Consider the following 57,671-nt stretch of genomic DNA (forward strand, 5'->3'; position numbering starts at 1 on the left):
TTTTTTGAGCGAACCAAGCCCGCCTCTAACATGGCAAAGCCAGCGGCCATCCACATTACTAGTGCACCTGAAATCAAAAAGAAAAATGTATCAAGTGCGTATCGCAACTCAGTCACAGTGGTTAATAATTCCATGTTCTATTCTCCCTTAAACCCTTAAATTGCTTCCGAATCCATCTCACCAGTACGAATACGCACGGCTTGCTGGAGGTCGTATACAAAAATCTTTCCGTCACCAATCTTGCCGGTCTGCGCCGCTTTACTGATGGCTTCGATAATTTCATCGACGTTTTCTGAGTGAGCCGCGATTTCTAGTTTTACTTTTGGCAGAAAATCCACTTGGTATTCTGCGCCGCGGTATAGCTCGGTGTGTCCTTTTTGACGACCAAAGCCTTTCACTTCAGATACTGTCATTCCATCTACGCCGACTTCAGCTAGTGCTTCACGCACGTCATCGAGCTTAAATGGCTTGATAATCGCATTGATCAATTTCATTCCCGTCTCCTTGAACCAAAAATAAGATGTTCTGTACAAGGAGTAACAAGTTGCGTGCCAATTTTTATTTAATATAAATATCAATAGATTAGGTTGAAATTGATAATATGAGAGGATTTCAATGCACCGAATTGGTGCGAGGCATTCACTATTATTAAGCAGACAGCTTGGAGGGTATCAGTCATGCACCATCGGGTGGCATACAGAAAAAATATAACGCGTATCACTCTTTAGGCATGCGGCATTCCGTTTCCGCAACCGATTGAAATTAAAAGATAACTATCGACCATAACGACGAATAAAGTCTTGCCATGCTTCAAGTAGCACCGCGAGATCTTCTGGCCCACAAAGCGACATACTTTCTTCTTCGTATGTGTGCAGATCATTTTCTGGCATCTCTTCGTCATACCCTTCAATCAACACATTCGCTTGCACCAAGGCTTCTTCTTGCGTGAGTTGTAAATGGAAGACCTTACCCGCTCTATTCCATTCCCCACCTTGCGCCATCACCGCCTGTAAATGGTTAAGAACATTATCAATTTCAGCATGATCTGTGCCTAGTTCATCAATCAGCCAGCGACCGAGTGCTTCATGCCCCATTGGCAGTTCCGCATGAAAACTGTCATCTAAAGTATTGCGTCGAAATTCATAGTCCACGTGGTATCCTCGATATCACCGTATTGCCAGTCATCAAAAACCGAGACTAAGCTGGCAGTTATAAAAGTGTGCCTATTTTCAGGATCTGAAGACCCAATGCAACTCAATACCATGATCGCACGCCAGATCGTCGAGAGAACGATGAAAATCATCGGTCATTCCGTCAATGTCATGGATGAACGCGGCCTAATTATAGGCTCGGGAGACCCAAGTCGTTTGCATCAAAGGCACGAAGGCGCATTATTGACACTCGCTGAGAACCGAATTGTTGAAATTGATGAAGCAACATCAAATTCTCTAAAAGGGGTTAAGCCGGGAATAAACCTTCCAGTGATGTTCAACAACAAAGCCATTGGCGTGGTGGGCATCTCGGGTTTGCCCGACCAAGTGCGAAACTATGGCGAACTGGTGAAGATGACCGCAGAGCTCATCGTTGAGCAAGCCGCATTTATCTCCCAGATGCAATGGGACAAACGTCATCGTGAAGAGTTGGTGCTTCAGCTTATTAATGAGTCCGAGCTGAACAATCAACAATTGCTATCGATTGCACGAGGTTTGGATCTTGATCTTGAGCAGCCCCGCGTCGCCGCAGTGGTAAAACTCTTGCCTCGAGATGCTGAAACCCTTTCGCTCGAACACCTGCAATCCATGGTACACATGCTCGAAAACCCTGAACGAGATAATCTCGTCGGTATATCTTCAGTATCACGCCACGAAATTGTCGTGCTTAAACCCATCACTACTGAACATGGTGAATGGTCTCAGCAATCCGAACACAAAAAAGTCAAAAAACTCCTTAAACGTATTTCCGATCAGAAATCATTTCATGTGCAAATCGCTTACGGGGGCTATTTCCCGTCGCTAAAGGGGCTCTCGCGCTCTTACCAAACAGCCAGTGCAACACTCGCTGCTGGGCAGCACCAAGGCTCTGTTCTGTTTTATGAAAATCATACTCTCCCAGTTCTTTTGAGCGCGATGCCCGATAACGATTGGCGAACGCGTCAGCTGCACGAGCCAATGCTGGCACTCATAAAAAATGATACTCGCGGCACACTCACTAAAACACTCATCGCCTTTTTTGATCAAAATTGTGATTTGGTTCAAACGTGCGAAAGTCTGCATATTCATCGCAATACGCTGCGATATCGCCTTCAGCAAATCAATCAAGCAACCTCTTTAAATATCAATCAATTAGAAGGAAAAACCCTTCTATATTTGTCGTTTTTAAAATGGCAGCAAAACACCTAAATTGTGCAAATGCACAATATTGATTGAATTTCATCGCACTATCTTTAGTCAGTTGCCCAATGCTAATCACTCATACTGGGCGTACAGTGCTGATAGTTTTTCGTTTCAGCCGAGAAGTATGAGATGACCGAAGTATCTACATTGGGCGCATTGGCAGCCCTCATCGTTTCCATAACACTGATTTTAAGAAAAGTACCGCCAGCCTACGGCATGATCATTGGTGCACTCGTCGGCGGTATTGTCGGTGGCGTATCTTTAACAGACACCGTGACCCTCATGATTGGCGGCGCACAAGGTATCGTGACAGCGGTACTTCGCATTCTAGCTGCAGGTATTCTCGCTGGCGTACTGATCGAATCTGGCGCCGCAACCACCATCGCCGAAACCATCGTGAAGAAAGTGGGCGAAACACGCGCCCTGCTTGCATTGGCAGTCGCCACCATGATCTTAACCGCTGTTGGCGTGTTCGTGGATGTTGCCGTGATCACCGTTGCACCCATTGCTCTAGCCATTGCACGTCGTGCAGACCTTTCCAAAATGGCAATTTTGCTTGCCATGGTAGGCGGCGGTAAGGCAGGTAATGTGATGTCACCAAACCCGAATGCCATTGCAGCAGCCGATGCCTTCAATGTCCCGCTAACCTCGGTGATGGCTGCAGGTGTGATCCCCGGCTTGTGCGGCATGATGGTGGCATATTTCATCGCATTGAAACTGAAAAATCGTGGTAGCAAAGTTGCCGCTCATGAAGTGGTTGATGTCGATATGAGTCGCCTGCCTTCTTTTGCCACCGCCATGGTCGCGCCGCTCGTCGCCATTTCTTTGCTGGCACTTCGCCCTATTGCCGGTATCAATATCGACCCGCTAATTGCTTTGCCTTTAGGTGGCTTACTGGGTGCGCTTGCTATGCGCCGAGGCCGCGATACCAACCACTTTGCTGTTTCTGGATTAAATCGCATGGCTCCAGTGGCAGTGATGCTATTAGGTACAGGTACGTTGGCTGGGATTATAGCTAACTCAGGCCTGAAAAACGGCTTGATTGACCTGCTGACTACATCAGGTTTGCCATCTTATTTACTGGCTCCGTTCTCTGGTGCCCTGATGTCACTAGCGACCGCGTCCACCACTGCCGGTACAGCTGTCGCAAGTAGCGTGTTTGCCAACACCATCCTTGAACTTGGCGTTCCAGCCCTTGCTGGCGCTGCAATGATCCACGCTGGTGCAACCGTGTTTGACCACATGCCTCACGGCAGCTTCTTCCATGCTACCGGTGGCGCAGTGCATATGGACATGAAAGAACGCTTGAAGCTTATTCCATACGAATCCGCTGTTGGTTTCGTTATCGCACTTATCTCTACACTGATCTTTGGTGTGTTTGGCCTATTTGTATAAGGACGTTACTGATGAAAATTGTTATTGCTCCAGATTCTTACAAAGAAAGTTTGTCTGCCATGGACGTTGCAACCGCAATCGAAACGGGCTTTAAACACATCATGCCAGATGCAACCATCGTGAAACTGCCAATGGCAGATGGCGGTGAAGGAACCGTTCAATCCATGATTGATGCGACAGGTGGTCGACTTGTCGATGTGACGGTAACAGGACCATTGGGCACGCCAGTGGAAGGATTCTTTGGCCTACTCGGTGATGGCGAAACCGCAGTCATCGAAATGGCGGCAGCATCCGGTCTGCACCTTGTTCCCACTGCATCGCGTAACCCATTGTTGACCACCAGCTTTGGTACAGGCGAGCTCATCAAAGCGGCACTGGATTTAGGGGTTAAGCACCTTATTGTTGGCATTGGTGGCAGCGCAACCAATGACGGTGGTGCTGGTATGGCACAAGCATTGGGTATAAAACTGCAAGATGAAGCAGGCAACCCTATCGCATTTGGCGGTGGCGCGCTGAGTACCTTACATACCATTGATACCTCTGGGATTGACCCACGCCTAGCCAACGTAAAGCTGGAAGTAGCCTGTGACGTCGATAACCCGCTGTGTGGTGGAAAAGGCGCATCTGTTGTTTTTGGCCCTCAAAAAGGCGCAACACCAGAGATGGTCAGCACCTTGGACAGCAACCTCGCACATTATGCTGAGATCATGAAGATTCAGTTAAACAGTGATGTCAAAAACCGTGCAGGCGCAGGCGCTGCAGGTGGCATGGGTGCTGCATTGTTAGGTCTGTTTGATGCGGATTTACGTCCGGGTATCGAGATCGTCATGGATGCGGTGAATCTCTCTGAACATTTGAAAGATGCGGATTTGGTGATCACCGGTGAAGGCCGTATCGACAGCCAAACCATTCACGGCAAAACCCCTATCGGTGTGGCGCGTTGTGCGAAAACCTTTGGTCTGCCAGTGATTGGTATTGCTGGCAGCATTACCCAAGACAGCGTCGTCGTGTATGACCATGGCATTGATGTGTTGTTTAGCGTGGTATCCGGTGCGTGTACGTTGGAAGATGCGCTGGCCAATGCGAAAGAGAACGTTGAACTGACCGCCCAGAATGTAGCGAGAATGATGGCGGTTGGCCGCCATAGCTAACAAACGCTTCTCCTCGCTACAGACAGGTACAAAAAAGCCTCCAACTCAGGAGGCTTTTTCTTATCTAGCGTCTCGTATCTCAAAGAAAGAGACTCACCGAGCAGTTATACCGCAGCTTGGATGATCACATCATCTGCTTTCTTGGTGTACTGCTCCATGCGGTGGAAGTTCAGGTAGCGATACGTATCGGCTGCTGTTGCATCGATTTGTTTCGCAAACTCTAAATACTCTTCAACCGTTGGGATACGACCAATGATCGCGCCGACCGATGCCAGTTCCGCAGAAGACAGGTAAACATTCGCACCTGTACCTAGGCGGTTCGGGAAGTTACGGGTAGAGGTAGACAGTACGGTTGCTTTATCAGCAACGCGCGCTTGGTTACCCATACACAGTGAACATCCTGGCGTTTCGATACGCACACCTGCACGGCCGAAGATACCGTAGTAACCTTCTTCCGTTAGCTGGTCGCGGTCCATTTTCGTTGGTGGTGCAACCCATAGACGTGTTTCAAGCGTGCCGCCGAACTTGTCCAGAAGTTTACCAGCCGCACGGAAGTGACCAATATTGGTCATACAGCTACCAATGAAGACTTCGTCAACCTTGTCACCCGCAACGTCAGAAAGCAGACGTGCATCATCAGGATCATTCGGCGCACACAGAATTGGCTCTTTAATGTCAGCAAGATCGATTTCGATCACTTCTGCGTACTCAGCGTCTTTGTCCGCTTCCATCAGTTCTGGATTCGCCAACCACGCTTCCATCGCTGAAATACGACGTTCGATAGTACGAGGATCGCCGTAACCTTCGCTGATCATCCACTTCAACATCACGATGTTAGAGTTTAGGTATTCAGACACTGACTCTTGAGACAGCTTAACGGTACAACCTGCCGCTGAACGCTCTGCAGATGCGTCTGACAGTTCAAACGCTTGCTCAACCGTCAGGTGTTCAACACCTTCGATTTCAAGTACACGGCCAGAGAATGCATTGATCTTACCCGCTTTCTCAACGGTCAGAAGACCTTGCTTGATGCCGTAGTAAGGGATTGCATGAACAAGGTCACGTAGCGTGATACCCGGCTGCATTTCACCTTTAAAGCGCACCAAAATAGATTCAGGCATGTCCAACGGCATCACGCCTGTTGCTGCCGCAAACGCAACCAGACCAGAACCTGCAGGGAACGAAATACCCAGAGGGAAACGGGTGTGTGAGTCACCACCTGTACCAACGGTATCAGGCAGTAGCATACGGTTCAGCCATGAGTGGATAACACCATCACCCGGACGCAGTGCCACACCGCCGCGGTTCTGAATGAAATCAGGTAGCGTGTGGTGAGTAACAACATCAACAGGTTTTGGGTACGCAGACGTGTGACAGAAAGACTGCATCGTCAAATCCGCAGAGAAGCCAAGACACGCAAGGTCTTTCAGCTCATCACGGGTCATAGGGCCAGTGGTGTCCTGAGAACCGACGGTAGTCATCTTAGGCTCGCAGTATGTGCCCGGACGGATACCTTCAACGCCACATGCTTTACCGACCATTTTCTGAGCCAGCGTAAAGCCTTTACCCGTATCGGCAACTGCCTGTGGACGGCGGAAAACATCTGATGCTTCAAGACCTAGTGCTTCACGTGCACGGTCCGTCAAACCACGACCGATGATTAATGGAATACGACCACCAGCACGCACTTCATCATAAAGCACGTCTGTTTTCAGAGCGAAAGTCGACAGCACTTCGTCTGATGCATTGCTGCGTACTTCACCTTTGAATGGGTACACATCAATCACATCGCCCATGCCAAGCTTAGACACGTCCAATTCGATTGGCAGCGCGCCTGCATCTTCCATGGTGTTGAAGAAGATTGGGGCAATTTTGCCACCTAGGCAGTAACCACCCGCACGCTTGTTCGGTACGTTAGGGATGTCATCACCCATGAACCAAAGCACAGAGTTGGTCGCAGACTTACGAGAAGAACCCGTACCCACAACGTCGCCCACGTACACAAGTTGGTGGCCTTTTTCTTTTAGCGCTTCAATTTGTTTGATAGAGCCAATCACACCAGGTTGGTCTGGTTCGATACCATCGCGAGCATTCTTCAGCATTGCTAGCGCATGCAGAGGAATATCTGGGCGAGACCAAGCATCAGGTGCTGGTGACAAGTCATCGGTATTGGTTTCACCAGTGACTTTAAATACGGTTAGCGTGACTTTTTCTGGCACGTTTGGTTTAGACAGGAACCACTCAGCATCTGCCCAAGATTGCATGATTTGCTTCGCGTGAACATTACCCGCTTTCGCTTTCTCTTCCACATCGTAGAAAGAATCAAACATCAACAGCGTGTGAGACAGGGCTTTTGCCGCGATTGGTGCGAGTGCTTCATCTTCCAGCAAACCAATCAGCGATTCGATGTTATAGCCACCTTGCATGGTGCCTAGCAATTCAACAGCTTTCTCTTTGCTGACAAGTGGAGACGAAGCTTCACCTTTAGCAACCGCAGACAAAAAGCCAGCTTTAACATAGGCAGCTTCATCAACACCAGGTGGAATACGGTTTTCAAGCAGGTCGACAAGGATAGCTTCTTCGCCTGCTGGTGGATTCTTGAGTAATTCGATTAGGCTTGCGGTTTGTTCCGCATCAAGTGGTTTAGGGACAATACCCTGAGCAGCACGTTCTTCGACGTGTTTACGGTAGGCTTCAAGCACGACGTTTTCCTCATATTGCGGTCTGACCATCACGGTCAAACATCCTTGGAATTAAGCTCGGCTTGCAGGCACTTAACGAAGTGTAGGGGTGACTATCTTTCTATAGTGCCCTGCATGACGAAGCTGGTATGTTATCACTTTTTAACCAAATTTTAAATTCCAACCCCGGAATGAAACATTTGATTTAGCAACAAGAAAAGGGAGTCCTCCCTTCACTTTTGGACCTTTAAAATTCAGTTCCGAGTATAAAATAGAACGAATCGAGATCATTTTCTGTACGACCATAGGCGATAATGATGGGGCCTAATGGCGAATCAACCCCCGCAAATATACTGCCTGCCATGTAAAACGGTACTTCTTTTAGCGAAAAGTCTGGGTTGTTCCACACTCCGCCGTATTCCAATGAAGTCCCTAAATAAACAGGAGATTTAAACAAACCAAAATCGTTATCCAGCAGACGATAGCGGTAAACCACGGTTCCAAAAGCAATATTGTTTGCCCACAGTGAATCTCGCGGTATACCTGACAAGTTAAGAAACCCTCCTAACTCATGCGGTTCGATAGCGACATTGCCAACACGCGCATTAATGGTGCCGTATTTAGCCTTGCCATACATCGTATGCTTACCGATGTTCTTCGCGTAAATACCTTCGATATTAAGCACACTGGCTTCAGATTTTGCACCACCATCACTCCCATCGAGTTCATCGCGCGCATAACCCAAAGACATAGTTAAATAGCCACCACGATTAGGGAATACTCTGCTATCCAAGGTGTCCAATGTCATACTGACAAAAGGCATTTGGCGCACATAGTGTTGCTTGGCATAGCCACCCGCTATCTCTTCTTCACCATCGAGATAGCGATACCCCACCATGAACTCCCCCCAAAGTTGGGGTTGCCAGCCAAGTCCCACTTCCGCTATCACTTCACTGAAACGCGTACCTAACGTGAAGGTTTCATCCTCTAAATTTGGCTCTTCTCCACGGAAATAGGCATCACGCTCACGAATTTCTAATCCACCCAGCGCTTGAGCAAAAAAGAGTTGGTCTGCCGAGAATGGAAGATACAGTTCGGCTTGAGCGCGCTTATCAGTTCCTAGCTCAAAAAGGCTTCTGATCTCAGCGCCATAATCTGTCAGCCCCGTACTATTGATACTGACACCTGCTGAAAAATTGGTACCAGACTCAAAACTGTCCTCCAGTGCGAAACGGAAGTCGACAAAATTTGGCCCCCAGCTTTTTTCTTTCACATCAACAACAAGCACATTCTCATCACCTTGGTGCTCAAGGTGATAGCGAACCGTTTCAAAGCGATCTAGAGCATAGAGATTTTGTACCGACTGCTCTAATTTCTTACTATCAATTCGCCCTGTTTGAAGCGATAACCGAGCTTTTAATACGTCATCAGAAAAACTGGTGTCATTGTTTATGACAATATTGTCCACGGTCAGGATATCGCCATACATCATCAAGCGACGGCGAAGCTGCTTCTTTTCAATATACGCTTGATACTGACCCGAATTTAACCTCAGTGGCGCAAGTGCTTCTTTGTTTGCAAACGTCACCTGATAGCCTTTCTCATAAGCTTCAGGCATGCGATCGAACTCGGTGGTTTCCATGTCACCAACATCAGGCGTCAACAACACATCGCTATCCGTCATATTCGCAATTTGCTGATCGGTGCTGTTGCGCACCATGTAATTCACCAGTTGATTCATAACAGAAAGATAAGACCCTAGCTCCGCCGCTGGGCTGTAATCTGTGCTGATATCAACGGCAATCACAATATCTGCGCCTAACGCTTTAGCAACGTCTACCGGCATGTTGTTCACCGACCCACCGTCAACAAGGTAGCGTCCTTCGAGCTCTACAGGAGGGAGCGCACCAGGTACTGCCATACTGGCCAACATGGCTTCAGTGAGCTGTCCATCACCAATGACGACAGGCACCAGTCGCTCTATATCAGTGGCAACAGCACGATAAGGCACGACCATTTGGTCAAAAGATTCAAAAGAAGGAAGGTTGCCCGTCGATTCGCGTAATATTCGAATCATATTCTGGCCTTGGACAATACCTTGCGGAGTTTTCAGGCTCTTAAGGTCAAAACCGAAGTTTGTCGATAAGTTGTATCGATCTTCATGTTCCTTATCTCGAGTGCGTCTGTCGCCTCGATAAACACGATCTTGATAACCTTCACTCCAATTGGTCGTTTCGATCAGCACTGAAATTTCATCCGCAGTCATACCAATCGCATACAGCCCACCGACATAGGCTCCCATACTGGTACCTGCGATGTAATCCACTGGAATACGCAACTCTTCAAGCGCTTTTAATACCCCAACGTGCGCGGCGCCTTTCGCGCCACCACCACCAAGAACTAAACCAATGGTTGGTCTTTGAGAATTTTCTTCCCCAAGCGCTAAAGATGCTGGTAGTACGGCCGACAACAGCAGTGCTGCAGTAACCAACCTGCCCTTTACTAGCCAATTAAACATTTTTGCTGCCTTGCATTTCTTTAATGTCCATATATACAAATAACGACGCTAAACGATAGTTGGCGTCACGGAGAAAGGCCTGTACTTCATGCGATTAACCATCAAACAAAAACTTATTTTCGCCATGATCGCTTCGGTGATTGCATCCACCACAATCGTCAGTTTCCTGAGTTTAACAAAAGCGCACGACATGGTAGAAACGCGCTTACTCGAAAATGAGCTCCCGCTGCTCTTAACCAATATTCGCGAAGAAATTGAGCAAAACGTATCACAACTGACGTCTGCTGCCGAACAACTAGCGAGCATGCCAATGACCGTATCTGCAGTGCGTGCACCTGGCGATCCTCGCGACAAATCGGATATCGTCACAACACTTCAGGCACTTAAGCAACAATACCAATTGACCGATGCCTCTGTCGCCAACCGCATGAATGGTGACTATTGGAACCAAGACGGTTTCCTGCGCCAGCTAAAACCGGATGACAGCTCTTGGTTCTTCAAACTCGTAAACAGTGGTGAGATACGTACCACTAGCGTTTATCGTGAAGACAATGGCGACCTAAAATTATTCGTTAACTACCAGCAGACTAACGGATATTTACTCTCAGGTCTGTCGCGCTCCATGGATAACATGGTGAATTTCATGAACCAGTTCAAAATCGAACAAAGCGGTTTTGTGTTCATGGTATCCCAAGATGGCAAAGTGCAATTGCACAAAGACACCTCGAAAATGGGAAATAACACCATCGCTCAAATGTATCAGGGAAATGTTCGTGACCTGTTAGTTCAACGTGACTTTAACCTCATCTCCGCCTCTAACGGCGAACGTGATGTCTTGCTGGCATCTAGCTATATCCGTGATTTAGATTGGTTTGTTATCGCTGAAGTCCCCACTGCTGAAGTCTATGACGAACTCACCATGGCCGCTCAACAAATCATCCTACTTTCCGTGCTTGTCTGTGCGCTCATTGCTCTGGCAGCCGTGCTTCTCGCATCAACCATTACCCGTCCAATCTCTGATCTTGCGAAAGTATTTCGCGACATTGGAGAAGGTGAAGGCGACCTCCGTCAGCGCCTAGAAATAAAAACAAATGATGAAATTGGTCAATTAGCTCAAGGCTTTAATAGTTTTGTCAGCAAGATTCATCAGGTCGTTGGCGACGTAGCATCAACTAGCCATTCTCTGAACAACGCAGCATCGGTCGTTGCCAAACAAGCACAAATGACTCAAGACCAAAGTCAAAGCCAACGTGACCGCACGGTATTGGTGGTCACTGCTATCAATGAAATGGGTGCGACGGTCAATGAAATTGCCGCAAATGCAGCTCATGCTGCGGATTCTGCCAACCATGCAGCCAATGAAACGGCGACAGGCCAGAGCGTTGTGATGTCTGCACAAAACAACATTCAGCAACTCGCGACTGAAATGGACGACATGACGGATATGATCCGTAAACTAGCAGGAAACACCCAGCAAATTGGCAGCATTTTGGATGTTATCCGCGGCGTGTCTGAACAGACAAATCTTTTAGCACTTAACGCAGCCATTGAAGCGGCGCGTGCGGGGGAACAAGGCCGTGGTTTTGCGGTGGTTGCAGATGAAGTCAGAAGCCTTGCAAGCCGAACAGCACAATCGACGAACGAAATTCAAACCATGATTGACGAGCTACAACAAGAAGCGCAACTCGCAGTAAACGTCATGGAGAACAGTCAACAACTCACAGTTCAGGGCGCCGAAGCATCACAGAATGCATCTTCTGCTTTGATGCAGATTAATGATCAAATTGTACGTATCTCTGACCTCAACACTCAGGTGGCCACCGCGACTGAGGAGCAATCGACTGTCGTCACTGATATCAATCGAAACATTGAAGACATTAATACCACCACACAGTTAACCGCAGAAACGGCAGATAACATGGCCAGTGCGAGTGATGAGCTTCGCGAGCTTTCACATAAATTGGATGAATTGGTACGAAGCTTTAAGCTTTAAGCTCTAAGCTCTAAGCTCTAAGCTCTAAGCTCTAAGCTATAAGCTATAAGCTCAAGCCAAATAAAAACGCCGCAATTGCGGCGTTTTTTATTGCGATGTTAACGCGCTAGACGCGAAAGCCGCTCACAACCTTGTCCAGTTGAAGGCTCTTCTGTGCCAGTTCATTACATGCCTGCTCAACGCTTCCTAAGTTCTGATGAACGCGTTGACCATTGTCGACAATACCGTGAATGTTACGGTTAATATCTTCAGATACAGCACGCTGTTGCGAAGACGCTGTCGCAACCTGAGAGTTTTGATCATTGATCGTAATGATCATAGTCGAGACCGCATCAAGGTATTCTGCGGTTTGCTCAATGTGTGAAACAGTATCATTGCTAGCTTCGCTGCTCTCATTCATCGCGAAGACCGCGTTTTTGGTCCCTGTCTCCAGTCGCTCAATCATATTGCGAATTTCTTCGGTGCTTTGCTGTGTTTTATTGGCCAAGTTACGCACCTCATCAGCAACCACCGCAAAACCACGGCCTTGTTCCCCCGCACGCGCCGCTTCAATCGCCGCATTCAGTGCCAACAAGTTGGTTTGCTCAGCAATACCACGGATCACGTCGACAATTGAAGCAATGCTATCCACATCGTGGTTAAGGGAGGTGATCATCTCTTGAGATTGCTCAATACGATTTCTCAGCGCAGACATCGCATTCACCGTCCCTGCCACACTGCTTTGCGCAGCGCCGATCTCTTGGGTTGCCGCGCCGGTCGCATCCGCTGCATCCATCGCGTTTTGGCTTATCTGAGAGCTGCTGGCGCTCATTTCCTGCACCGCAGCAGCAATCATGTCACTCTCACGCTGCTGGTTTTCTGTTTCTGTGACACCACTACGAATCGCACTTTCAATCTGAACAGTATGCTCACGAAGATGATTCGACGCATCCACCACTTCTTTGATACTGACTTGGATCTTCGCAACAAAGCGGTTGAACGACTCACCCAACTGACCGATTTCATCTTGCGATCGCACCGTCAGACGCTGCGTAAGATCCCCATCACCGGAGGCAATATTCTCCAATGCCTCACCCATTTCTTTAACGGGTTGCAGCAATAAACGAGACAGTAAAATCCCACCAAAGATGGCGAGTATCAAGGCGGCGATGGAACCACCAATAATCAATCGCTCAGCTTGAATAGTTGATGCATCAATATCCTGCGTGATTTCCGATGACGCGATATTAATCGCCTTCAGCAGAGTCTTCAGATCACGACGAAGTCCCGCAAATGTCTGCTCAATCTCTTCATAGTTATCTGCATACTCTTGAGCAAGAGATTCTGGCTTCAAAATCATCGACTCTAACGCTTTCCCCCAAACTCTCGTGTCTTCGATGAGTTGATCCAACTTAACTTGATGACTTGGATCAATCACACCCGCATCAATCACAGTTTGAATCGCCTTAAGCCTAGGAATGGCCTTAGGGGCATTGTCATAAAATTCGAACTTCTGCTTTTCAAGCGTTTCTTTTGTTACGCCTTTGGCTATTAGCCCTTCAACGCTTCCGAGCACTTGATACAAGTCGCGATAAGCGTCATCAATACTCTCAATGGTCGGGTGGATTTTCTCGTTTAATATTGTATTTAGCGCTACCTGTCGTTCAAACGTTTGATACGACATAGCAAGAACAAGTGTAAAAATGACCGAAACAAAACCAAGGGGAAGGAACAATTTGGTTCGAAACGAAAGTTGGTTAATTAACTGCATGAATTCCTCAAGAGCAAATACGTGACGTTGGTAAAAAGAAATAGTAAGAAGTGGTTCAGCGTCTGTTCGCGGAAGGTCGTGCAACTCTGTATCTCTAACGGTTTCGTTCCAAAACACACGCCCCAGAGCACAAGGTGCAGAGTGAGAACGTCGTAAAGAACAAGGGGGGCAATGGTAGCAATTGAAACTATTGATAAGAAATATAATATGAATAAATGTTGATATAACATCGAAAAAAATACAGCATACTTTTTGTTTTGTTACACGCCTTCAGAAAACCGTTAACCATTTGTAACCAAAGAAATAAGTGACGACTTACGCCTGATAAGAATGCGAAATGCGGGCAAAAAAAAAACGCCTCGAACTTCGAGGCGTTTTTTATTCAGTACGGAGAAGAATTACTTTTTCTTCTTCACGGCTTTTGCATTTGGTAGGTCAGTGATTGAACCTTCGAATACTTCAGCAGCAAGACCCACTGACTCATGTAGAGTCGGGTGAGCGTGGATGGTCAATGCGATATCTTCTGCATCACAACCCATCTCGATGGCCAGACCGATTTCACCTAACAGTTCACCACCGTTAGTACCAACAATTGCACCACCGATAACACGGTGAGTATCTTTGTCGAAAATCATCTTAGTCATACCGTCTGAGCAATCAGACGCGATTGCACGACCAGAAGCCGCCCACGGGAAGGTAGCAACTTCGTAGTTGATGCCTTCTGCTTTCGCTTCTTTCTCAGTCTTACCAACCCAAGCAACTTCTGGCTCAGTGTAAGCAATTGAAGGGATCACTTTAGGATCGAAGTAGTGTTTCTTACCAGAAATCACTTCTGCCGCGACATGACCTTCATGCACACCTTTGTGCGCAAGCATAGGTTGGCCAACAACGTCACCGATCGCATGGATGTGAGCAACGTTGGTACGCAGTTGCTTATCAACATTGATAAAGCCACGCTCATCAACTTCAACACCCGCTTTCTCAGCGTCTAGCAATTTGCCGTTTGGTACACGACCGATAGCAACCAGCACGGCGTCATAGCGAACAGCTTCTGCCGGTGCTTTCTTGCCTTCCATTGAGACATAAATGCCGTCTTCTTTTGCTTCAACCGCAGTCACTTTGGTTTCAAGCATCAAGTTGAACTTCTTGCTGATACGCTTAGTAAAGACTTTGATGATGTCTTTATCAGCCGCAGGAATAACTTGGTCGAACATCTCAACCACGTCAACTTGTGAACCCAGCGCGTCATATACCGTACCCATTTCTAGGCCGATAATACCGCCGCCCATCACCAACAGCTTCTCTGGAACTTCTTTCAGTTCTAGCGCGTCAGTTGAGTCCCAAATACGTGGGTCTTCATGTGGGATAAATGGCAACTCAATTGGGCGAGAACCTGCCGCAATGATTGCGTTATCGAAGTTGATGGTAGTCGGACCTTCAGCGCCCTCAACAACGATGGTGTTCGGGCCAGTAAATTTACCGTATCCGTTAACCACGTTAACTTTACGCATCTTAGCCATTCCGCCAAGACCGCCAGTTAGTTGGGTAACCACTTTGTCTTTCCAAAGGCGGATTTTGTTGATGTCGGTTTGTGGCTCACCGAACACAACGCCATGCGCAGACATCGCTTTGGCTTCTTCGATAACTTTCGCAACGTGAAGTAGGGCTTTAGATGGGATACAACCCACATTCAGACACACACCACCTAACGTGCTGTATTTTTCTACCAGAACGGTTTCTAGACCCAAGTCCGCGCAACGGAATGCCGCTGAATAACCAGCAGGACCTGAACCCAGTACCACGACTTGGGTTTTGATTTCTTTACTCATTCTGACCTCGTTGTAGTCTTATATCCCTGACAGGCTAAGAGATTCTTTTTATGATGGAGCCATTTTGTTTCACGACAAGTACACTTTGGTGAAGGCACTTATTTGGTCCAACATTTTACAGCCGTGTTAACAAGCTGAAAAATAAAAACCCATAGCCTGTGAGCTATACATCAAATCAGCGTCCGCCATATGCAGGTGAACGCTGATAGGGTGTCGTATTACAGTACCAGACGGCGAATGTCTGACAGACACTCGTTCAGGTAAGTCACGAAACGTGCACCTTCTGCACCGTCGATCACGCGGTGATCGTAAGACAGTGACAGAGGCAACATCAGGCGAGGAACGAAGTCCTTACCATTCCAAACCGGTTTCATTTCCGATTTAGATACACCCAGGATGCCAACTTCTGGCGCGTTAACAATTGGGGTAAACGCGGTACCGCCCAAGCCACCAAGGCTAGAGATAGTAAAGCAACCACCTTGCATGTCCGATGCAGTCAGCTTGCCTGAACGTGCCTTCTTAGACACTTCCATTAGCTCAGCAGACAACTCGTAGATGCCTTTCTTGTTAACGTCACGGAATACAGGAACAACCAAGCCATTTGGCGTGTCCACCGCGATACCGATGTTTACGTATTTCTTCAGAATCAAGCTCTCACCGTCGTCAGACAGAGAAGAGTTGAACGATGGGAACGCTTCAAGTGCTTTCGCAGCCGCTTTCATGATGAACACCAATGGGGTGATCTTCATGCCAGTGTCTTTCTTCGCTTCCACTGCATTCTGTTCTTTACGGAATGCTTCTAGTTCAGTGATGTCTGCGTTATCCCACTGTGTAACGTGCGGGATCATTACCCAGTTACGGTGCAGGTTAGCGCCAGAAATCTTCTTAATGCGAGACAACGGTTTGGTTTCAGTTTCACCAAACTTGCTGAAATCAACTTTCGGCCAAGGTAGCAAACCAAGTGCTGCGCCATCGCCTTTGCCCGAAGCAGATGCTGCTGCGCCAGACTCAAGACGCTTAAGCGCCTCTTTCACGTAGCTTTGAACGTCTTCTTTCAGGATACGGCTCTTACGACCAGAACCCTTCACTTTTGACAAGTTAACGCCAAACTCACGCGCTAGACGACGAACAACCGGTGAAGCATGTGCATATTCGTTGTTTTCAACGAATTCAGCCGATGCCGCAGGGGCTGCTTGAGCCACAGGTGCTGGTGCCGCCGCTTTCGCAGGCGCTGCTGCAGGAGCAGAAGCCGCTGCAACTGGCGCTGCTGATGCTGCACCAACGGTCTCAAATACCATGATCAATGAACCGGTAGAGACTTTGTCACCCGCTGCGATTTTGATTTCTTTCAGTACGCCAGCGAACGGTGCAGGGACTTCCATCGAAGCCTTGTCACCTTCAACAGTGATCAGAGATTGCTCTTCTTCAATGCTGTCGCCAACCGCAACCATGATTTCAGTGACTTCTACTTCGTCGCCGCCGATATCAGGAACGTGAACTTCTTTCACTGCAGCAACAGCTGGAGCTGCTACTGGCGCTTCAGCTGGTGCTGCCGCAACAGGAGCCGCACCCGAACCTGCAACTTCAAAGATCATGACCAGTGAACCGGTAGACACTTTGTCGCCCGCAGCGATTTTGATTTCTTTCAGTACGCCAGCGAATGGGGCAGGCACTTCCATTGAAGCCTTATCGCCTTCAACAGTCAGAAGGGATTGCTCTTCTTCAATGCTGTCGCCGATAGCTACCATGATCTCAGTGACTTCTACTTCGTCACCACCGATATCAGGAACGTGAACTTCTTTCAGCTCAGCGGCCATTGGTGCAGCAACCGGAGCCGCTGCAGGTGCTTCTGCAACAGGAGCTGGAGCAGCAGCTGCGCCTGCCTCTTCAAAGATCATGATCAGAGAGCCAGTAGAAACCGTGTCGCCTTCAGCGATTTTGATTTCTTTAACAACACCCGCTTGTGATGCTGGTACTTCCATAGACGCTTTATCACCTTCAACAGTGATCAGCGACTGCTCTTCTTCAACTGTGTCACCAACGCTGACGAGGATTTCTGTTACTTCAACCTCATCGGCACCGATGTCTGGAACATTAATTTCGATTGCCATTGATTTATGCCTCTTACGCGTACAGTGGGTTCACTTTCTGAGTATCGATGTCGAATTTCTTAATCGCTTCAACCACGACAGATTTCTCGATATCACCACGTTTTGCTAGCTCGCTTAGTGCAGCAACAACAACGTAACCTGCATTCACTTCGAAGTGACGACGCAGGTTCTCACGGCTATCCGAACGACCGAAGCCATCCGTACCCAACACTTTGAAAGACTCAGAAGGCATAAACGCACGAACTTGTTCTGCGTAGTTCTTCATGTAGTCAGTCGCTGCGATTGCTGGCTCAGAACCCATCACTTGTGTGATGTAAGGTACTTTCTGCTCTGCATCTGGGTTTAGCATGTTGAAACGCTCTGCATCTTGACCTTCACGTGTTAGCTCATTGAAAGAGGTAACAGAGTAGATGTCAGACGCAACGCCGTAGTCTTCGCTAAGGATTTGAGCTGCTTTGCGAACTTCGTTCATGATGGTACCAGAGCTCATCAATTGAACTTTGTTTGCACCAGCATAAGACTCAAGTTTGTAGATACCCTTACGAATGCCTTCTTCAGCGCCTTCTGGCATTGCTGGCATTGCGTAGTTCTCGTTCATCAGCGTGAGGTAGTAGAACACGTTTTCTTGTTCTGGACCGTACATGCGACGGATACCGTCTTGCATGATGACCGCCAACTCGTACGCGAACGTCGGGTCGTAAGAAATACAGTTAGGGATAGTGTTCGCCTGAATGTGGCTGTGGCCATCTTCGTGCTGTAGGCCTTCACCGTTCAGTGTTGTACGACCTGCCGTTGCACCCAATAGGAAGCCACGTGCTTGTTGGTCGCCAGCCATCCACGCCATGTCGCCAACACGTTGGAAGCCGAACATTGAGTAGTAGATGTAGAACGGGATCATTGGCAAATCGTTGGTGCTGTAAGACGTTGCAGCAGCGACCCAAGACGACATTGCGCCCAGTTCGTTGATACCTTCTTGCAGAACCTGACCTGAGGTCGCTTCTTTGTAGTAAGAAACAACGCTGCGGTCTTCAGGGGTATATTCCTGACCCGATGGGTTGTAAATACCGATTTGACGGAACAAACCTTCCATACCGAAAGTTCGTGCTTCGTCCGCAATGATAGGAACGATGTTCTTACCAATGCCTTTGTTTTTCAGCAGGATGTTCAGAGTACGAACAAATGCCATGGTGGTAGAGATGTCACGCTTCTGCTCATCAAGCAGAGGCTTAAACTCTTCCACTTCAGGGATCACGAGTTCTTCAGTGAACTTAGGCAGACGCTTAGGCGTGTAGCCGTGCAGTGCGTTACGACGCGCATGCATGTATTCGTATTCTGCTGAACCTTCTTCCAATTTCAAGTATGGAAGAGCTTTCATGTCTTCATCAGAAACCAGCTCTTGCAGGCCTAGACGATCACGTAGGTGCTGAACATGGGTCATGTCCATCTTCTTCACACCGTGCGCAATGTTCTTACCTTCCGCCGCTTCACCCATGCCGTAACCTTTTACGGTTTTCGCTAGGATAACGGTTGGACGGTCTGTGGTTTCTTGTGCTGTTTTAAATGCAGCAAATAGCTTCGATGGCTCATGACCACCGCGCTTAAGTGCGAAGATTTCTTCGTCAGTCATGTCAGCAACCAGTGCTGCAGTCTCTGGGTATTTGCCGAAGAAGTTCTCACGAACGTATGCGCCATCTTTAGACTTAAATGTCTGGTAGTCACCGTCGATGGTTTCGTTCATCAGTTGAAGCAGTTTACCTGTGGTATCTTTTGCTAGAAGTTTATCCCAGCCGCTACCCCAAACCACTTTCACTACGTTCCAACCTGCGCCTTTGAACAGACCTTCCAGTTCTTGGATGATCTTGCCGTTACCCATTACTGGGCCGTCTAGGCGCTGAAGGTTACAGTTAATCAGGAAGCATAGGTTGCCAAGCTTTTCACGAGCAGCGAAAGAGATCGCGCCACGTGATTCTGGCTCATCCATCTCACCATCGCCCAAGAACGCATAAACGCGCTGAGCATTAGTTTCTTTCAGGCCACGGCCTTCTAGGTACTTCAGGAAGCGAGCTTGATAGATAGCAGAGATAGGACCCAGACCCATAGATACGGTCGGGAACTGCCAGAATTCAGGCATCAATTTAGGGTGCGGGTATGAAGGAATACCTTTGCCATCCACTTCTTGACGGAAGTTGTCTAGCTGCTCTTCAGTCAGGCGGCCTTCAACAAACGCACGTGAGTAGATACCCGGAGAGATGTGACCTTGGTAGTAAACCAAGTCACCACCATCCACCTCGTTAGGTGCACGGAAGAAATGGTTAAAGCACACTTCGTAGAATGCAGAAGCAGACTGGTAAGACGCCATGTGGCCGCCAAGATCCAAGTCTTTTTTCGATGCACGCAACACGATCATGATCGCGTTCCAACGAATGATAGAACGAATACGACGCTCCAGGTTTACGTCACCTGGATATGCTGGTTCTTTATCCGCAGGGATGGTATTCACATAGTTGGTGGTGACGCCTGTTGGCATATCAACACCATCAAGGCGCGCCTTTTCCATTACTTGCTCAAGTAGGTACTGGGCGCGTTCTACACCTTCTTCACGGACGACTGATGCAAGAGCTTCTAACCACTCTTGAGTTTCAAGTGCGTCCACGTCATTTTTCATGACTTCAGACATGGCGATCTATCCTTTCGTTGATTGACTTGTACAAAACTAATTGTTGTCGCAGCTGAAAAACGCATCCAGACAACGCGTTAAAGTTTTCGGAGTTCATACACCAATCGCACTATGTATTTGCCCAAATGCTGCCTCAAAAGGCTGAACAAATATCTAGTGCGATTGGCATTATTCCGATTCGTCCTTGCGTTGCTGAATTCGGCGAAGCGAGCGCTCACGGCGGCTTTCTTCTCTACCCAAATCCAGCAAAGTTTCCTCTATAAAGGCCAAATGCGCATGCGATGCCTGACGGGCTTTTTCTGGTTCCCCGGCAGTAATGGCTTGCACTATGTTGGCTCTGTGTTTGCTTACTTTATCGACGACATCATGACGTCGATTCAGCAGTTCAAAGTTTTGTAATATGTTGTGCTCAAGCAATGGCGCCAAGCTGCGCATAATATGCAGCAATACCACGTTGTGTGATGCTTCGGTCACGGCAATCAAGTATTGCATAACCGCAGCGGCTTCGGCTTTGATATCACCAAGTTGCTGAGCTTCGCGAATGTTATCGTGACAATGACACACTCGCGTTAAATCTTCTTCAGTGCCTCGTAATGCAGCAAAATATGAGGATATACCTTCAAGTGCGTGACGAGACTCTAATAAATCAAGTTGGCTTTCTGGGTGCTCGGCCAGTAAATCAATGAGTGGCTCTGAAAATCGTTGCCATAATCGTTCACTGACAAACGTGCCACCGCCTTGCTTACGATTCAGTAATTTCTTTGCTTCTAAACGCTGAATTGCTTCGCGAACAGAAGGACGAGAAACATCAAATTGCTTCGCTAATTCACGCTCTGGCGGCAATTTTTGCCCCGGCGATAATGTTCCTTCAAGAATCAGGCTTTCTAGCTCTTTCTCGATAACATCTGACAGTTTGGGTTGACGAATCCGTTGTATAGCCATCGTTCTTCTTAGTTATTTGGCGCCGGAGTGCCTGCGCGTCCCTTCCCATTTACCTATCTTGTCAATTGGTAAGACCAATTAAAAAACAGGTGAAAATTTACCAGAATGAGGCTTAAGTGTCTACCGTAAACTTGATTTGTGTCATAGAAATTACACTAAGACGCTGAATGCCTTTCTCACCCTGACCTCACAATGGTCAGACCAATTTATTTGGACACATTCATAAAAATGTACTACGTCATTCATGACGCTTTCATTTTCGGAACATAAGCGTAAACAAAGCGTTACGAGAAAAAGTAATTTATCCCTTCATCAATGATTGGATCTGAGCGTGAAATGTCATCCAGTTAAATGACCCGCCGGGATCCGTTTTTCTTCCGGGCGCGATATCGCTGTGCCCAGTGATTCGTGACGGCGTGATCGCGGGGTAATGGTGTTGAATGGATTGACTCACTTCTGCCAAGCATTGGTATTGCACATCGGTATATGGCAAATCATCGGTGCCTTCTAATTCAATACCAATGGAATAGTCATTGCACTGCTCTCGCCCTTCAAAGGACGACACACCCGCATGCCAGGCGCGTTGATCAAAAGGAACAAACTGCACCACTGCGCCATCTCGTTTAATCAAACAATGCGCTGACACCGTCATCTCGCGGATTTCATCAAAATACGAATGCGCGTTTGAGATCAGTTTCCCTTGAAAAAACTGCTCAATATAAGGCCCACCAAACTCACCCGGCGGCAAGCTAATGTTATGAATAACAAGCAGGGATACATCGTTAGGATCCGGTCTTTGGTTACAGTGCGGCGACGGTAAATAAGAAGCACAATCTAACAGATGACGAGTGATAGTTAACATGAAGTGATTCTTTGTTTCTTCCCTATAAACAATTACTGGGTATTTTAATCCATTTCATCAAAATCCCTAACAATTTAAACGCGCATAACTCACAAATGCATGCCTCGCAATCTCATTCCCTCGCAGGTAAACTTGTTAACAACAACAGCGGGCACTGCCCTGTCATTATTTTGTATTTACCTGTGATGGAACCACCATGTCAGAACAAGCCAATGCGTCACGCGTTCACGATAGCCAAACTCGATTGACCTACCTGAAAAAGCACTTACAAGACGATATTATTCGTTGTGTTGCAGACACGCTAAAAGAAGACCTCGGTGGCAGTGTTGATGCAGCAAATGACATCACAGCAAACCTCATTCCTTCCGACGCCCAAGGTAATGCCACCATTATCACCCGCGAGCATGGCGTGTTTTGTGGGCGCGACTTTGCTGACGAAGTGTTCCGCCAACTGGGCGGTGAAGTGACCATTACATGGAAAGTAAAAGATGGCGATAAAGTCGAGCCTAATCAGGTGCTGTGTGAGTTAAGTGGCCCTGCACGCGCATTGCTGACAGGCGAACGCAACGCCATGAACTTTATTCAAACACTGTCAGGCTGTGCCACCGAAACTGCCCGTTATGTCCAAGAACTCTCAGGCACCAAAACGCGCTTGCTTGATACCCGAAAAACCATTCCCGGCCTTCGAAATGCACTGAAATATGCTGTGACCTGTGGCGGCGGTTTTAATCACCGCATCGGTGTGTATGACGCTTACCTAATAAAAGAGAACCACATTATTGCATGTGGTGGTATTCAAGGTGCAGTTAGCACCGCCAAGCAACTAAACCCTAGCAAACCCGTTGAAGTGGAAACTGAAAGCTTAGAAGAGCTTCAACAAGCGATTGAAGCGGGTGCTGATATCGTGATGCTGGATAACTTCACCACGGACATGATGCGTGAAGCGGTTGCCTTAAACCAAGGCCGTATTGCGTTAGAGGTTTCAGGTAACGTCACGTTGGCGACCCTGCGCGAGTTTGCAGAAACAGGGATTGATTACATTTCCGTTGGCGCACTGACCAAACATATTCATGCCATGGATTTGTCTATGCGCCTCAAGTAACTCCCTAAAAATATTAAGAACTATAGAGAATGCAGACACTATGTCTGCATTATCAGCTCCGCCGTCACACAGCTACAACTGACAAACAACTCATTTACAAAAAAGACTATTCACGCCTCGAAACTCCCTTTTTATCTGCTGTTTTCCTAATTTTATCCGCCGTATCGTAACGTCACTACAGCACTTTGCTGCACATAAAAAATGGAGAGAGAAGGCAATGAGAAAACAAAAAGGTTTTAGCTTAATAGAGCTTTTGATTGTGGTGGGGATTATTGGTGCGATCACGGCGATAGCAGTGCCGTCATACTCAAACTACAAGAAAAAATCGGATGTCACCGCTTCTGTGGCATCAGTGAAAAGCTTATTAACCAAAGCAGAGCTACATTTAGCTGAAGGAACCAGTAAATCACTACAGACATTTGTAGAAGCACTTAGCGGCTCAGCAAACTCTTATAATGTGGGCTTAGGAACAATTGTTGGCACTGCTGGAACGGCTGCCGTTGGCACAACAGCAGCGGTCCCTGGGAAACTAACTTTTACATTTAATGCTGGACAGTCATTTGCCACAAAAACGGTAATATTCACCAGAGGCGTAGAGGCTTGGAGCTGCGCTCTACACGCTGATATTAAAAATGAATTTACTGATATCAAAGGCTGCAGCTAATTCAGGTGCAATCTCAGTTAATTGCTGTTCTTGAGAAATGCTCGGCAATCACTCAAGAGCAAGCAACTAATCTGAATATAATACTGGCGCAGAACTCTGGTTCTGCGCCAGACCTGATCGTGTCTCATCATTACCTAACCGCTCAAGCACTATCACTGGCCTTAAGCACTTATTTTGATGAGGGTATCTGCTCAATCAGTGACTTCCCCTCAAAGTTAACATGTGGCAAGTTAAACTTAGGTGAATTAATTCAAGCCCATCAGGCAATCCCCCTAAGTATAGAAAACGATACTACTCTCATTCTTGGTTTAAGCGACCCAACCAACATAGAAGCTCAAGATGATTTTCGCTTCGCCACTGGCCTGCAAATCAAACCGGTTCTGGTCGATCATCAGCAGTTGGTTGGCGCAATTCGTAAACTCTATGGTAAGCAGATAGCATCAACCCAAGGTGACTCCAAATCCGTCAGTGATTCGGAACTCGCCGATCTTGCTGAATTCGATGATGATGCAAACACAGATGAACTCGTTGCCGATGAAGCGCCAGTTAGCCGCTATATCCAACAAGTATTGATGGATGCTGTGCGCAAGCAAGCGTCTGATATTCATTTCGAACCCTTCGAGCAGCGCTACCAAATTCGTTTTCGTTTAGATGGCATATTGCAAACCCACGGTTCGCCACCAGTAGGCATTTCACGCCGACTCTCGACCCGTTTAAAAATTCTCGCCAAGCTCAACATTGCAGAGCGCCGTTTGCCGCAAGATGGGCGCATTAAGCTAACTTTGGCAGATGGCAAATCTATTGATATGCGCGTTTCCACTTTGCCCACGCTATTTGGCGAAAAAGTGGTGCTGCGAATTTTAGATGGCGGCAGTGTCGCGCTGGATATTGATTCGCTGGGTTACAGCGAAAAACAAAAGCAAGACTACCTAACGGCGCTAGACAAACCCCAAGGGTTGATTCTAATGACCGGCCCAACGGGCAGTGGAAAAACCGTGTCACTTTACACCGGCCTGAAGTATCTCAACACTGCCGAACGCAACATTTCCACTGCAGAAGATCCGGTGGAAATCAATTTGCCAGGCATAAACCAAGTCAATATCAATAACGATATTAAGTTGGATTTCGCTACTGCTCTACGAGCTTTCCTTCGCCAAGATCCCGATGTCGTCATGGTAGGAGAAATGCGTGATTTAGAAACTGCTGAAATTGGTATCAAAGCGGCGCAAACGGGGCACTTGGTGTTATCGACACTCCATACTAACTCGGCTGCAGAAAGCATTACGCGTTTGGCGAATATGGGCGTTGCTCCCTATAACCTTGCTGCTTCATTGACTTTGATTATCGCCCAGCGTCTCGCTCGCCGCTTGTGTTCACATTGCAAAGTGCCACACAACCAAGACGATCATCAACTCACAGCCCTACAGAACCAATACCCTAGCCTGTTACGCACACATGTTTTCCAAGCCCACCCAGAAGGGTGCGATCACTGTAACAATGGCTATCTTGGTCGCGTGGGCATCTATGAAGTCATGCGTATTGACCGTATGCTCTCTGAAGCTATAGGTAGTGATGCATCGGCACCTGATTTGGAACGTATCGCCATCGATAATGGCATGCTTACGCTCCCTCTTTCTGGCATTGAAAAACTCAATCAGGGCACAACAAGTCTCGCTGAACTCCAACGCGTCATTAGCCTGTAAAAAGGAACGAACATGACCTCAAATACAAAAAAATTATACGCATTCCAATGGCGTGGCAACACCTCCAAAGGTGCCAAAATCAAAGGCCAAATACTTGCTTACAGTGAACAAGATGCTAGAAGCATATTGGCAGAGCAGCGTGTTCATATCGTAAAAATCAAACGCCGCGCCCCCTCCTCATGGGTCAAGCGTAGCAATACCGCTAACGCCAAAGACATCACCATGCTCACACGCCAAATGGCGACAATGCTAGAAGCTGGCGTCCCGCTAGGGGAAACCCTGCAATTATTGAAAAGCAGCGCAAAAAAAGCTGAAATGAAGTTAATCATCAGCCAGATTTATAGCCATATCGAAGCTGGCTCTTCCTTGGCGCAGGCGATGAAATCAAGCTCAACCCTGTTCGACCAGTTTTACTGTGATCTTGTCGCTACCGGTGAGCAAACGGGCAGGTTAGAGCTTATATTTGCTCGTATTTGTATTTATCGAGAAAAAGGCGAAGAAACTCGATCCAAAGTCATCAAAGCCATGATTTACCCCGGTATCGTGTTCACGATTGCCCTATTGGTCAGCGTTGGCATGCTATTGTTTGTAATACCAACGTTTAAAGATATCTTTTCGTCGTTTAACTCAGAATTACCTTGGTTCACCCAAAAAGTGCTTGGCGTCTCAGATGCCCTGCAAAACTATGGCTTGTATATCTTGCTAGCCATAGCGCTTACTGTATTGATAGTCAAAGCCAGCCATCAGAAGAGCTATAAATTTCGACTCCAAGCCAGTCGCTTCTCGCTGCGCATTCCCATTTTTGGCGATGTGTTAACCAAAGCCACACTCGCACGTTTCACTCGCACACTCGCAACCACCTTCAGTGCGGGCATTCCCTTACTCAATGGCCTAGCAGCAGCAGGGAAAACCGCCAACAACACCTACTTTAAGCTGGTTATTGAAGAGGTTCATAAGCAAACGTCAGGAGGACGTCCGCTACATCGTGCTATTCAAGAAACCGAAGCATTTCCAGACATGATGACGCAGATGGTGATGATTGGTGAAGAATCCGGCTCTCTCGATGACATGCTCAACAAGGTTGCGGGGCTGTATGAAGCAGATGTTGATAACACAGTCGACAATTTGGGGAAAATCCTCGAACCAATGATCATTGTGTTGCTTGGTCTACTGATCGGATCCCTAGTGGTTGCTATGTATTTACCTATGTTCAATCTCTTAAATGTTCTGGGTTAGTACTCTTCACCATTTACTAAACGACTCGGTTTTCTCTGTTCTCTTAATTTCACGTAAATGATTCTGACTTTCGATAGATGTTTAAATTCAGTGAATAAGAGGATAGAGACAGGCTTCACAACCCGTTATCATGTCGCAACAAACTACCACTGGATTTCAACATGGATTGGCTGTTCGACTCTCCGAGTCTATATGTATTTCTCGCGTCTTTATTTGGACTCATCGTTGGCAGCTTTCTCAACGTCGTCATTTATCGCTTTCCAAAAATGATGGAGGCGCAATGGCGCACGGAGTGTCATGAGTGCTTTCCTGACGAGATGCCAGCACCGAAAGATGGTGAAGTGTTCAATCTGAGCCTTCCTCGCTCGCATTGCCCTTCTTGTCAGGCTCCTGTTAAAGCCATAGACAATGTGCCCGTTCTGAGTTGGTTGATCCTCGGTGGTAAATGCCGACATTGCAAAAACCCCATCAGCATCCGTTACCCATTCGTTGAATTGCTAACCGCAGTGCTGGTTGGCATCACCGCTTATACCCTACCGGGGTCTTATTGGTCGCTCGCAGTGATTGCCGCAACTTTTGTCTTGGTCGCGCTGTGCTTTATCGATATTGATACCATGCTATTACCAGATCAAATGACACTGCCTTTGATGTGGGTAGGTATTCTGCTGGCGCTGATTGGTATATCCCCCCTCTCGCTGCAAGATGCTGTGATGGGTGCTATGGCGGGTTATCTGTCGCTGTGGACTGTGTTTCAGCTGTTTAAGCAACTCACAGGCAAAGAAGGTATGGGGTACGGGGATTTCAAACTCTTAGCCGCATTGGGTGCATGGCTGGGTTGGCAAGCGCTGCCGATGGTGATCTTATTTGCCTCATTCGTCGGTGCGATTTGTGGCATTATCTTAATGCGAGTCAAAGGGACGGGGAAAGAGACACCCTTCTCGTTCGGCCCTTATCTTGCGATTGCGGGCTGGATTAGTCTGCTCTGGGGCAATAACATCTTAGATTGGTATTTAACGTCTTATTTGGGTTATTAAATGGCTTTTGTTATTGGCGTCACTGGCGGCATTGGTAGCGGTAAAACCACAGTGGCCAATCTGTTTGGCGATAAGGGAATTGATATCGTTGATGCAGACATCATTGCTCGACAAGTCGTCGAACGAGGCTCTGATGGGCTAAATGCCATCGCTGCGAAATTTGGCGAGACAATGCTGGATGACACTGGCGAACTTAACCGCGCAGCACTTCGAGAGCACGTATTCTCGCACCCCGAAGACAAAGACTGGCTCAATGCACTGCTTCACCCCAAAATCCGCCATGAGATGCGCACTCAAACACAACAAGCGCTCTCACCGTACTGCTTGCTTGTGATTCCCTTGCTAGTAGAAAACGGACTACAAGCACTGTGCGACCGTGTTCTTGTGGTCGATGTTCCTGAGCACACTCAAATTGAACGGGCATCTCGACGAGACAGCGTCTCAAATGAGCAGGTAAAGCGAATTTTAGCCGCTCAAGCTACGCGAGACGATAGACTTGCCCTTGCCGATGACGTTATCGTTAATGAGTGCACACAGGACGAACTTTCCCGTCAAGTTGACCAGTTGCACCTTCAATACCTCACTTTAGCCGGACAAGATACTGAGAATCACCATGAGTAACGATACCTTATACGAGCACCCTTTGAATGAGCAGGTTCGCGTTTACCTGCGGCTCGAGTATCTTCTCAATCAAATCAATCAGTCATCATCACTGACTGGCGATACGCATTGGAGCGTGTTCTTCAAAAGTCTGTTCGAACTGGCAGAAATCCTAGAGCAAGTGCAAGTGAAAGGTGATCTTGCCAAGGATCTTGAAAAGCAACGTTCCAAGTTAGAAGCATGGCTTAATGTCCCGAATGTCGATACAGAGCAACTGACTCAGTTGCTGCAAGAAAGCCGTCGATTGCAACAGGTCTTACTTCAAGCGCCTCGCTTGGGGCAGGCACTGAGAGAAGATAAGTTTCTCTCATCCATTCGCCAACGATTCTCCATTCCAGGCGGAACATGCAGCTTTGACTTACCTTCTCTGCATCATTGGCTGAACCTTCCGTTAGCCCATCGTCAATCCGATGCGAACACATGGACAGGCTCCCTTAAGCCTCTAGAAAACGCGCTGACATTTTGGCTTCGTTTAACGCGTGGCGGAGCTGCACTGCAACCAAGTATTGTGATCAACGGTTTTTACCAACAAGATGTTGAAGGAGCGACCTTGCTTCGTATTCAAATTTCACCGGACTACAACGCATTTCCGCTAGTGTCTGGTCATAAATCTCGGTTTGCTATACGCTTCATGCCGTTTGATGAAAACCAAACCGTTGCTGACACCATGGCACTATCCATAGCGGTCTGTTGAACAATTTTTAGAAAAAGAGGTTTCTGTGAATCAAGATAAGCCTATCGTCGTAAAATGCCCACAATGTGCACTACCCGTTGTTTGGGGAGAAGTCAGTCCTTTCAGACCATTTTGCAGCAAACGCTGCCAACTCATTGATTTGGGTGAATGGGCAGACGAAGAGAAACGCATTGCGGGCGCACCAGATATGTCTGATGGTGATGGTTGGTCGGAAAACCAATAATACAAACGACGATTATACGAGGCGCGAGTCATTGGCATGGTGCAACTAAAACACATGCTTGTGACTTGCACTTCGAACATCAAACCTCACCAAATGCCTTTCTTATTTTTTCCAGCACTGCATCATTCGCCTCAGGGAAAGGGTAATCATCAAGCTGTGCAATCTTCGCCCATCTCCCCGGTTGACCTTCTTTACCAAACGGCTCACCATCGAATGCTTTCACAAGATAAAAATCAAACCTGAGGGCCTTATCAGGGTAATCATGTGCCAATGAGATAAATGCTTCGAGCCTTGTTGCCACAATACCGACTTCTTCTTCGAGCTCTCGAATCACTGCTTGCTCTGCTGTTTCTCCTTGCTCCACTTTGCCACCAGCAAACTCCCAATAACCGCCTTTATGCGCCTTTGCTGCACGCTGGGTAATATAGATTTCACTGCAATCAGCATTAAGAATAATGCCCGCTGCAATGTGTAATTGCTTCTTGTCCATGTAATACAAACTCTCTTTCCATAAAAAAGGCCGCTAAGCGGCCTTTCGGGTGTAATGACAGATACCAAAGTCTAACCCACTCGGGTTAACTGGGTAAAATTAGTTAATTTTACCGTGGCACTGTTTGAATTTTTTACCTGAACCACATGGGCAAGGATCGTTACGACCCACTTTACGGCCATCACGAACAACAGTTTCAGAAGCGCTCTCAGATGTATTGTCTTGGCTATCATCTAGCTGGCTACCAGCATCTGCATGGCTGACTTGTTGACGACGAGCAGCTTCTTCCGCTTGCGCTCTGCGCTGCTCTTCCATGCGGTCGACTTCTTCTGGCTGTTGAACGCGAACGCGGCTCAGCGTCATCACAACGTCTGATTTCAGTGAGTCCAGCATGCCTTCAAACAGTTCAAACGACTCACGCTTGTACTCTTGTTTCGGGTTCTTCTGAGCATAGCCACGCAAGTGAATACCTTGGCGAAGGTGATCCATTGCCGCTAAGTGTTCTTTCCACAGAGTATCTAGCGTTTGAAGCATCACTGCTTTTTCGAAGTTACGCAGCGTTTCAACACCAACCGCACTCTCTTTCGAGCGGTAAACGTCGATGATGTTATTCAGAATGCGCTCACGTAGCTGTTCTTCATACAGCTTGTCGTCGTTGTCCAACCACTCTTGAAGTGGAAGCTCAACGTCAAAGTCGGCTTTCAAACGTTTTTCCAGACCTTCAATATCCCACATTTCATCAAGGGATTGAGGTGGAATGTATTGGTCAACGACATCACCGATCACATCCTCTCGGTTATGCTCAATCATCTCGCTAATGTCATTGCTTTCCATCAACTCATCACGCAGTTCGTAAACCACTTTACGCTGATCGTTAGCAACATCATCGAATTCTAGAAGCTGTTTACGAATGTCGAAGTTACGACCTTCAACTTTACGCTGTGCGTTTTCAATCGCTTTGTTCACCCATGGGTGCTCGATCGCTTCGCCCTCTTCCATACCCAGTTTCTTCATCATGTTCGATACACGGTCAGACGCAAAAATGCGCATGAGTGAATCTTCCATCGACAAGTAGAAACGACTTGAACCAGGGTCACCCTGACGACCAGAACGACCACGTAACTGGTTATCGATACGACGAGATTCGTGACGCTCAGTACCAATGATATGCAAGCCACCCGCCGCTTTCACCGCTTCATGGGTTTCACGCCATTTCGCCTTAATGTCAGCAATTTGTTGCTCAGTTGGGTTTTCCAACTTAGCCACATCAGACTGCCAGCTACCACCCAACACGATATCCGTACCACGGCCTGCCATGTTGGTTGCAATCGTCACAGCACCTGGTGAACCCGCATCAGCAACGATATCGGCTTCGTGTGCGTGGAACTTCGCATTCAATACTGCGTGTTTCACACCCGCTTCTTTCAGTGCATTTGATAGCAATTCAGATTTTTCGATAGACACTGTACCAACAAGGCTTGGCTGGCCTTTTTCGCTACGCACTTTGATGTCTTCGATAATAGCGGCGAACTTTTCACGCTCCGTCATGTAAACCTGATCCGCCATATCATCGCGAACCATTGGTTTATTGGTTGGGATAACCACGGTATCCAAACCATAAATTGACTGGAATTCGAACGCTTCCGTATCAGCTGTACCTGTCATGCCAGACAGTTTGTCGTACAAACGGAAGAAATTCTGGAAGGTGATGGATGCCAAGGTCTGGTTTTCGTTTTGGATCTTAACGCCTTCTTTAGCTTCCACCGCTTGGTGAAGGCCTTCAGACCAACGACGACCTGGCATAGTACGACCGGTGTGCTCATCGACGATGATAACTTCATTGTCTTTGACAATGTAATCAACGTCTTTTTCGAATAGTACGTGTGCACGCAACGCGGCATTGATATGGTGAAGTAATGAAATATTTGCTGGAGAGTAAAGCGTATCGTTCTCTTCCATCAATCCATTTTTCTTCAGCATATCTTCCACGAACTCTTGACCATTTTCAGTCAGGTGAGCTTGCTTAGATTTCTCATCCACAGTGAAGTGGCCTTCGCCACGATATTCTTCACTGTCTTCTTTATCTTGGCGGATTAACTGTGGGATCAACGCATTGATACGCGCATACATTTCAGAGCTGTCTTCAGCAGGGCCTGAAATGATCAGCGGCGTTCGAGCTTCATCGATAAGGATGGAATCCACTTCATCGACAACCGCGAAGTAGCGCTCGCGCTGAACACGGTCTTCAGCACGAAATGCCATGTTGTCACGAAGGTAGTCAAAACCGAATTCGTTGTTTGTTCCGTAAAGAATATCAGCTAAGTAAGCGGCTTTTTTCTCTGGCGGTGCCATATTTGGCACATTCACGCCAACGGTCATATCAAGGAATTCAAACAATGCGCGGTTGGTTTCAGCATCACGTTTCGCAAGGTAATCATTCACGGTAACAATGTGAACACCTTTACCGGTTAACGCATGCAGGTAAGCAGGCAGTGTTGCAGTGAGGGTTTTACCTTCACCCGTACGCATCTCTGCAATTTGGCCATTATTAAGCACCATGCCGCCAATCAGCTGCACGTCGAAATGGCGCATACCAAATACACGCTTAGACGCTTCGCGTACGGTTGCGAACGCTTCAGGCAAAATCACGTCAAGAGATTCACCCTGCTCGATACGCTGACGATATTCAGCGGTCTTTGCTTTTAGGTCTTCATCACTGAGTGCTTCAAACTGAGGCTCAAGATTGTTGATTTCGTTTACGACTTTACGAAGGCGGCGCAGTGTGCGGTCATTGCGGCTTCCGATTACTTTGGTGATTAGTTTCGATAACATGGCTTTGCCGTTTCTCTCATTTTTTCGCTTTAGCGTGGGAGCCAAAGCCAGGATACTGCGAGGCAGAGAAAATCAGCATGTCCCTCTGCCCAAAATTCTTTATGGGAATAATCAGCGATTATTCTTTTCGTGGTTTTGATCTTGTGCCTCGATTTATAGTTTTCAAGGCCAATGGATCATTTAATCAAACTAGATTAGCACTTAGGGCAATTATCATAAGCCATAACGGCGGCACAGCCCACTTGTAATGCGGGTCGAGTCTCGTTAGATAACAAAAATTAGAACCCGCCCAACGAGCAACGCCAAGTTAGTGCATTTTGTGTTCAATATTGGTGCATTTTATCGTCAGCAAGTTCTTTCTCTTATATCCTGTTCTGTACAACAAACTTGGTGAGAACCCTAAAGCCCTGTTACTCTTTGAGGTAGTGCCACAACCGCGAAGTGATTATGAGAGACCATAGACCAAAAGCTGCGCAAGATTTACTGGAAAATGGCCTGACAGGACAAGTCCGTCAAAGGGCGATGGTACTGTCGCAACTCAGCCAGCAAGTGAAATCACTACTTCCTCCCGCATCAGCACAACATTGCCGTGTCGCTAATTACCGCGATGGTATTCTGATCCTGGAGTGCGGTTCTTCCTCATGGGCAACGCGGCTTAACTATGACCGCCATACGTTAATGTCAGCGCTTCGTCGCGACACTTTGCCATCATTGATGACGATAGAAATAAAAGTTAACCCTGACTTGGCTCGACGTGAGCAAGCTGAAGCAGAAAAGATCGAGAAGGCGAAAGAGTGGCGGACAGTAAGCCCCGCTGCGGCAGAATGCTTGAAGATGATCGCTCAGTCAGCACCAGAGAAAGTAAGAAAGAAATTGGAAGCCATTGCAGAGCTGGCGGAGCGGAACCGCAGCAAATAGACGTTCGTTTCAAAAAAATGGCATAAAAAAACCGGCGCATTCTCGCCGGTTTTTTTTGTGTTCATGACTTGCTTAGGCTAGAACCATACCCGGCTCTGCAAATGTCACTGGCAGTGTCTGCTCGTTTTCAAATGTTGCCCATTCCCAAGCTTCTTGGTCTGCAAGCACTGCGCGAAGCAGTTGGTTATTCAACGCATGCCCTGATTTGAATGCACGCATTTCACCAATGATGTTATGTCCACACATGTACAGATCGCCAATAGCGTCTAGCACTTTGTGTTTAACCAGTTCATTGTCAAAACGCAGGCCGTCTTCGTTCAGGATGCGGTAATCATCAAGAACAATCGCACAATCGAAGCTACCGCCAAGGCACAGGTTACGTGACTGGAGGTACTCAATATCACGCATGAAACCAAAGGTTCTTGCGCGGCTAATGTCTTTGATAAACGCTTGCGAAGAAAAATCCATCACCAGATTTTGTTGCTCAGATTCAATCGCAGGGTGATTGAAATCAATCGCGAAATCTAAACGGAAACCATCATAAGGTAACAATTCAGCCCACTTGTCGCCGTCTTCGATGCGAACAGGTTTCTTAATGCGCACAAAACGTTTTGGTGCATTAAGTGTTTCAATACCCGCTGATTGCAACAAGTAGATGAATGGGCTTGCGCTACCATCCATGATTGGGATTTCTGGTGCATCTACTTCAACGATAACGTTATCGATACCCATACCAGCAAGAGCAGCATTTAAGTGCTCAACGGTAGAAATACGAACGCCATCGTCATTGACCAGTGCAGTACACAGCATGGTATCTCGAACTGACGCTGGATCTGCTGGAAAATCCACAGGAGGATTCAGGTCAGTACGGCGATAAATTACGCCGGTGTTAGCTGCCGCTGGGCGCAGGATCAATGTGACCTTACGTCCAGAGTGCAAACCCACCCCAGTCGTTTGAACAATAGTTTTTAATGTTCGTTGTCTAATCATCTGCCATTCCCAACTGAAAATCTTTTTTGCGCCTCATATCACCCATTACAGTGTCACACGAGACAAAACGGGCAGCATAATATCATGCTGCTGTACACAAACCAAGCGCCGCCTGATTAATCCGCTTGCTTACGCAAGAATGCAGGAATATCCAGATAGTCTTGCTCTTGCTTCGGCTTAGGTGCAACGTTAGATGTTTGTGGTTGAGCTGAACTTTCGAGCGCCTGTCCACTTGAAACATTTGTTGCCGCCTTTGGCGTTTCTTGCAAAGGCTGTGCCTTATTTTCCACTGGCGCTGGTTTTTGAGTTCCAGGTACCAAAGTGATGTCTGGCTTGCGCTCGTTACCAATACCAGTAGCAACTACTGTTACTCGCAATTCGTCACTCATCTCTGGATCCATCGAAGAACCGATAACCACAGTGGCATTATCTGAGGCAAAAGCCTTTACAGTGTTGCCCACAGTTTCGAATTCATCCAGTCGCATATCAAAACCAGCTGTAATATTTACGAGAACGCCTCGTGCACCAGCCAAATCGATATCTTCCAGAAGCGGACTTGAAATAGCCATTTCGGCCGCTTCTTCCGCACGGTTTTCACCGGTTGCGACGCCGCTGCCCATCATGGCATGACCCATTTCCGACATCACAGTGCGTACGTCTGCAAAGTCGACGTTAATCAAGCCAGGGCGAGTAATAAGCTCTGCAATACCTTGTACAGCGTTACGCAATACATCATTGGCTTTTGCAAAAGCATCAAGCAGCGTAATACCGCGGCCCAGTACTTTTAGAAGCTTCTCATTTGGGATGGTGATCAATGAATCAACGTGCTTAGACAGCTCTTCGATTCCTTGCTCAGCAAACGCAAGACGCTTCTTGCCTTCAAAGCTAAACGGTTTGGTAACAACAGCAACGGTAAGAATACCCAGCTCTTTTGCCACCTCAGCGATAACAGGCGCAGCACCAGTACCAGTACCACCGCCCATACCCGCTGCGATAAATACCATATCGGCACCTTCGAGCTCAGCTTTAATCGCTTCACGATCTTCCAATGCTGATTCACGGCCAACCTGTGGGTTTGCACCCGCACCAAGGCCTTTAGTGATATCACCACCGATTTGAATAACAGTACTTACTGCCGTTTTACGCAGCGCCTGAGCGTCCGTATTGATGGTGATGAACTCCACCCCTTCAATTGACTCACGCACCATGTGTTCGACTGCATTACCACCGCCGCCGCCAACACCAACGACTTTAATTACCGCGTCATTGGACATTTCCATCATCGGTTCAAACATGTGTTCTCTCCGTCATTCCTGTTCGCATCAGGTTTAAAATTCTTTCTTGATCCAGCCACTAAACTTACTGAACATTCCTGATACAGTACGTTTAGGCTCTGGCTCGCTCGTTTCGTTCAATAGATTGTCTTTGCCGTAGTGTAATAAACCTACCGCAGTAGCGTGATATGGTGCATTGACGTAATCCGTCAATCCTGTCACGCCAGACGGAAGACCCACGCGGACTTGGTTTTGGAATACGCGCTCTGCACATTCCACCAATCCTTGCATTTGTGCAGCACCGCCCGTCAGGACTACACCTGCGGCCAATTGATGCTTCACACCTTGTGCGCGTAATCGTTCCTGCACACGTTCCAATTCATGCTGCACCAACCCCAACAATTCACTGCAACGTGGCTCAATGACTTCAGCCAATGTTTGACGCTGTAGGCTTCTCGAAGGACGCCCACCGACGCTCGGCACATTGACCTTCGCATCTTTATTCACTAGCTCACCTAGCGCACACCCGTGTTTCACTTTGATTTTCTCTGCGTCACTCAAAGGTGTGCCGAATGCATAGGCGATATCACTAGTGATTACATTACCTGCGTATGGAATCACCGCTGCATGACGCAGCGCACCACCAGTCCATACTGCAATGTCCATGGTTCCGCCGCCGATATCGACGACGCAAACACCTAATTCTCTTTCATCTGCGGTGATCACCGCATGGCTCGCTGCCAACCCAGAAAAAATTAACTGGTCAACTTTCAGGCCACATCGCTCTACCGCTTTTTCAATATTACGCGCCGTATCGTTGTGGCAGGTGATCAGGTGTACGCTGGCTTCCATTCGAACGCCAGAAAGCCCAACTGGGTTTTTGATCCCTTCTTGGTAATCAATTTTGTATTCTTGAGGGATCACGTGCAGCACACGCTGTTCATCACTAATTTTTACAGATTTCGCAGTATGGATAACCATATCTACGTCATCTTGGGTCACTTCTTCATCCGAAATCGTGCCCATCCCGCGTTCAGTTAAACAATGAATGTGCTTACCTGACAGCGATAAAAATACAGAATGGATCTTACAGTCAGACATCATTTCTGCGCCGTTGACTGCTCGTTCAACCGATTTCACGACGGATTCAAGGTCATTGACGCCACCTTTATCCATCCCCTGAGACGGTGTTGTACCTACACCCAGCACATTCACTGCGCCATCAGGCAATATCTCACTGACTAACACTGAGACTTTCGATGTCCCGATGTCTAATCCAACAATCAGTGGTCTGTCAGTTGCTTGCTTCATTCCATCTACTCTTAGGCTTACTCTTCACTGAGCGCTTGTTCTGGAGCTTTCCAGCCCACAGCGGCACCAGTGTCATAGCGCAAATCTACGTATTGAATATCTCGTCCCGTGGCGTTCATATCATCAAACACATCCACAAAACGATGTAATCTTTCTTGTCTCGACTCTCGGCCTAACTCAATCCGAATTCCGTCTTGTGTGACTATTCGCCAAGAGCGGCGATCATTCAACGCCAAGGCTGCAATATTAAGATGGGTTGGTTGCAATATGTCACGCATTTCACGCCATGCATCCAACACTTCCTTCTCGCTCCCTTCTGGGCCATGTAATGACACCAGGCCTTTCTCTTTAACGTCGTCAGGACTTGCGCTAAACGCAATGCCACCTACATCCAGCAATTGGGATCCATTCCAGACTGCTTGAGGTGTGTATTCAGTCACATCAACTTTTAATGTATCTGGCCATTGCTTACGAACCGCCACATTGGCAACCCAAGGCAAAGCCGAAATTGCACCATGAATATCATCCACGTCTTGCAACATGAAACTTTGCAAAGGCCCTATTTGAAGAACAGCATTTCTGACCTCTACCGACGACAGATGCGTTAATTCACCCTGTACAACAATTTGGGACAATGGCAGTTGTTTTTCATCACCCATCCAACTCAGGACTCGGAGCAACAACCAAAGAATCGCCAAAATGACAAACACCAAAAACACCAGCCCCCCCCAATGTTCTCTTAACATTGAAGGTTGAGCCGGTATGTCATTCGCGGTCACATCTGTCATTTCAGGCTATTGCCTCGCCTCTATTGGGCAACCTGTCGCTTCGCTATACAAAGCCGACCGGATTATAACGGTCAGTTTGACAGGTCACCAAGCCTTGTTGGCGCATAAGTGATAAAGCTGAGATCAAATACATGCAAAACGTGCAAAATCAGGTTAAAAATTAGACATTACCCGTCATGACGCATTGCAACACGTGCAATCATGCTTATATCTGTGCGTTCAGCGCTTTTTTATCTAGTTTCATTTCAGCCAGTTTTCTAGCCACTTTACCAATATCTCCAGCGCCTTGTGTCAAAACTAAGTCACCAGATTGCAACACTGCACCCAGCGCTGCTGGCAATGCGTCTACGTCCGAAACGAAGATAGGATCGATCTTGCCGCGCCCACGTAAAGTGCGGCAAAGGCTACGACCGTCCGCCCCCGCGATCGGGGTTTCTCCCGCGGAGTAAACATCCAACATCAACAACACATCGACGTTTTCTAATACGTTGGCGAAGTCATCATACAAATCACGTGTGCGGCTGTATCTGTGTGGCTGGAACACCATCACAAGACGGTTATCCGGCCAACCAGCGCGTGCCGCTTGAATCGTTACATCCACTTCACTTGGGTGATGACCATAATCATCAACCAGCAAGGCTTCGCCGTCATCAACAGGGAACAGTCCGAGTTGATCAAAGCGACGTCCCGTGCCTTCAAAGTTCACAAGTGCACGCCAAATTGCTTCATCTTCTACGCCATCTTCTGTTGCCACAGCAACGGCGGCAGCTGCATTCAACGCATTGTGACGACCAGGAATATTAAGCTCGATATTTAAATCAGGCTTGCCTATGCGACGAATGGTAAAAATGCCTTTTTGACCTTCTTGACGGTAGTCTCGAAGTTGTACGTCTGCATCGTCAGAAAAACCATAGGTGATCACCTGACGGCCAATCAACGGGATAATTTCTCTGACAACCTCGTCATCAATACACATTACCGCTTGTCCGTAAAACGGCAGTTTGTGCAAGAAATCGATAAAAGTTTGCTTTAAGTTATCGAAGTTACCGCCGTAGGTGTCCATGTGGTCTGCTTCGATATTGGTCACAATTGCAACCATCGGCTGCAAGTGAAGGAAAGACGCGTCGCTTTCATCCGCCTCGGCAATTAAATAGCGGCTGCAGCCTAAACGTGCGTTCGTGCCAGCACTTTTTACCAAGCCACCGTTCACAAACGTTGGATCAAGCCCTGCTTCTTGGTAGATCAAGGTCGTCAGTGCCGTGGTCGTGGTTTTACCGTGTGTACCTGCAACAGCAATACCATGGCGATAGCGCATCAATTCCGCCAGCATTTCAGCTCGGCGAACCACAGGAATACGTGCCGCTTTTGCCGCAACCAGTTCAGGGTTGTCTTGCTGGATAGCCGTTGATACCACCACCACACTTGCGCCGTTCACATTGGTTTCTGCGTGACCAAAGAAAACCTTGGCTCCTTTACTTTCGAGACGCTGAGTGACTGGGTTTTCCGATAAATCAGAACCCGACACATCATAACCTTCATTCAACAGTACTTCGGCAATGCCGCACATTCCCGCGCCGCCAATACCGACGAAGTGAATACGCTTAACACGGCGCATCTCTGGCACCATGGTTCTGATTTTTTCTAACTGATGACTATCAAACTTGCCCATCACTTGTTCTCTTATTTCGCTACGTCTTTGATGACAGCAGCTACACGCGCTGCCGCATCGGTAATCGCTGCGCGTTTCGCAGCGTGTGCCATTGTCATCAACGACTGTGAATCTAGGTGCTCTAACGCCGATGCTAGCTTTTCAGCGGTCAAATCGGGTTGTTCTATCATGATGGCTGCACCATCTTGTACTAAATGTTCTGCGTTCAATGCCTGTTGGCGGTCTTTATGTTGAAACGGGACAAATATCGACGGAACGCCCGCCGCAGACACTTCAGAAACCGTTAATGCTCCTGAGCGGCAAATCAATACGTCTGCCCAGTCATATGCCTCTGCAACGTCATCAATAAACTCAGTGACATCTGCGTTTTCAATCTTTGCCCGCGCAAAACGATTGAGCGTATCTGCTTGGTTGCCTTTACCCGCTTGATGGCGAACAAACACATCGCGTTTTAGCAATGCCAGTGCCTCTGGCACGGTGTGATTAAGAATGCGAGCGCCTTGACTGCCCCCCATCACGAGAATATTCAGCGGTGTCCCATCTTGATAAGGCACTGCGTCACGCAGTTCGCACACATCTTTTCGTACTGGATTCCCCACCACTTCCGCGTTAGGAAATGCGCCAGGAAACGCTTGCAACACACGCTTAGCAATTTTAGCTAGCCATTGATTGGTTAATCCTGCGACCGCATTCTGTTCATGCAAGACCACAGGAATACCACTCAACCATGCCGCTAAGCCACCTGGACCACTCACATATCCCCCCATACCGAGTACGGCATCAGGCTGAAATTGTTGAATATGTTTACGCGCTTGCAGTACGGCATTTATTACCATCCAGGGGGCGAGAAGTTTACGCGCAAAGCCTGAACCACGCAGCCCCTTTACTTCAATAAAGTCGATCTCAATGCCATGTTTAGGCACCAAATCGGCCTCCATTCTGTCTGCGGTGCCTAACCAGCGAATTTTCCAGCCCTGCTGCTGCAGTTCATTGGCAACCGCCAACCCCGGGAAAACATGACCGCCAGTCCCTCCAGCCATCACTAATAATTTCTTATGTTTTCGTTCGTTTTCGTTTTTCATGGGTCACTATTCGTTGGTGCGCCTGAGAGGTCTCTAAACGGTATTCATAATCAATGCGAAGAAGAATGGCGACCGCTGTCGACATAATAAATAAACTGGAACCACCATAACTTACCAGTGGTAAGGTCAAACCTTTCGTTGGCACAATCCCCGCCGCAGCGCCAACATTGACAAGGGCCTGAAACGCAAACCAAATACCGATGCCAAACGCGAGAAACCCACCAAATAGTTGATTAGCCTCAAGACAGCGCTTACCGATAAACAGCGCGCGGAAAACCAACGCAAACACCATCAACAGCACCGCAACAACGCCGACTAACCCTAATTCTTCAGCAAGCACAGCAATAACAAAGTCAGTATGCGCTTCGGGCAAGTATTCAAGCTTTTGAATGGAATTGCCCAATCCCTGCCCCCACCAATCTCCTCGACCAAACGCCATAAGAGATTGGGTTAGCTGATAGCCGCTACCAAAGGGGTCTTGCCATGGGTCTAAAAACGACGTGACACGCGCTACGCGGTAAGGCTCCGCGACAATCAGCAAACCCACCAGCCCTAGTCCACTAAAGAGCAGCACGCCAAACTGCCAGAGTTTAGCGCCAGCAATGAACAACATGCCAATGGTGGTGACAAACATGACGACCACAGAGCCCAAATCTGGTTGTAGCAGCAACAAGCCAGCAATAATAACCAACACAGCGAGCGGCTTAAGGAACCCCGTATAGCTTTCTCGTACCTCACCATGTCGGCGAACGAGATAACCTGCGATGAACAAAAAGAGGGACAGTTTCGCCACTTCTGCAGGCTGAAGGTTAATCACACCTAACGGTAGCCAGCGTACCGCGCCGTTAACCGAACGCCCCACCACCAAAACCGCAACCAGCAACCCCAGTGAGATAAACAGCATGGGAATACTGAGTTGTTGCCAACGAGCCAGTGGGATTTGCAACGCCATAGCGGCAATGATTAGCGCACCGATGAGGTACACTCCCTGACGCATCGCAAAATAGAATGGCTGATCAACCAAGCGAGTCGACACTGGAATTGAGGCAGACGAAACCATGATCAGGCCCACCATCATTAATCCAAACGAGAGCCAAACAAGGTGTCTGTCGTACAAAGCAGTGGGCGCTGGTCGCGACAACCAACGCAAGACACGCATGTCTTCCCACTTCGCACTCATCATTCTGCCACTGTCTCCTTGGCGTTATATTCGGTAATGGTTTTGGCATACTCAGCAAACGTATCGCCACGTACCATAAAGTTGGTGAACTGATCGAAACTCGCGCACGCTGGCGATAGCAAAACCATGTCTCCGGATTTTGCCGCCTCTGCTGCGATGTCCATGGCTTGCTGCATGGTTTCAACCACCACAGGTGAAGAGACTAAGTTCGAAAATGCTTGTCTATCTCGACCATAGCAATACAAAGTCACATCCAATGCGGCAAGCACGGGCTTCAATGATGAAAACTCTGCGCCTTTGCCGTCACCCCCAACAAGAAGATGTAGCTTACCGGGCAATTGAAGACCATCCAACGCTGCCAAAGTACTCGCAGGGTTTGTCGCCTTAGAATCGTTGACCCATAAAACACCGCGATGTTCCAATACCTGTTGGCAACGGTGAGGCAAACCACAATATTCGCGCATTGCCTGACATTGCGCCGCTCGGTCAATCCCGACCGCATCGGCGAGCGCCATTGAAGCAAGACAATTAGCCACATTGTGACGACCAACCAACGCAATGTCAGACACCGCCATAATAGGCTCGCCTTTTGCCGTCAACCACTCAGCACCCTGATGAAGAGTGAGTGTGTACTCACCTTGTGAGAAACCAAAACTTTCAGCGCATTGGTTAGCTGGCGCTTGTGTCTGAATATCATCTTGATTCCATACAGCAAGCTGAGTTTGATCATAGATACGCAGCTTCGCTTGTCGGTAATCATCCATACCGTCATAGCGATCCATGTGGTCTTCTGACAAATTCAAAAATACAGACGCAGTCATGTCGAGTGACGACGTGGTTTCTAATTGAAAGCTAGAGAGTTCCAATACATAGAGATCATGGTCATATGCCAACATATCCAACGCGGCAAAACCTATATTGCCGCCCACACCGACATTCACGCCCGCCGCCTTCGCCATTTCACCGACAAGGCTGGTGACAGTGCTTTTACCGTTGGAGCCGGTAATACCAATCACTGGCGCTGTCACATCCCGCGCAAACAATTCAATATCACCAACAATCTCGATGCCTTTTTCTGCCGCTGCTTTGAGTTCGGGAGTTGCCAATGCAATACCTGGGCTCGCAACGATAAGATCGGCATCAAGAAGCCATGCCATATTCCAACCACCAGCATGAAGATCCACGTTAGGTGGCAGCTTGTCAGCGCCCGGCGGATTATCTCGGGTATCTATGACACGAATGCTTGCGTTATCCGATTTCGCGACCAGATGGTTCACGACAGAGAGCCCAGTCATACCAAGCCCTATCACCACAACGTGCTTGTTCTCAGCGCTTTTGCTCGTGGCGTCAGTCTTCATTTAGCGCACCTTCAACGTCGCAAGGCCAATCAGCACAAGCATCAAGGTAATAATCCAAAAACGAACAATCACTCGTGGTTCAGGCCAGCCTTTCAACTCATAGTGATGATGGATAGGCGCCATGCGGAAAATACGTTGTCCGCGCAGTTTGTAAGAACCCACCTGCAAAATCACAGACAAGGTTTCCATCACAAACACACCGCCCATGATCACAAGCAAGAATTCTTGACGTACCAACACAGCAATAGTGCCTAGCGCACCACCCAGTGCAAGTGAGCCCACATCGCCCATAAAGACTTGTGCTGGATAGGTGTTAAACCATAAAAATCCCAGGCCAGCGCCGACAATTGCCGCACAAACCACCACCAGTTCACCCGCATCTTTGATATAAGGGATATGCAGGTATTCGGCGAAGTTAACGTTGCCTGTTGCCCACGCGATGAATGCAAAACCACTCGCGACCATCACAGTCGGCATAATGGCAAGGCCATCCAGACCATCGGTGAGATTAACCGCGTTGCTAGTGCCAACAATCACGAAGTAGGTAAACACCACGTAGAACAGGCCCAGCTGCGGCATCACATCTTTAAAGAAAGGCACAACTAGCTGAGTAGCGGCGGTATCTTTGCCGTAAGCATACAGCGCAAACGCCACGACCAAAGCGATGGCAGATTGCCAGAAGTACTTCCAACGCGCGATAAGACCATCGGTGTTCTTACGCACTACTTTGCGATAATCATCGACAAAACCAATGGCGCCATAACCTAAAGTGACAAACAACACCGCCCAAACATACGGGTTGGACAAATCAGCCCACAGCAGCACAGTGACGGTAATCGCAGTGAGGATCATCAATCCGCCCATTGTCGGCGTTCCGCGCTTGCTGAAGTGAGATTCAGGGCCTTCGTTGCGAACCACCTGGCCAATCTGCAACATCTGCAAACGGGCGATCAATCGCGGCCCCATCCAAAGGGAAAGCACCAAAGCGGTCAACACACTGAGAATGGCGCGAAACGTCAGGTAATCAAATAGCCTGAAGAAGGGAATGTGCTGGGCAAGAATATCCGATAGCCAATCTAGCATGACGCGCTCTCCTCGATTGCTGCTACCACTTCTGACATTTTCATTCCGTTGGCCCCTTTGACCAAAACGGATACTTCACGTTTTGTTTTCATGAGTTCTACTACATGCGCCATCAGGGCGTCTTTGTTTTCAAAATGTTGACCACCGCAACGAGCACTGATAGCTTCGCTGGCTGGCCCATGAGTGATCACGGTTTGAATGGAGGCTTGGCTAAGATGGTCTGCCACTTCTTGGTGTACCGCCGCAGAGTGTTCTCCCATCTCTCCCATGTCGGCTAAAACGATAACCTTATCGCCCGCAAAGCTATCTAGTAAATCTATAGCGGCTTTCATGGCGGCAAGGCTGGCGTTGTAACTGTCGTCGATCAGGCGAAGTCCCGGACGCGGGAAGCTTATCGCGCCTCGGCCCTTAACAGGCGACACGGAAGCGAGACCACGCGCCACATCATCCATGGTGACACCATCAACATTCAGTGCCGCTATGGTTGCCAATATCGCGTTCGCGACATTATGTTGTCCGGGTAAATTCACAAACAAAGGATAAACACCCTCGTTCGTCACTAAATCAAACTCGAAACAACCGTTGTCAGTTTGTCGAATATTCTCAGGACGGTAGTCAGCATCTTTTCCTGAAACCGTCATGGTAAGTAACTGCTTACTTTTCAGTGCGTCACCCCAACGTTCACCACCGAAACTATCGAGGTTAACAATCGCCAGCGCGCCATCTTCCAGACCTTCGAAGATTTCGCCTTTGGCTTTAGCCACACCGTCTAGCGAACCGAAACCTTCAAGATGGGCGGCCGCTAAGTTCGTCACCATCGCAATGTCTGGCTTAACCAACTGTGTGGTATAAGCAATTTCTCCGATGTGATTCGCACCCAGCTCAATCACAGCAAATGTGTCTGAAGGCGTTAAACGCAGCAAGGTTAAAGGTACACCGATGTCGTTATTGAAATTACCCGCGGTATACAAGGTTTGCCCTTGTTGAGATAAAATCGCCGCCAACATTTCTTTTACCGTGGTTTTGCCACAACTGCCTGTTAGCGCAATGGTTTTCACATCGCACTGGGCTTTAACCCAAGCACCAAGTTGACCCAATGCCAGTTTGGTGTCTTTAACCACCAACTGTGGCAAGTCAGAGTCTACTGGTGTCGACACCAACAATGCAGAAGCACCATTGGCTTTTGCGGTATCGATAAAGTCATGCGCATCGAAACGCTCACCCACCAGCGCCACAAACAGAGCGCCTTCACCGAGTGAACGTGTATCGGTTGATACGGCATTGATGATGACGTCTTCACCTTGCAGGTCAGCCGCTAAAACAGACTGCAACGTTTGCAGCGAAACCGGGATCATCCCTTTACCTCCAGCAGATCGCGAACCGTTTCACGATCGGAATAATGAACTGTACCTGTGGCCAATACTTGGTAGTCTTCGTGGCCTTTCCCGGCCACCAGAATCACATCATCTTCTGACGCGTTTTCAAAAGCATAGCGACACGCTTCCGCGCGGTCATGAAGAATAACGGCTTTCTCTGGCGAGGCCATGCCCTTGAGCATATCGGCAACAATGCTTTCTGGAGGTTCCGAGCGAGGATTATCGTCCGTTAAAATGGCGACATCGGCGAGACGCTCTGCAATCTCAGCCATCATTGGACGTTTGCCCGTGTCTCTGTCGCCACCACAACCAAACAGACACCACAACTTACCGTCGCAATGACGGCGCAGTGCATGAAGTGCTTTTTCTAGGGCGTCGGGCGTATGAGCATAATCAACAACTAACATGGGTTTGTCAGCGTGATGAAAGACTTCCATTCGACCGATAACGGCTTGAAGTTGTGGGGCGACATCCAGAAGAGTGGCTTTGTCGTACCCCAGACCGAGCAATGTTGCCAAGCTCAGTAGCAAATTCATCACATTGAATTCACCCACCAAAGGCGCAGTGAATTCTCCTTCCCCCCACGATGAGGAGAAAGCGATGGTCACACCACTGGTCGCATAGGTCACATCCGTCAACCAGAGTTTTTTGCCTTGATGGGCACTGACTGTATGTTCTGACATAGAGACAGCAACGGCTTCAGGCATATTTCGCACCCAATCCGCGCCAATAGGATCATCTACATTAATCACTGGCACTGGTGAGCCATAATGCGTAAACAAACGCAGTTTGGCCTCAGCGTAGGCTTCCATCGTGCCATGATAATCAAGGTGATCACGGCTGAGATTGGTGAAGATCGCCGCATCGAAAGAGACAGCTTTCACGCGATCTTGCACTAAACCATGCGAAGACACTTCCATTGCCACATGGGTCGCCCCTTGGCCTTTAAACTGTGCGAATTGCTGCTGGATATCCAACGCACTGCCCGTGGTATTCGGCGCGGCTTCGAGTGACGACAGGAAACCGTTCCCTGTGGTCCCCATAACCGCTGCTTTCCCACCCAACAAATCAATCCATTGGGCAATCAACTGGCTGACTGTTGTCTTACCGTTTGTGCCGGTAATACCGATCGTCGTCATCGCAAGGCTTGGTGCCTGATAAAAGCGTGCGGCGATATCTGATAACGTAGATTTTAGGTGGGGAAAAGCCACTACAGGAACATCAGCGTGGAGTGAAACCCCAAACTGCCCGCTGGTATCGCCTTCATCGGCAATAATCGCGACAGCACCTGCGGCAATAGCGTCAGGAATATAACGACGCGCGTCCAAGCTATGCCCTTGAACGGCAACAAACACATCACCATGAACTATCTGGCGATTATCCAGTTTCAAACCGGAAATTTTGATATCTGGCGCAGCGTCAAACCACGGCGCTAGAAGTTCTTTAAAGCTGGTATTCGGCATCAGTTTTGCCTGTCCGTTTTAGCAATCTGTAACGAGGGTTGCTGAGCGTCCGGTGCAATATTTAATATCTGCAACGCGCTCTTCATTACGTCTGAAAACACAGGGGCCGCAACCTGACCACCGTAGTATTTGTCGCCTTGCGGTTCATTGATCACAACCACGATAGCGATGCGCGGATTGCTGATGGGTGCGATCCCCGCTGTATAACCAATATATTCATCACCATAGCCGCCGGCGACAGCCACTTTTGCTGTACCGGTTTTAGCACCAACACGATAGCCTTCCACTGCGGCCCTTCTCGCACTGCCACCTTCCTGGGTAACGGCTTCAAGCATGTCTAGCACCTTGCGGGTGTTTTCACGGGAAGCAACTTGCTTGCCCGGCACAACCGCTTCGGTTTTCAAAATCGACAGCGGGCGATTTACACCTAATCCACCAAGAACGGCATAGGCGCGAACCAATTGCGCAGGGGTAATAGATAATCCGTAACCAAACGAAAGCGTCGCACGCTCAAAGTCAGACCAACGACGGCGGTTAGGGTATAAGCCGAACGACTCACCAATCAGGTTCACACCAGTAGCATCACCAATGCCAAAACTGCTGTAAAGGCCAAGCAAGGCTTCAACTGGCATAGAGAGCGAAAGTTTACTGACGCCGATATTACTGGATTTTTGAAGAATTTTTCGAAGGTCGGCCTTGCCCGCTTTGGACACATCACGCACTCGTGCACCACCAATGGACATCACGCCATTGCCGGTATCAATGATAGTGTTTTCATCTGCAACGCCATTCTCAAGCGCAGCTAATACCACCAAAGGTTTGATGGTTGAGCCCGGCTCAAAAACGTCTGTGATAGCGCGGTTACGCATTTTAAAACTTTTGAGATCAGCGCGATTATTAGGGTTGTATGACGGGGCATTGACCATGGCTAACACTTCGCCAGTGCGCACATCCACCATCACCAACGATCCCGATGTTGCTCGATAGTCTGCAACCGCTTGCTTGATGGCGCGATAGGAAATGGCTTGAAGGCGCTGATCGATGCTCAACTGCAGCGGCTTACCTTCTTCTTTGGCTTCCAAAGAAATGTTTTCCACCACACGACCGTATCTGTCTTTGCGCACGGTGCGACGACCTGGTTCACCACTAAGCCAACCATCATAGCCTCGCTCAATGCCTTCTAGGCCGCGACCATCGATACCAGTGACGCCAACTAAGTGAGCACTAACCTCTCCGGTTGGATAAAAACGGCGAGATTCATCGTTCATACCAATGCCCGGCAGTTTCAGTCCTGCCACATAATTGGCGACAGCAGGGCCAACTTGGCGCTGAAGATAGATGAAGCGCTTATTGCGGTTCTTTTCAATGCGAGTGAGCATCTTCTCACGATCTAGCCCCAGTACATCAGCTAGCGCATACCAGCGATCTTTTTCTTTCAGGCCCCCGTTTTTATAAACGGTGACGGGGTCAACGTAGACCGCTTCAACAGGCACACTTACTGCCAGAGATTCATCATTTCTGTCAGTGATCATACCGCGGGAAGAATGGAGGGCTTTGACGCGAACAGAACGCAAATCGCCTTCATAACGAAGGCGATCAGGCTCTATCACTTGAATATAAGCAGCACGAGATATCAGGGCAACCAAAGCGAAAGAAATACACACGCAAACCGTCACGAAACGCCACTTAATCAGTGTTGGCGCTGGCTTCTTGGCGCGTTGATTCGTTGGTTTGTTCTTTCCCTTAAACACTATTGACTCACTATGATTTCACGTCTGCTGTCAGGACGAATCATGTCCTGATCATTCCGTGCCATGGACTCGACACGGCTATGTTCCGATAATGCATGTTCTTCGAGGATCTGATTTCGCCACTCAACCTCAAGCCTTTCTCGCTCCATCAATAACCGATCTTGATGGGCAATTTCAGTGCGTGTTTTTTGCGTAACATACACCACAGATAACGCGGAAAGCAGCACCAGTACCAGCAACACCAATGGCACCTTACCCACAGTGGTAAGGTCATGAAATATTTGCTTAGTCAGACCCGGTGCGCGTTCCATTAGTCACCTAATTTTTCAGCTACTCGCAACACTGAACTGCGAGAACGTGTATTGTCTGAAACTTCACCATCGCTTGGTTTAAGTGCTTTACCTACAGGCTTCATCTTTGCACTGCCCAATGCACGAATTTGCTCTTCTGTCAGCGGCAAACCATGAGGCACAGTTGGCCCCTTGCTTTGTTTACGAATAAATTGCTTCACCAAGCGATCTTCCAAAGAATGGAAGCTAATCACCGATAAACGCCCTTCCGGCGCAAGGATGTTCAATGCACCTTGCAATGCGGTTTCGATTTCATCCAACTCGCTGTTGATGTAAATACGAATTGCCTGAAAGCTGCGCGTCGCTGGGTGTTTTTTTCTGTCTCTCGACGGAGCGACATTAGCAATCAGCTTGGCCAGTTGCAGCGTGCGAGTCAGAGGCTCTTTTTCCTCATCTTCACGATGTTCAACAATGGCGCGAGCAATACGCTTAGCGAAACGCTCTTCACCAAAGACTTTCAATACCCACGCAATATCATCTGCGTCAGCTTCTTGAAGCCATTGAGCCGCTGAAATACCGGATGTTGGGTCCATGCGCATGTCCAACGGACCGTCACGCATAAAGCTGAAACCACGCTCTGCATCATCAAGTTGAGGCGATGAAACGCCTAGATCCAACAAAACACCATTGATCTTTCCGCTCAAACCTAACTCTTCAACATATTGCTGAATACCAGAGAAAGGGCCTTGAATGATATTAAAACGCGGATCATCAATGTTGCCCGCTTCAGCAATCGCCTGAGGATCACGATCAATACTGTAAAGACGAGAATTCTCATCTAAACGTGACAAGATCTCGCGGGTGTGACCACCACGTCCAAACGTACCATCGATATAAATACCGTTAGGCTTGAGAGCTAGACCCTCAATGGATTCGTGGAGAAGGACGGAAATATGTGAAAACTGCTCTGACATAATCTTGGGTACCTAAAGCGAGAAATTGTTGAGCCTTTCACTCAACGCTTCCGCTGATTCGGCTTGAATTTGAATATCTTGGTCGATCTGCTCTTGCCATTTGTCGCTGTTCCACAGTTCAAACTTGTTCAACTGTCCAACTAACATGGCTTTCCCGTTTAACCCCGCGTAATCACGCAGCGTTGGGGCAATCAGAATTCGACCCTGTCCGTCCATCTCGCACTCAAACGCATGCCCGAGCAACAAACGTTGCAATCGACGCTCTGCAGGATTGAGACTAGAAAGACGGGAAAGTTTGGCTTCAATCCGTTCCCACTCAGGTAGCGGATAAAGCAGCAGGCATGGTAACTGATGATCAATGGTGCATACAAACACGCCATCGCATAGCGCATCAAGTTCTTCTCGATATCGCTTTGGCAATGCTACCCGACCTTTTCCGTCGAGAGAAATGGCGCTCACCCCTCTCAACATGTCATTTAATTCCCTTTCCCACCAGAATAACCCACTTTATTCCACAATTTCCCACTAAGAAGTGTAAGTATCAGGCAAAAAGAAAGTCAAGCAACCCTGCTGGGCGACATAGGTCACAGTTTCGTGAACCATATTTTATTTCAACAGCTTGTCGTTGATTACAGCCATGCTGTTTTTTTAACCGTACGCCATGCTAGCGACGATATTCGTGATTTAGCGGAAGCTAAAACACTTTTTCCTATCTTTAAAACTAAAGAAGGCGAGCTAATGCTCGCCTTCTGGGTATTAAGTGAGTCGGCCTGTAAGCCGGGTTCTGTACCGTAAAAACGGTGGTAACCATTCGTCTAGGCCTGCAATCGCTCACAGGCTCAAGCAACCTACCCGTCCCCAACGCGGGCCGCGCCATTAGGGACCTATTTGGTCTTGCTCCGGGTGGAGTTTACCGTGCCACGAACTGTTGCCAGACGCGCGGTGCGCTCTTACCGCACCCTTTCACCCTTACCTGTGAATACTATAAATAGTAAACCATCGGCGGTTTGCTCTCTGTTGCACTGGTCGTAGGCTTGCGCCCCCCAGGCGTTACCTGGCACCCTGCCCTGTGGAGCCCGGACTTTCCTCCCCCCCGTCAGTCTCCCAAAGGACATCAACGAAGCAGCGGTTACCCAGCCAACTCAGGCGGCGGATTATATAGAAGTCTCTATACCCGAGCAACCTCAAGACGCGCTTATCCGCAAATTTAAAAGCCCAAACGAGTACATTTACCTATAATCGGCGCATTAAAAACCATTTATAGGTACTGGACACGGTATAACGGCTCTTGCTAACCGAGGTTTTCTAAGCCCCACTTGTACAAGGCATTCTTTTTCACGCTATAAAGTTCAGCAGCAATCGCCGCCGCTTTCTTCAACGGTAATTCTTTCGCGATCAAGGTAACAGCATTGGTTGCTTCAATCGGCAGATCGTCTTTCTCAGCGCGATGACCTGCAATCAACAAAACCATTTCGCCACGAATGCGGTTACTGTCTTGTCCCAACCATTCAACCAATTCACCTAACGGCGCACCATGAATGGTTTCATAAGTCTTTGTCAGTTCGCGAGCCAACACCACTTGGCGCTCAGTGCCAAGCACTGCAAGCATGTCTTCCAGCGTATCGGTGATACGGTGTGGTGATTCATAGAAAATCATGGTTCGCGGATCTTGGGCAATCTCAGTAAACTTATCGCGTCGACCTTTACTCTTTGGCGGCAAGAAACCCTCAAAGCTGAAGCGATCAGATGGCAAACCCGACGCACTTAGTGCGGTGATCACCGCGCAAGGACCGGGCAGGGGCACAACTTTAACACCCGCCTGACGACAACGAGTCACTAAGTGGTAACCTGGATCAGAGATCAACGGCGTGCCAGCATCAGAGACCAACGCAATCGACTGACCATTGACCAGTTTTTCTATCAAGAAATCCGCTTTTTGTTGTTCATTATGGTCATGAAGCGCAAAAGTTCGGGTCGTGATACTAAAATGGGACAAAAGTCTGCCAGTGTGGCGGGTATCCTCGGCAGCAATGATGTCAACCTGCTGCAATATTTCCAGTGCACGCTGGGTGATGTCTCCCAGGTTTCCGATCGGTGTCGGCACGATATATAAAGTTGAGACGTCAACCACGGTTGAAGTTTCATCAGTCATTTGTTTCACAACCCTTCGGCGATTAATATAGAGGGCAACAAGTTACGGACAGAAGATGTTCATGCGTAAAATAACCCATAAGTGCAAAAGTGTATCACGAGTTATCTCTCCAATCGCCCTAGCATTGGTGCTTTCGGCGTGTCAAACAACGCCACCGGTTGAGCAAGGGCCTCAATATGACATCACAGCGCCTGCGCGTGAGTCATCAACGTTCTACTTGCTAAAAGCTGAAACCACGACGGGTGAAGAAAAAGCAGATTGGTATTTGCTTGCTTTGAAAGCCCTTATTGCCGAACAGCAATTTTCGCAAGCCGATGTTTTAGTGAGCCGAATCGCAAAAATGCCACTAACGAATTTGCAGCTTTCTGAGTGGCAACTTGGACGTGCACAACTTTTGGCGCAAAAAGGCAACGCACAAGCAGCGGTAGATAGCCTCAATTTCTTGCCAACATGGCAATTGCCCGCCATTCAACTTGAGCGCTACTACATCCTAAAAGGCGAACTCTATCAGCAAGTGGGGAATAAAGCGGGTGCCGCCCTATCCTATGCTGAAGCGTCGCCTTATCTCACTGACAGCTATGATAAGCAGCAAAACTGGAACCGAGTGTGGGATCTCTTGGTACAAATGCCACAGTCTGATCTCAATGCCCTCGCTGCTAGTGGCAACCAAACCTTGGTGGGATGGATTGAACTCGTTGATACCCTTCGTCGTTACGCAGGGCGCCCTGCTCAACAGCAAGAAGCACTGAATCAATGGCTAACAGCAAACCCATCACACCCTGCAAATCAGTATTTACCAGAGAATTTGGCGACATTGCAGGCAATGGAGATCACTCGCCCAGACCGCATTGGCGTTATGTTACCCCTAAGCGACAAATTTGCCACCCAAGGTGAAGCGATTCGCAACGGTATCCTGCAAGCTTTATTGGACGATAGCTCCGGTAACACTGTGCCTTCAGTGATGTTTTATGACACGAATGCCATGCCTATGATGGATATCGTCAATACCATGCGCGCAGATGGTGTTCAGTTTGTCATTGGCCCATTGCAAAAAGACAAGGTCGATGACTTCCTCACGAAAAGCGCAAATAGCATTCCCACATTAGCATTGAATATTCCCCTCAATGAAGATGGCGAAGCCAATACTTGCTTTTTCACCTTGTCGCCAGAACAAGAAGCGGAACAGGCAGCACTGCACATTGCCCAAAATATGCATGAGTTTCCTTTGGTTATCGCACCAGATAACCGTTTCGGTCGCCGAGTGAGTGATGCATTCTCGAAGCAATGGGAAGCCGAAACAGGCGAGCCCGCTGAAGTCGAATTTTTTAAAAATCGTTCAGCAATGCAAAAAACGGTGAAACGTGTATTTGGTTTAACAGAAAGCCAAGGCCGTATTCAGCAAATGAACCAATTGCTTGGCTTGGACATGGAATCAGAGCAACGCAGTCGTCGTGATGTAGACTCCGTGTACTTGGTGGCGAATGCTGGCGAACTCACACTGCTCAAGCCCTTCATTGAAGTGGCAATCAACCCTGATGTTAAGCCTCCGAAACTCTACGCGAGTTCACGCAGTAACAATCGCGTGAACGGCGTTGGCGAAATTGGAGAGCTTCGTGGCATTGAGTTTAGTGATGTTCCTTTGCTTGTCGAACCCAACGACCCGACCGCTGCCCGTTTCAACCAACTTTGGCCTGAACTCGACAACGGAATGACTCGCCTATATGCCTTAGGTATGGATGCTTATGCCCTCATCGAAGCGCTCCCTCAAATGCAAGCCTTACCTGAGTATCGCTATGAAGGACATTCCGGAGAGCTATCTCTCGGTGACTATTGTACCGTGAACCGCTCTGTGTCTTGGGCAGTGTTTGGAGACCAAGGGATTGTTTCAGTTAAATAAAAAACAAACTGGCGATCTCTACGAACAACAAGCCTGCCGTTATTTAGAACGGCAGGGTTTGGTCACCTTGGATAAAAATGCCCGCTTTAAAGTGGGCGAATTAGACCTTGTCATGCGTCACGGCACCTGCATCGTATTTGTGGAGGTTAAATTTCGCAAACAGTCGGCTTTCGGTGGCGCAGCAGTAACTATTTCTCATCAAAAACAACAACGTCTACTCAAATCAGCTTATCTCTGGCTTGCTAAACAAGGGCTTTCCGCGACCCACGCCGAATTTCGCTTTGATGCTGTGGCTTTTGAAGGTGATGTAAACTCTGTAAACTGGATGAAGAATATATATATTTAAGGGTAATCAATGCTAGACAGCATCAAAGAGAGCTTCACCGAAAGCATCCAAACTCAGATCGCAGCCGCTGAAGCACTGCCAGAGCCAATTTCAAAAGCCGCAATGGTCATGGTTCAATGCTTGTTAAACGGCAACAAGATCCTTTGTTGCGGTAACGGTGGCTCTGCAGCAAATGCCCAACACTTTGCTTCATGCCTGCTTAATCGCTTTGAAACCGAGCGCCCGAGCTTACCCGCCTTAGCGTTGACAGCCGACACTGTCACCTTAACAGCCGTGGCTAACGATTATCACCATGACGAAGTGTTTTCAAAGCAAGTCCGCGCGTTTGGTCAAGCTGGCGATGTACTTTTAGCCCTTTCCACAAGCGGAAACAGCAAAGACATCATCAAGGCCATGGAAGCAGCAGTAACACGAGATATGACCATCGTCGCCTTAACGGGTAAAGATGGTGGTGAAATGGCCGGTTTGCTTGGTGAACTTGATGTGGAAATTCGAGTCCCATCGCAACGCACTGCGCGTATTCAAGAAGTTCATCTCGTTACCCTCCATACCCTTTGTGATTTGATTGACCAATTTCTTTTCCCGACACACGGAGAGTAAGCGATGAAGAAGGCACTTTTACTTGCCACGGTATTTGGCTTAAGTGCCTGTTCGGCTATTTATGAGCAGGACACTCGAAACGCCAAAACAGAATGGGCAGACACTCAGCTATCTATGGAAGTTGCAGGAATCGCCAATAAAGCCCCCTATCAAGGCGATACACGCATCAATGCCGTTTCTTACGATGGTAACCTGCTGCTAATAGGACAAGCGAAGACAAGCGCTCTCAAGCAATCTCTGGTTGCAAAAATACGCGAACTTAAGGGTGTTGAAACGGTATACGACCAAATTCGCATTAAAGAACCACTGTCATTGGGGGAAGTGAGCAAAGATACTTGGCTGACAACCAAAGTTAAGTCAGCGATCATTGGCAGTAAGAAGCTTAGAAACGTTAATATCAAAGTGTTGTCTGAAGATGGTGAAGTGTTTTTGCTGGGGTACGTCACTCGAGAGCAAGCTAACGAAGCCACAGAGATCACGCGAAATCTAAGCGGTGTCAAGCAGGTCATCAAAGGTTTTCAATACTATGAACAACCTACGACTCCAACCGAAACTGAATAATTCAGTTTGAAAGGATAAGAAAAAAGCAGCCATTGGCTGCTTTTTTTATTTAACGACCGTCAGTGTTGGACGACCTTTGAATCTATTGTCAGGCTCTGAATCTGGCGCAACCTCAGTGGATTCCTCCACATCGGCTTGCCCTGAAATTTCAGTGAGGTTATCACCTTCATGTTCAGTTTCAGGTTCCAGTTCAAGTCGCTCAAGCTCTGCTTCATAAGCAGGTTCAGGATCGAACATGGTACCTGCACCATTCTCTCGTGCATAAATCGCAAGCACTGCATATAGCGGCACCGACACGAGCATAGGTCGACCACCAAAACGCGCATTGAAACAAACTTCATCATTACCAAGATCAAGATTGCCAACGGCTCTTGGCGCAACGTTTAGAACTATTTGACCATCTTGAACGTACTCAAGCGGCACATTCACGTAGGGCAACGTTGCATCAACCACTAAATGTGGCGTCAGATCGTTTTCAACTAACCAGTCGTAAAACGCCCGTAATAAATACGGGCGACGAGGCTTCAAAGTCTCTTCAGTCATTACTGGGCCAGACGCATCTCGCGCTCAGCTTCAGTCAATGAAGCCAAGAATGAATCACGTTCAAATACGCGAGCCATGTAAGTCTTCACTTCTTTCGAACCCGGACCACTAAGCTCGATACCCATGACTGGCAAACGCCATAGCAAAGGTGCCAAGTAGCAATCTACCAAGCTAAACTCTTCGCTCATAAAGAACGGGTACTCTGCAAACACAGGTGCCAGAGCCAACAACTCTTCACGTAGCTGACGGCGAGCCTTATCAGCTTCTTCAGCATTGCCTTTCTCGACTTTCTCAGCCAAGGTGTACCAGTTACGCTCGATACGGTACATCATCAGGCGACTGTTACCACGGGCAACAGGGTAAACCGGCATTAGCGGTGGGTGAGGGAAACGCTCATCCAGGTATTCCATGATGATATTCGCGTTATACAACGCCAATTCACGGTCAACCAACGTCGGTACCGAGTTGTACGGATTCAGATCAAGTAAATCCTCTGGTAGGTTAGTAGGATCAACAAGCTCAATCTCGTAGGTTACACCTTTCTCAGCAAGAACGATGCGAACCTGATGGCTATACATGTCTGATGCGTCAGAATACAACGTCATCACCGAGCGTTTATTGGCAGCAACAGCCATTAACCCCTCCAGAATATTTCATCTATAGAAAAAACAATGGGAGCACCTGCTCCCATTGTGGATCAGCAACTCACTAGATTAACCGATCAGTGAACGTCACGCCAATACTCTTTCTTGAGCAATATGGTCAAGATAAGCAAAACGACAAGGAAGCCAATGACCCAATACCCCATCTGTTGACGTTCCAGTTTATTCGGTTCACCCGAATATTCGAGGAAGTTCACCAAATCGCGTACGGCATCATCGTATTCTTCTGGGCTCAGCTCACCATTACCCAATGATTCGATACCAACAAACTCTTCAACTTGCTGTCCATCGATCAGCACAGATTTGTACTGTTTAACGGGCGTGCCTTGAAGTTCTTCAAGTACATGTGGCATACCAACACTTGGGAACACTGTGTTGTTCACACCAAATGGACGTGATGGGTCTTCATAGAAAGCACGTAGATAGGTATAAATCCAATCCGTACCGCGCACTCGCGCAACAA

The 57,671-nt window shown here is 48.0% G+C and carries 49 protein-coding genes and 1 other RNA gene (2 of these 50 only partly in view); 17 read left to right on the forward strand and 33 right to left on the reverse strand.

The genetic code is table 11. The features are described 5' to 3' along the window. The 3 genes from LRP50_RS02350 to LRP50_RS02360 form a co-directional block, all read right to left on the reverse strand. A protein-coding gene (locus LRP50_RS02350) for an ammonium transporter (protein WP_274162888.1) crosses the window boundary here: on the reverse strand, positions 1-134 show its start. 1,096 nt of this gene lie to the left of the window's left edge; the window shows 134 of its 1,230 coding nt (coding positions 1-134); its start codon is at positions 132-134; the stop codon falls past the left edge of the window. Between the two features lie 21 nt (positions 135-155). Further along, positions 156-494 (reverse strand): P-II family nitrogen regulator, encoded by a 339-nt coding sequence (gene glnK / locus LRP50_RS02355; protein WP_274162889.1) that lies wholly within the window; start codon positions 492-494, stop codon positions 156-158. A 279-nt stretch (positions 495-773) separates the two neighbouring features. Beyond that, positions 774-1,151, reverse strand: coding sequence for a YacL family protein (locus LRP50_RS02360; protein ID WP_274162890.1), 378 nt, complete (start codon positions 1,149-1,151; stop codon positions 774-776). A 96-nt stretch (positions 1,152-1,247) separates the two neighbouring features. Here LRP50_RS02360 and LRP50_RS02365 point away from each other — a divergent pair, with 96 nt between their 5' ends. The 3 genes from LRP50_RS02365 (at position 1,248) to LRP50_RS02375 (ending at position 4,939) form a co-directional block, all read left to right on the forward strand. Beyond that, positions 1,248-2,399 carry a sugar diacid recognition domain-containing protein gene (locus tag LRP50_RS02365; protein WP_274162891.1) on the forward strand — a complete coding sequence of 384 codons (1,152 nt, stop codon included), beginning with the start codon at positions 1,248-1,250 and terminating at the stop codon, positions 2,397-2,399. A gap of 123 nt (positions 2,400-2,522) precedes the next feature. After that, on the forward strand, positions 2,523-3,788 hold the full coding sequence (locus LRP50_RS02370; RefSeq protein WP_274162892.1) for a GntP family permease: 1,266 nt from the start codon (positions 2,523-2,525) through the stop codon (positions 3,786-3,788). An 11-nt stretch (positions 3,789-3,799) separates the two neighbouring features. Then, positions 3,800-4,939, forward strand: coding sequence for a glycerate kinase (locus LRP50_RS02375; RefSeq protein ID WP_274162893.1), 1,140 nt, complete (start codon positions 3,800-3,802; stop codon positions 4,937-4,939). A 104-nt stretch (positions 4,940-5,043) separates the two neighbouring features. Here LRP50_RS02375 and acnB read toward each other — a convergent pair whose 3' ends face one another. Both acnB and LRP50_RS02385 read right to left on the reverse strand, forming a co-directional pair. Next, entirely contained in the window at positions 5,044-7,641 is a 2,598-nt protein-coding gene (gene acnB, locus LRP50_RS02380; protein ID WP_274163012.1) for a bifunctional aconitate hydratase 2/2-methylisocitrate dehydratase, read from the reverse strand. Positions 7,642-7,867: 226 nt separating this feature from the next. Then, the gene (locus tag LRP50_RS02385; protein ID WP_274162894.1) at positions 7,868-10,138 is read right to left on the reverse strand and encodes a patatin-like phospholipase family protein; all 2,271 of its coding nucleotides are present in this window, start codon (positions 10,136-10,138) and stop codon (positions 7,868-7,870) included. Between the two features lie 88 nt (positions 10,139-10,226). Here LRP50_RS02385 and LRP50_RS02390 point away from each other — a divergent pair, with 88 nt between their 5' ends. Continuing rightward, positions 10,227-12,131 (forward strand): methyl-accepting chemotaxis protein, encoded by a 1,905-nt coding sequence (locus tag LRP50_RS02390; protein ID WP_274162895.1) that lies wholly within the window; start codon positions 10,227-10,229, stop codon positions 12,129-12,131. Positions 12,132-12,237: 106 nt separating this feature from the next. Here the strand turns inward: LRP50_RS02390 and LRP50_RS02395 are convergent, their stop codons facing one another. The 6 genes from LRP50_RS02395 to ampD all read right to left on the reverse strand — a co-directional run bounded on the left by LRP50_RS02395 (position 12,238) and on the right by ampD (position 22,302). Then, entirely contained in the window at positions 12,238-13,881 is a 1,644-nt protein-coding gene (locus tag LRP50_RS02395) for a methyl-accepting chemotaxis protein (RefSeq protein ID WP_274162896.1), read from the reverse strand. Between the two features lie 398 nt (positions 13,882-14,279). Next, positions 14,280-15,710: a dihydrolipoyl dehydrogenase gene (lpdA, locus tag LRP50_RS02400; RefSeq protein ID WP_274162897.1), complete on the reverse strand. Its 1,431-nt coding sequence runs from the start codon at positions 15,708-15,710 to the stop codon at positions 14,280-14,282. Positions 15,711-15,928: 218 nt separating this feature from the next. Then, the gene (aceF, locus tag LRP50_RS02405) at positions 15,929-17,821 is read right to left on the reverse strand and encodes a pyruvate dehydrogenase complex dihydrolipoyllysine-residue acetyltransferase (protein ID WP_274162898.1); all 1,893 of its coding nucleotides are present in this window, start codon (positions 17,819-17,821) and stop codon (positions 15,929-15,931) included. A gap of 13 nt (positions 17,822-17,834) precedes the next feature. Further along, entirely contained in the window at positions 17,835-20,498 is a 2,664-nt protein-coding gene (aceE, locus tag LRP50_RS02410; protein WP_274162899.1) for a pyruvate dehydrogenase (acetyl-transferring), homodimeric type, read from the reverse strand. Positions 20,499-20,666: 168 nt separating this feature from the next. Continuing rightward, positions 20,667-21,440, reverse strand: a complete 774-nt coding sequence (pdhR, locus tag LRP50_RS02415; protein ID WP_274162900.1) for a pyruvate dehydrogenase complex transcriptional repressor PdhR — start codon at positions 21,438-21,440, stop codon at positions 20,667-20,669. A gap of 301 nt (positions 21,441-21,741) precedes the next feature. After that, positions 21,742-22,302, reverse strand: a complete 561-nt coding sequence (gene ampD, locus LRP50_RS02420; protein WP_274162901.1) for a 1,6-anhydro-N-acetylmuramyl-L-alanine amidase AmpD — start codon at positions 22,300-22,302, stop codon at positions 21,742-21,744. A gap of 196 nt (positions 22,303-22,498) precedes the next feature. Between ampD and nadC the strand changes: the two genes are divergently transcribed. The 8 genes from nadC to yacG all read left to right on the forward strand — a co-directional run bounded on the left by nadC (position 22,499) and on the right by yacG (position 29,618). Next, positions 22,499-23,404 (forward strand): carboxylating nicotinate-nucleotide diphosphorylase, encoded by a 906-nt coding sequence (gene nadC / locus LRP50_RS02425; protein ID WP_274162902.1) that lies wholly within the window; start codon positions 22,499-22,501, stop codon positions 23,402-23,404. A 217-nt stretch (positions 23,405-23,621) separates the two neighbouring features. Beyond that, positions 23,622-24,068 carry a pilin gene (locus LRP50_RS02430; protein ID WP_274162903.1) on the forward strand — a complete coding sequence of 149 codons (447 nt, stop codon included), beginning with the start codon at positions 23,622-23,624 and terminating at the stop codon, positions 24,066-24,068. 5 nt (positions 24,069-24,073) lie between these two features. After that, the gene (gene pilB, locus LRP50_RS02435) at positions 24,074-25,771 is read left to right on the forward strand and encodes a type IV-A pilus assembly ATPase PilB (RefSeq protein WP_274162904.1); all 1,698 of its coding nucleotides are present in this window, start codon (positions 24,074-24,076) and stop codon (positions 25,769-25,771) included. A 12-nt stretch (positions 25,772-25,783) separates the two neighbouring features. Further along, positions 25,784-27,007, forward strand: coding sequence for a type II secretion system F family protein (locus LRP50_RS02440; RefSeq protein WP_274162905.1), 1,224 nt, complete (start codon positions 25,784-25,786; stop codon positions 27,005-27,007). 161 nt (positions 27,008-27,168) lie between these two features. Then, positions 27,169-28,041: a prepilin peptidase gene (locus LRP50_RS02445; RefSeq protein WP_274162906.1), complete on the forward strand. Its 873-nt coding sequence runs from the start codon at positions 27,169-27,171 to the stop codon at positions 28,039-28,041. Continuing rightward, a complete protein-coding gene (coaE, locus tag LRP50_RS02450; protein WP_274162907.1) occupies positions 28,042-28,662 on the forward strand; it encodes a dephospho-CoA kinase in 621 nt (206 codons plus the stop codon). Continuing rightward, positions 28,655-29,395 (forward strand): cell division protein ZapD, encoded by a 741-nt coding sequence (gene zapD, locus LRP50_RS02455; protein ID WP_274162908.1) that lies wholly within the window; start codon positions 28,655-28,657, stop codon positions 29,393-29,395. Before coaE ends, zapD begins: the two co-directional genes overlap by 8 nt. A gap of 25 nt (positions 29,396-29,420) precedes the next feature. Next, entirely contained in the window at positions 29,421-29,618 is a 198-nt protein-coding gene (gene yacG, locus LRP50_RS02460) for a DNA gyrase inhibitor YacG (protein WP_274162909.1), read from the forward strand. Positions 29,619-29,697: 79 nt separating this feature from the next. Here yacG and mutT read toward each other — a convergent pair whose 3' ends face one another. Then, positions 29,698-30,108 carry an 8-oxo-dGTP diphosphatase MutT gene (mutT, locus tag LRP50_RS02465; RefSeq protein WP_274162910.1) on the reverse strand — a complete coding sequence of 137 codons (411 nt, stop codon included), beginning with the start codon at positions 30,106-30,108 and terminating at the stop codon, positions 29,698-29,700. A gap of 99 nt (positions 30,109-30,207) precedes the next feature. Then, positions 30,208-32,940, reverse strand: a complete 2,733-nt coding sequence (secA, locus tag LRP50_RS02470) for a preprotein translocase subunit SecA (RefSeq protein ID WP_274162911.1) — start codon at positions 32,938-32,940, stop codon at positions 30,208-30,210. 447 nt (positions 32,941-33,387) lie between these two features. Between secA and LRP50_RS02475 the strand changes: the two genes are divergently transcribed. Then, complete coding sequence (locus LRP50_RS02475; protein WP_274162912.1) at positions 33,388-33,858, forward strand: DUF721 domain-containing protein; 471 nt, start codon at positions 33,388-33,390, stop codon at positions 33,856-33,858. A 72-nt stretch (positions 33,859-33,930) separates the two neighbouring features. Here the strand turns inward: LRP50_RS02475 and lpxC are convergent, their stop codons facing one another. The 17 genes from lpxC to rsmI all read right to left on the reverse strand — a co-directional run bounded on the left by lpxC (position 33,931) and on the right by rsmI (position 52,599). Continuing rightward, positions 33,931-34,848, reverse strand: coding sequence for a UDP-3-O-acyl-N-acetylglucosamine deacetylase (lpxC, locus tag LRP50_RS02480; protein ID WP_028023086.1), 918 nt, complete (start codon positions 34,846-34,848; stop codon positions 33,931-33,933). 116 nt (positions 34,849-34,964) lie between these two features. Continuing rightward, a complete protein-coding gene (ftsZ, locus tag LRP50_RS02485) occupies positions 34,965-36,143 on the reverse strand; it encodes a cell division protein FtsZ (RefSeq protein WP_274162913.1) in 1,179 nt (392 codons plus the stop codon). Between the two features lie 33 nt (positions 36,144-36,176). Then, the gene (gene ftsA / locus LRP50_RS02490) at positions 36,177-37,433 is read right to left on the reverse strand and encodes a cell division protein FtsA (RefSeq protein ID WP_028023088.1); all 1,257 of its coding nucleotides are present in this window, start codon (positions 37,431-37,433) and stop codon (positions 36,177-36,179) included. A gap of 17 nt (positions 37,434-37,450) precedes the next feature. Further along, positions 37,451-38,221, reverse strand: a complete 771-nt coding sequence (locus LRP50_RS02495; protein WP_274162914.1) for a cell division protein FtsQ/DivIB — start codon at positions 38,219-38,221, stop codon at positions 37,451-37,453. Between the two features lie 205 nt (positions 38,222-38,426). Then, complete coding sequence (gene murC, locus LRP50_RS02500) at positions 38,427-39,890, reverse strand: UDP-N-acetylmuramate--L-alanine ligase (RefSeq protein ID WP_274162915.1); 1,464 nt, start codon at positions 39,888-39,890, stop codon at positions 38,427-38,429. Between the two features lie 11 nt (positions 39,891-39,901). After that, entirely contained in the window at positions 39,902-40,972 is a 1,071-nt protein-coding gene (gene murG / locus LRP50_RS02505; RefSeq protein WP_274162916.1) for an undecaprenyldiphospho-muramoylpentapeptide beta-N-acetylglucosaminyltransferase, read from the reverse strand. Beyond that, positions 40,944-42,155: a cell division protein FtsW gene (ftsW, locus tag LRP50_RS02510; protein ID WP_274162917.1), complete on the reverse strand. Its 1,212-nt coding sequence runs from the start codon at positions 42,153-42,155 to the stop codon at positions 40,944-40,946. The genes murG and ftsW overlap by 29 nt, the downstream gene beginning before the upstream one ends. Continuing rightward, positions 42,152-43,510, reverse strand: a complete 1,359-nt coding sequence (gene murD, locus LRP50_RS02515) for a UDP-N-acetylmuramoyl-L-alanine--D-glutamate ligase (protein ID WP_274162918.1) — start codon at positions 43,508-43,510, stop codon at positions 42,152-42,154. Before murD ends, ftsW begins: the two co-directional genes overlap by 4 nt. Continuing rightward, entirely contained in the window at positions 43,511-44,593 is a 1,083-nt protein-coding gene (gene mraY / locus LRP50_RS02520) for a phospho-N-acetylmuramoyl-pentapeptide-transferase (RefSeq protein ID WP_028023094.1), read from the reverse strand. Then, the gene (locus LRP50_RS02525) at positions 44,587-45,948 is read right to left on the reverse strand and encodes a UDP-N-acetylmuramoyl-tripeptide--D-alanyl-D-alanine ligase (protein ID WP_274162919.1); all 1,362 of its coding nucleotides are present in this window, start codon (positions 45,946-45,948) and stop codon (positions 44,587-44,589) included. The genes mraY and LRP50_RS02525 overlap by 7 nt, the downstream gene beginning before the upstream one ends. Further along, the gene (murE, locus tag LRP50_RS02530; protein WP_274162920.1) at positions 45,945-47,432 is read right to left on the reverse strand and encodes a UDP-N-acetylmuramoyl-L-alanyl-D-glutamate--2,6-diaminopimelate ligase; all 1,488 of its coding nucleotides are present in this window, start codon (positions 47,430-47,432) and stop codon (positions 45,945-45,947) included. The genes LRP50_RS02525 and murE overlap by 4 nt, the downstream gene beginning before the upstream one ends. Beyond that, the gene (locus LRP50_RS02535) at positions 47,432-49,183 is read right to left on the reverse strand and encodes a penicillin-binding transpeptidase domain-containing protein (RefSeq protein ID WP_274162921.1); all 1,752 of its coding nucleotides are present in this window, start codon (positions 49,181-49,183) and stop codon (positions 47,432-47,434) included. The genes murE and LRP50_RS02535 overlap by 1 nt, the downstream gene beginning before the upstream one ends. Further along, complete coding sequence (gene ftsL, locus LRP50_RS02540; RefSeq protein WP_028023098.1) at positions 49,183-49,494, reverse strand: cell division protein FtsL; 312 nt, start codon at positions 49,492-49,494, stop codon at positions 49,183-49,185. Before ftsL ends, LRP50_RS02535 begins: the two co-directional genes overlap by 1 nt. Beyond that, positions 49,494-50,447 carry a 16S rRNA (cytosine(1402)-N(4))-methyltransferase RsmH gene (rsmH, locus tag LRP50_RS02545; protein ID WP_274162922.1) on the reverse strand — a complete coding sequence of 318 codons (954 nt, stop codon included), beginning with the start codon at positions 50,445-50,447 and terminating at the stop codon, positions 49,494-49,496. Before rsmH ends, ftsL begins: the two co-directional genes overlap by 1 nt. Positions 50,448-50,459: 12 nt before the next feature. Continuing rightward, entirely contained in the window at positions 50,460-50,918 is a 459-nt protein-coding gene (gene mraZ, locus LRP50_RS02550; protein ID WP_028023100.1) for a division/cell wall cluster transcriptional repressor MraZ, read from the reverse strand. Positions 50,919-51,204: 286 nt separating this feature from the next. Further along, positions 51,205-51,592, reverse strand: an RNA gene (gene rnpB, locus LRP50_RS02555) — RNase P RNA component class A. Positions 51,593-51,738: 146 nt separating this feature from the next. After that, positions 51,739-52,599, reverse strand: a complete 861-nt coding sequence (gene rsmI, locus LRP50_RS02560) for a 16S rRNA (cytidine(1402)-2'-O)-methyltransferase (RefSeq protein ID WP_274162923.1) — start codon at positions 52,597-52,599, stop codon at positions 51,739-51,741. A 55-nt stretch (positions 52,600-52,654) separates the two neighbouring features. On the opposite strand from rsmI, the gene LRP50_RS02565 reads away from it, so the two are divergent. The 4 genes from LRP50_RS02565 to LRP50_RS02580 are packed head-to-tail and all read left to right on the forward strand — an operon-like array spanning position 52,655 to position 56,003. Then, complete coding sequence (locus LRP50_RS02565; RefSeq protein ID WP_337992895.1) at positions 52,655-54,496, forward strand: penicillin-binding protein activator; 1,842 nt, start codon at positions 52,655-52,657, stop codon at positions 54,494-54,496. After that, positions 54,480-54,842 (forward strand): YraN family protein, encoded by a 363-nt coding sequence (locus tag LRP50_RS02570; protein ID WP_274162925.1) that lies wholly within the window; start codon positions 54,480-54,482, stop codon positions 54,840-54,842. Before LRP50_RS02565 ends, LRP50_RS02570 begins: the two co-directional genes overlap by 17 nt. Positions 54,843-54,851: 9 nt before the next feature. Beyond that, positions 54,852-55,442, forward strand: a complete 591-nt coding sequence (locus LRP50_RS02575; protein WP_274162926.1) for a phosphoheptose isomerase — start codon at positions 54,852-54,854, stop codon at positions 55,440-55,442. Between the two features lie 3 nt (positions 55,443-55,445). After that, positions 55,446-56,003, forward strand: a complete 558-nt coding sequence (locus tag LRP50_RS02580) for a BON domain-containing protein (RefSeq protein WP_274162927.1) — start codon at positions 55,446-55,448, stop codon at positions 56,001-56,003. 45 nt (positions 56,004-56,048) lie between these two features. On the opposite strand, the gene sspB is transcribed toward LRP50_RS02580, so the two are convergent. The 3 genes from sspB to LRP50_RS02595 all read right to left on the reverse strand — a co-directional run. Further along, a complete protein-coding gene (sspB, locus tag LRP50_RS02585; RefSeq protein WP_274162928.1) occupies positions 56,049-56,546 on the reverse strand; it encodes a ClpXP protease specificity-enhancing factor in 498 nt (165 codons plus the stop codon). Next, positions 56,546-57,181 carry a stringent starvation protein SspA gene (sspA, locus tag LRP50_RS02590; RefSeq protein WP_028023107.1) on the reverse strand — a complete coding sequence of 212 codons (636 nt, stop codon included), beginning with the start codon at positions 57,179-57,181 and terminating at the stop codon, positions 56,546-56,548. The genes sspB and sspA overlap by 1 nt, the downstream gene beginning before the upstream one ends. Before the next feature lie 86 nt (positions 57,182-57,267). Then, positions 57,268-57,671 carry the 3' portion of a cytochrome c1 gene (locus tag LRP50_RS02595; RefSeq protein WP_274162929.1) on the reverse strand. The gene runs 334 nt beyond the window's last position, so the window shows 404 of its 738 coding nt (coding positions 335-738); its start codon lies off the right edge, out of view — the gene reads right to left on this strand; the stop codon is at positions 57,268-57,270.

Origin of the sequence: Enterovibrio gelatinilyticus (assembly GCF_028683095.1) — a bacterium.
GTDB classification, from domain to species: Bacteria; Pseudomonadota; Gammaproteobacteria; order Enterobacterales; family Vibrionaceae; genus Enterovibrio; species Enterovibrio gelatinilyticus.

Excerpts from the sequence above, each read along its gene's own strand:
- glnK (WP_274162889.1), bottom strand. The coding sequence starts at position 494 with ATGAAATTGATCAATGCGATTATCAAGCCATTTAAGCTCGATGACGTG.
- LRP50_RS02365 (WP_274162891.1), top strand. The coding sequence starts at position 1,248 with ATGCAACTCAATACCATGATCGCACGCCAGATCGTCGAGAGAACGATG.
- LRP50_RS02370 (WP_274162892.1), top strand. The coding sequence starts at position 2,523 with ATGACCGAAGTATCTACATTGGGCGCATTGGCAGCCCTCATCGTTTCC.
- LRP50_RS02375 (WP_274162893.1), top strand. The coding sequence starts at position 3,800 with ATGAAAATTGTTATTGCTCCAGATTCTTACAAAGAAAGTTTGTCTGCC.
- LRP50_RS02385 (WP_274162894.1), bottom strand. The coding sequence starts at position 10,138 with ATGTTTAATTGGCTAGTAAAGGGCAGGTTGGTTACTGCAGCACTGCTG.
- LRP50_RS02390 (WP_274162895.1), top strand. The coding sequence starts at position 10,227 with ATGCGATTAACCATCAAACAAAAACTTATTTTCGCCATGATCGCTTCG.
- LRP50_RS02395 (WP_274162896.1), bottom strand. The coding sequence starts at position 13,881 with ATGCAGTTAATTAACCAACTTTCGTTTCGAACCAAATTGTTCCTTCCC.
- lpdA (WP_274162897.1), bottom strand. The coding sequence starts at position 15,710 with ATGAGTAAAGAAATCAAAACCCAAGTCGTGGTACTGGGTTCAGGTCCT.
- aceF (WP_274162898.1), bottom strand. The coding sequence starts at position 17,821 with ATGGCAATCGAAATTAATGTTCCAGACATCGGTGCCGATGAGGTTGAA.
- aceE (WP_274162899.1), bottom strand. The coding sequence starts at position 20,498 with ATGTCTGAAGTCATGAAAAATGACGTGGACGCACTTGAAACTCAAGAG.
- pdhR (WP_274162900.1), bottom strand. The coding sequence starts at position 21,440 with ATGGCTATACAACGGATTCGTCAACCCAAACTGTCAGATGTTATCGAG.
- ampD (WP_274162901.1), bottom strand. The coding sequence starts at position 22,302 with ATGTTAACTATCACTCGTCATCTGTTAGATTGTGCTTCTTATTTACCG.
- nadC (WP_274162902.1), top strand. The coding sequence starts at position 22,499 with ATGTCAGAACAAGCCAATGCGTCACGCGTTCACGATAGCCAAACTCGA.
- LRP50_RS02430 (WP_274162903.1), top strand. The coding sequence starts at position 23,622 with ATGAGAAAACAAAAAGGTTTTAGCTTAATAGAGCTTTTGATTGTGGTG.
- LRP50_RS02440 (WP_274162905.1), top strand. The coding sequence starts at position 25,784 with ATGACCTCAAATACAAAAAAATTATACGCATTCCAATGGCGTGGCAAC.
- LRP50_RS02445 (WP_274162906.1), top strand. The coding sequence starts at position 27,169 with ATGGATTGGCTGTTCGACTCTCCGAGTCTATATGTATTTCTCGCGTCT.
- coaE (WP_274162907.1), top strand. The coding sequence starts at position 28,042 with ATGGCTTTTGTTATTGGCGTCACTGGCGGCATTGGTAGCGGTAAAACC.
- zapD (WP_274162908.1), top strand. The coding sequence starts at position 28,655 with ATGAGTAACGATACCTTATACGAGCACCCTTTGAATGAGCAGGTTCGC.
- mutT (WP_274162910.1), bottom strand. The coding sequence starts at position 30,108 with ATGGACAAGAAGCAATTACACATTGCAGCGGGCATTATTCTTAATGCT.
- secA (WP_274162911.1), bottom strand. The coding sequence starts at position 32,940 with ATGTTATCGAAACTAATCACCAAAGTAATCGGAAGCCGCAATGACCGC.
- LRP50_RS02475 (WP_274162912.1), top strand. The coding sequence starts at position 33,388 with ATGAGAGACCATAGACCAAAAGCTGCGCAAGATTTACTGGAAAATGGC.
- lpxC (WP_028023086.1), bottom strand. The coding sequence starts at position 34,848 with ATGATTAGACAACGAACATTAAAAACTATTGTTCAAACGACTGGGGTG.
- ftsZ (WP_274162913.1), bottom strand. The coding sequence starts at position 36,143 with ATGTTTGAACCGATGATGGAAATGTCCAATGACGCGGTAATTAAAGTC.
- ftsA (WP_028023088.1), bottom strand. The coding sequence starts at position 37,433 with ATGAAGCAAGCAACTGACAGACCACTGATTGTTGGATTAGACATCGGG.
- LRP50_RS02495 (WP_274162914.1), bottom strand. The coding sequence starts at position 38,221 with ATGACAGATGTGACCGCGAATGACATACCGGCTCAACCTTCAATGTTA.
- murC (WP_274162915.1), bottom strand. The coding sequence starts at position 39,890 with ATGGGCAAGTTTGATAGTCATCAGTTAGAAAAAATCAGAACCATGGTG.
- murG (WP_274162916.1), bottom strand. The coding sequence starts at position 40,972 with ATGAAAAACGAAAACGAACGAAAACATAAGAAATTATTAGTGATGGCT.
- ftsW (WP_274162917.1), bottom strand. The coding sequence starts at position 42,155 with ATGATGAGTGCGAAGTGGGAAGACATGCGTGTCTTGCGTTGGTTGTCG.
- murD (WP_274162918.1), bottom strand. The coding sequence starts at position 43,510 with ATGAAGACTGACGCCACGAGCAAAAGCGCTGAGAACAAGCACGTTGTG.
- mraY (WP_028023094.1), bottom strand. The coding sequence starts at position 44,593 with ATGCTAGATTGGCTATCGGATATTCTTGCCCAGCACATTCCCTTCTTC.
- LRP50_RS02525 (WP_274162919.1), bottom strand. The coding sequence starts at position 45,948 with ATGATCCCGGTTTCGCTGCAAACGTTGCAGTCTGTTTTAGCGGCTGAC.
- murE (WP_274162920.1), bottom strand. The coding sequence starts at position 47,432 with ATGCCGAATACCAGCTTTAAAGAACTTCTAGCGCCGTGGTTTGACGCT.
- ftsL (WP_028023098.1), bottom strand. The coding sequence starts at position 49,494 with ATGGAACGCGCACCGGGTCTGACTAAGCAAATATTTCATGACCTTACC.
- rsmH (WP_274162922.1), bottom strand. The coding sequence starts at position 50,447 with ATGTCAGAGCAGTTTTCACATATTTCCGTCCTTCTCCACGAATCCATT.
- mraZ (WP_028023100.1), bottom strand. The coding sequence starts at position 50,918 with ATGTTGAGAGGGGTGAGCGCCATTTCTCTCGACGGAAAAGGTCGGGTA.
- rsmI (WP_274162923.1), bottom strand. The coding sequence starts at position 52,599 with ATGACTGATGAAACTTCAACCGTGGTTGACGTCTCAACTTTATATATC.
- LRP50_RS02565 (WP_337992895.1), top strand. The coding sequence starts at position 52,655 with ATGTTCATGCGTAAAATAACCCATAAGTGCAAAAGTGTATCACGAGTT.
- LRP50_RS02575 (WP_274162926.1), top strand. The coding sequence starts at position 54,852 with ATGCTAGACAGCATCAAAGAGAGCTTCACCGAAAGCATCCAAACTCAG.
- LRP50_RS02580 (WP_274162927.1), top strand. The coding sequence starts at position 55,446 with ATGAAGAAGGCACTTTTACTTGCCACGGTATTTGGCTTAAGTGCCTGT.
- sspB (WP_274162928.1), bottom strand. The coding sequence starts at position 56,546 with ATGACTGAAGAGACTTTGAAGCCTCGTCGCCCGTATTTATTACGGGCG.
- sspA (WP_028023107.1), bottom strand. The coding sequence starts at position 57,181 with ATGGCTGTTGCTGCCAATAAACGCTCGGTGATGACGTTGTATTCTGAC.